Raw genomic sequence first — 56278 nt, forward strand, 5'->3', positions numbered from 1 at the left:
GGGCGGGGTGGCGGGCGGAGTACTTCCTGCGCATCGCCCGGGCCCTCCCGTCGCTGTTCTCGGTGCGGACGGTGGTGGCCCGCTCGTCGGCGCGAGGTGCGGCGCTGCGGGACGCCTACGGGGTGCGGGTGGTCGACGACGTCGACGCGCTGCTGGCCGACGGCGCCGGTGCCGCCGCCGTCGTGGTGCTGCCCGCGGCCGTCGCGCCGGAGGTGACGACGGCGCTGGTCAAGGCCGGCGTGCCGGTGCTGACGGAGACGCCGCCGGCGCTGGACGTCGCGGCCATGCAGGCGCTGTGGGCGGTCGTCGGCGACGCGCCGGTGCTCGTCGCCGAGCAGTACCGGCACCAGCCGCACCACGCCGCTCGGCTGGCGCTGTCCGCGTCCGGCGTCATCGGGCCGGTCGGCTACGCGCGGGTGTCCGTCGCGCACGGCTACCACGCGACCAGCCTGCTCCGGCTGGCGCTGTCCGCCGGGATGGAGTCGCCGCTGGTCCGAGCGGTCGCGCACGCCGACCCGGTGGCGCGGGTGCATGGCCGCGACGACTGGCACGACGAGGTGGTCGTGCGGCCCGGCACGAACACGATCGCGACGCTGGACTTCGGCGACCGGATGGGCGTCTACGAGTTCACCGGCGAGCAGTACCTCTCCCCGCTGCGCACCCGGCACCTGACCATCCGCGGCGAGCGCGGCGAGATCGCCGACGACGCGGTCGCCTACGTCCGCGGCCCGCGCGACGTCGTCCGCACCCGGATCGTCCGCGACGACACCGGCCACGACGGCGACCTCGCCGGCGCCTGGCTGCGCGGCCTGGACTGCGACGGCCGACGGGTGTGGGCGAACCCGTTCGGCCCGGCCCGGCTCTCCGACGACGAGCTGGCCGGCGCCGCCGTGCTGGCGGAGCTGGCGTCGTTCCTCGACACCGGCGCCGGTGGCTACCGGCTGGCCGACGCCGCGCAGGACCAGTACCTGGCCACGCTGATCGACTCGGCGGCCGCGTCCGGCACGCCCGTCCGGGCCGAGCCGCAGCCGTGGGCGGGCCGGTGAGCGGCGACGTCATCGCGTGGGGCGCCGCGCCGCTGACCGTCACGATCGCGCTGGACGACGACGACCGGCCGCGGCTGGTCGGCTTCGGGCGGGCTGCTGCCGCGTTGCTGCCGGTCGAGCGGGCGTTGCCGCCGGTCGAGCTGGAGCTGCGCGGCGCGGCCAAGGGCCGCGGCTCCCGTCACGTCGAGCAGGCCGCGTCGGCCCGGCTGCGCTACGCCGGGCACGACGCCTCCGACGACCGGCTGGAGCTGCGGCTGACCGACCCGGAGACGGGGCTGCAGGTGACGCAGACCTGGCAGCGCTCCGGCGACGCGCCGGTGCTGCGCTGCCATGCCGAGGTTTCCAACGACGGCACTGCTCCCGTGACGCTGCGGTACGTGTCGTCGCTGGTCGTGGGCGGGTTCGGCGCCGGCGACGGGCCGCACTGGACCTCCCGGCTGCGGCTGTCGTACGCGTCGATGGACACCTGCGCGGAGTTCCAGTGGCGCACGGTGTCGCCCGCCGACCTGGGCCTGCTCGACGTCGGCATCGCCGGTTCCACCCGGCGCCGGATCGCGTTCACCGGCCTCGGCTCGACGCCGTCGGGTGAGTTCCTGCCCGCCGGCGCGATCACCGACACGGTGACCGGGACCGCCGTCGTCTGGCAGATCGAGCACAACGGCGCCTGGCACTGGGAGGCCGGCGACCACCTGTCGAGCGGCTATCTCGCCGTCAGCGGGCCGACGGACCAGGAGCACGAGTGGCGGCAGGTGCTGCGGCCCGGTGACACGTTCCATTCGGTGCCCGTCGCGGTGACGGCGTCGGCGGACGGGCTGCCGGCCGCGCTGTCGGCCCTGACGCCCCACCGGCGGGCGATCCGCCGTCCGCACCCGGACAACGACGCGCTCCCCGTCGTCTTCAACGACTACCTGAACTGCCTGTGGGGCGACCCCGCCGAGGAGAAGCTGCTGCCGATCATCGACGCCGCCGCGAAGGCCGGCTGCGAGGTCTTCTGCGTCGACGCCGGCTGGTACAGCGACGAGCAGTCCTGGTGGTCGTCGGTCGGCGAATGGCTGCCGTCGGCGTCGCGGTTCCCGAGCGGGCTGCCGTCCGTGCTGGACCGGATCGCCGCGCTCGGCATGGTGCCCGGGCTCTGGCTGGAGCCCGAGGTCGTCGGCGTCGACAGCCCGGTCGCCGACCAGCTCCCGCTGGAGGCGTTCTTCCAGCGCGACGGGGAGCGGGTGAACGAGCGCGGCCGGTACCAGCTGGACCTGCGCCATCCGGCCGCCCGCGCCCATCTCGACGCCACGGTCGACCGGCTGGTGGCGCTCGGGGTCGGGTACCTGAAGTTCGACTACAACATCAACATCGGCGCCGGCACCGACGTCTCCGCGGACGGGGCAGGCGCTGGGCTGCTCGGGCACAACCGGGCCTACCTGCGCTGGGTCGAGGACCTGCTGGACCGGCATCCGGGGCTGACGATCGAGTCGTGCGCCGGCGGCGGCGCGCGGACCGACTACGCGACGCTGTCGCTGCACTCGATCCAGTCGACCAGCGACCAGGCCGACCACCTGCGCACCGTGCCGATCGCCGCCGCTGCCGCCACCGCGATCGCGCCCGAGCAGGCCGGCGTCTGGGTCAGCCCGCGCCCGGAGCTGTCGATCGCCGAGACCGAGCTCTGCGTCGTCAACGGGCTGCTGGGCCGCATGCACGTGAGCGGCCGCCCGGATCTGCTGTCCGACGAGCAGTTCGCGGCGGTGGCGTCCGGTCTGGCGGTGTACAAGATGCTGCGTGGGCTGGTCCGGGAGGGGCTGCCGCTGTGGCCGACGGGGCTGCCTGGCTGGACCGACGACTGGGTGAGCTACGGCCTGCGGGCGGGGCCGACGACGCTGCTGTCGGTGTGGCGCCGCGGCGGCGGTTCGGACTCGGTCGAGCTGCCGCTCCCCCACCTGCGCGGGGCGGCCGTCACCGTGACCTGCGCCTACCCCGAGGCTGTCCCCGTCGAGCACCGTTGGGACCGCGAGGCCGGGGTGCTGACGGTGACGCTGCCTCATCCACAGGCGGCCCGGCTCCTGCGACTTGTCCACAGTCGGCCGGTCACCATTTGATCATCGTCCGCGGCGGCCGGTAGGCTTGGCCGCATGTTCGAAGAAGCGCCACTAACTGCTACGTCGTCGCAGGGCTCGGGCCTTGCGGCGGGGCAGTACGTGGCGCTGCCGGCCGACGTCGAACGGATGCCGACGGGTCCGGAGCTGGCGGCCGCGCTGGCCGCTTTCGACCCCGAGGCCGACACCGCTGAGGCCTACGATCTCGTCGAGGCGGCTGCCGCATGGGCGCGGCTGGCCGCCTGGGTGGCGGGCAACGAGGCGCGGGTGCTGGCCGCCCTGGCGTCGCGAGCCGAGATGCGCCCGGACTTCTCCGGGTACCGCTCGGTCAGCCCGGTCACGAACACCGCGGTCGAAGTGGCCGGACGCTGCCAGGTCACCACCCGGCAGGCCGAGAACCATGTCGGCCACTCCCTGCAACTGGTGAACGACTTCCCCGCCACCCAGGCCGCCCTCACGGCCGGGCTGATCGACCTGCGCCGCGCCCGGGTCCTCACCGACGAGCTCGGCGCGCAGGAGCCGGACGTGCGCGCCCGGGTCGAGGCCGCCGTGCTGCCGAAGGCGCCGGCGATGGACGCGGTGGCGCTGCGCAAGCTGGTCAAACGGGTGCTCCACGAGCTCGCTCCGGTCGAGACCGCCGAGCGGCACCGGCTGGCCCGGGAGGGCCGCTACGTCGCCGTGACACCGGCGTCGGACGGGATGGCCTTCCTCGAGGCGCTGCTGCCGGCCGAGGACGCCACGGCGCTCAACACCGTCCTGAAGGTCGCGGCCGCCGACGCGAAGCGTGCCGACACCGCGGCCGGCCGGCCGGTCCGCGGCTACGACCAACGTCGCGCGGACGCTCTCGCCGAGCTGGGCTGGGCCGCACTCGCCGCCTGCGCCGGCATGGAGCGTCGCCCCACCGGCCGCGAGGCCGCCGCGGAGGCCTCCACCGGCGACCAGCCGCCCGCGGACACGCGAACCTCCACCGGCCACCGGACGGACGCGCACACGCCAACCCCTACCGGTCACCGGCCGCGGCGGCCGGTCAGCGTGCACGTCACGGTCCCGTTCACCGCCCTCGCCGGCCTCACCGACGAGCCGGGCGAGCTGCGCGGCTACGGACCCATCTCCGCTCCGGTCGCCAGAGAACTGGCCGCCGCAGGGGTGTGGACCTGGCTGCGGACGGATCCGGCGACCGGCCAGGTGCTCGACGCCGGCCGGCGTACCTACCGGCCGACCACGGCGCTCGCCGAGTTCATCGTCGCCCGCGACCGCACGTGCCGCGCGCCCGGATGTCATCAGCCGGCCGCGAACAGCGACATCGACCACGTCATCCCGTTCGCGGCCGGCGGCACCACCGTCAGGGCGAACTGCCAGGCGTTGTGCGAGACCCACCACCTGCTCAAACACCGCGGCCACTGGACGGTGCGACGGGGGCCCGGTGGCATCACCCGATGGCGCGGCCCCACCGGCCACCACTACACCAAGCCGCCAGAAGCCGTCGGCGCGCCGCTCGCCGACGCGCTGCCGCCCTGACGGTCGCCCCACCATCGACGCTGCCGCCACCACCGCGCAAGCGCCGCCGCGGGAACGTCGCCGGCCACCTGCACGGCTCAGAGCCGCGGGGCGATGCCCTCCGCGACCAGCTCCTTGAGCACGTCGCCGGCCGCTTCCAGGGTGCGCTCGATGTCCTCCTCGGTGTGCGAACCGGACACGTGGTTGCGCTTCAGCGCGATCGGCAGCATCAGGAAGCCCCGGTCGGTCATCCGGCGGTGGAACGTCGCGTAGGCGCGGGCGTCGTTGCCCAGCAGCTCCCGGTACCCGCGCACCGGCGGGGGCACGAAGTAGACGTTGAAGGTGCCGCCGAAGCCGCTGACCGTCGCGGCGATGCCGTGCTCGTCCAGCAGCGAGGCGAGGCCGTCGCGCATCCGCTGGCCGAGCCGGTGGGTGCGCTCGTAGAAGTCCGGGTGGTCGCGCAGGTAGCTGACCGTGGCGATCGTCGCCGCGGCGGAGACGCGGTTGCCGTTGAAGGTGCCGCCCATGAGGACGTCGCCGCCGGCTGTGTCGAATCGCTCCATCAGCGAGCGTGGGCCGGCCAGCCCGGACACGGGGAAGCCGTTGCCCATCGCCTTGCCGTAGGTGGTGAGGTCCGGCAGCACGCCGCAGACCTGCTGGTAGCCGCCGAGGCTGTGCCGGAACCCGGTGATCACCTCGTCGAAGATCAGCAGCGAGCCCTGCTCGCGGGTCAGCTCGCGCAGCCCGGTGATGAACTCCTGGGTCGGCAGCAGCGCGCCGACGTTGTGCGGGATCGGCTCCAGGATGACCGCGGCGATCTGCTCCGGGTGCGCCTCGTACAGTGCCTTCACCGAGTCCAGGTCGTTGAACTCCGCGATCAGCGTGGCGTCGAGCACCGCGTCGAGGATGCCGGCGGAGAGCGGGTCACGCCGGTAGGCGCGCTCCGGCGGCGAGATCATGTTCCGCGCCACCGAGTCCGACCAGCCGTGGTACGTGCCCTGGAACTTCACCAGCAGCGGCCGCCCGGTCACGCCGCGGGCCAGCCGGATCGTGTGCGCGACCGCCTCGCTGCCGCTCATCACCGTCACCGCCTGCTCGGCGGACGGGATGACGCTGGTCAGCAGCTCGGCCATCTCGATCTCCAGCTCGCTGATGCCGAGGCCGATGAGGTCGGGCCGGCCGTTGATCGCGTCGATCACGGCCTGGTTGACCACCGGATGGTTGTGCCCGAGCAGCACGGCGCCGAACGCGCAGTGGTAGTCGAGGTAGCGGCGGCCGTCCGCGTCGGTGACGTACGCACCCTCGGCAGCGGTGAACGCGTACGGGGAGCCGATCCACCGCGTGACGGTGTTCGCGCCGCCCGGGATGACGCGGCGGGCGGCCTCGTCGAGGGCGGCGCCGCGGGGCGACGCGACGGAGCCCACGGACAACGTACCCACGGTGCGCGGCTGCAGGTCTGGGATGGTCATGTCGTCCCCTCGATCTGAAATTCTGTTTTGTATTTGGAGGCTAAGGATCCGGCCAGTTCCATGTCAACCACGCATGTCTTGACACCGGTCGACGGAGACACCAGCATCGGGGTGTGGAATCTAGTTCCGGATATGACCGGCCGGTCGGCGTTCTCGTCGTCGGGACCGGCGCCATCGCCGAGCTTCACCTCGCCGCCGTCCACGCGCACCCGGGTGCGACGCTCGCGGGTGTCGCCGACCTCGTCCCCGTCCGCGCCGCCGCGGCCGCCCGCGCGCACGGCGGCGTGCCGTGGGACACCGACCTCGCGACGGCGCTGGCCCGGCCCGGCGTCGACGCCGTCATCGCCTGCCCGCCCAACGACGCGCACGCCGAGGTCGGCCTCGCCGTCGCGGCCGCCGGCAAGCACCTGCTGATCGAGAAGCCGCTGGCGACCACCGTCGACGACGCGGACCGCCTGGTCGCGGCGTTCGCGGACCACGGCCTGACGCTGACCGCGGCGCACACGCACCGCCACTACGACTACGCCCGCGCGGTGCACGCGGCCATCGCGGACGGAACCGTGGGCCGGCCCCGGCTGATCCGGCTGAGCGTGCTCGGCGGTTGGATCTGGCCGGACTGGCGCGCCTGGGTGCTCGACCCGGCCCGCTCCGGCGGCCACGAGCTGCACAACGGCGTGCACCTGCTGGACCTGGTGACCTGGTGGATGGGCGACGATCCGGTCCGCGTGTACGCGCGCGGGCGCAAGCAGACCGCCGCCGAGCTGGAGATCCACGACTATCTGGAGCTCGTGGTCGAGTTCGCCGGCGGCGGTGTCGCGGTCTGCGAGATGAGCCGCGGCCACCGCCCGGCCACGCTCGGCTACCGCGACGTCCTCGTCGTCGGCGACGGCGGCAGCTACGCGATCCCGTGGGACGGCGCCGCCGCGACGCTGTTCGGCGAGGCCGGCACCGCTCTGCTGCCGGTCGCGGAGTCCGACGGCTTCGCCACCCAGCTGGACGCCTGGCTGACGGCGATCCGCGGCGGCCCCGACCCGATGCCGGCCACCGACGCCGCGCGCGCGGTCGTCCTCGCCGTCGCCGCGCGCGAGTCGATCGCCACCGGCGCACCCGTCGAGGTGATGGCGGCGTGAGCGCCCGCCGGCTCACCGCCCGCCTCGTCGGCCTGACCGAGCAGCACCCGTACACGGCCGCCGTCCGCGCCCACGCCGGTTTCGAACTCACGAACAGCGACGACGCCGACGTCGTCGTGCTGGCCGTCCCACTCGCCGACCGGCCGGCCGCCGTGGAGCAGACCGTCAAGGCCGGGAAGCACACCGTCGTGCACGGCGTGCTGGCCGAGGACCCGGACCAGGCCGCCGAGCTGGCCGCCCTCGCCCAGAACCAGGGCACCGTCTGCCTGCCGGACTACCACGTCCGGTTCCAGCCGGCCGTCCGCGCGGCGAGGGCCGCCGTCGCCGCCGGCCGGGTCGGGCTGCCGTGGAACGTCCAGGGCGACCTGATCAGCTCCGACACGGCCGCGAAGCCGGCGTCGCTGGCCGTTCACGCGATCGACACCGTCCGGGCGCTCACCGGCCTGCCGGTCCGCACGGTCCGCCGCACCGACGCCGGCAGCGTGCTGCTGCTCCTGCTCACGCACGACCACGGCGTCACCAGCACGCTCGCCGTCGGGCACGCACCCGGCGCGGCCACGCACCGCTACCGGATCAGCGGCTCGCACGGCATGCTCGACGTCGACGCGAGCAAGCCCGCCTGGGCCGGCGGCGCGTCGATGGCGGGGCTGCTCACCGAGCTGCACACCGCCGTCGTCACCGACCGGCCGGCCGAGCTGAGCCTCGACGACGCGGTCGCTGCGCAGCGGGTCCTCACCGACGTCAGAACCGCCGAGGGGAGCACGGCATGAGGCTGGTCAGCTACCGCCGCGACGGCGCGCTGCGACACGGCGTCCTCGCCGTCGGCACCGGCGTCGATGCCGCCGGCGTCGACCGCGCCGAGGTCGTCGAGCTGGGCGACGGCGACCTGAACGTCCTTCTGGACGAGCACGGCACGCTGCGCGGCTGGACCCCGCCGGACGGCCCGCGCCACCGGCTCGGCGACGTCCGCCTGACCGCCCCGCTCACGCGCCCGGGCAAGCTGCTCGCGGCCGCCGCGAACTACCAGGCGCACGTCCTCGAGGCGGGGGCGGAGCCGCTGAACCGGTCGACGCTGGCGCCGCGGCTGTTCCTGATGCCGCCGACGGCGATCGCCGGCCCCGGCGACCCGATCGCGCTGCCCGCCGTCAGCACCCAGGTCGACTGGGAGGCCGAGCTGGTGGTCGTCGTCGGCGCGCGGGCCCGCGACCTCACCCCGGAGAACGCGCTGGACGTCGTCGCCGGGTACGCCGTCGGCAACGACGTGTCGGCGCGGTCGCTGGACTACGGTTTCCGGCGCGACGCGTCGGACCCGGCGACCGGCTTCTTCGACTGGCTCGCCGGCAAGTGGCCGGACGGGTTCTGCCCGTTCGGTCCCTACCTGGTGACGGCGGACGAGGTGCCCGACCCGCAGGACCTGCCGATCGAGCTGACCGTGAACGGGGCGCTGAAGCAGGCCGCGTCGACGAAGGACATGATCTTCACCGTGGCCGAGCTGCTGGCGTTCGCGTCCCGGCTCATGACGCTGGAGCCGGGCGACGTGCTGCTCACCGGCACACCGGACGGCGTCGGGATGGCGAGCGGTGAGTTCCTGGCCGACGGCGACGAGGTCACCGTCCGCATCGGCGGGCTGGGCGAGCTGACCAACCGGATGGTCCGGTGACCGTTGCGCTGCGGGGCGGCGACGTCCTGGACGGGCTCGGCGGGCCCGCCGTGCGGGCGGACGTGCTGGTCCGCGCCGGCGTCGTGGTGGCCCACGGGACGCCCGACACGGTCATCGACGTCACCGGGCTGGTCGTCTGCCCGGGCTTCGTCGACCTGCACTCCCATTCGGACCTGACGCTGCTGTCCGCGCCGCGGGCGCCCAGCAAGGTGCGTCAGGGCGTCACCACCGAGGTCGTCGGGAACTGCGGTCTGGGCGTGGCGCCGATCGCCGCCGACGTCGCCGAGCTGCGCGCCGCCGCCGGCTACCTCGACCTGGACCCGGCCGTGCCGCTGGACTGGCAGGGCTTCGGCGAGTACCTCGACGCGCTGGCCGCGGCCCGGACCAGCGTCAACGTCGCCGCCCTGGTGCCGCACCTGCCGCTGCACGCGGCGGCGGCCGGCTGGGACGACGGCCCGGCCGACCTGGACCGGCTGCGCGGCCTGCTGGCCGAGTCGTTCGCGGCCGGCGCGGCGGGCGTGTCGACCGGCCTGTGCTACGGACCGCTCGTGCACGCCGGCGAGGACGAGCTGACGGCGATCGGCGCGGTCGCGGCCGAGCACGGCCGGGTGTTCGCCTGGCACCTGCGCGACTACGGCGCCGGCCTGCTCGACGCCGTCGACGAGGCGCTGCGGGTGGCCGAGCGGACCGGCTGCCGCACCCAGCTGTCGCACCTGGTCTCCGTCGGCCGGAAGAACTGGGGCGGCGTCGCGGCGGCGCTGGAGCGGGTCGACGCGGCCCGCGACCGCGGCCTGGACGTCGCCGTCGACGTCTACCCGTACCTGGCCGGCAACGCGCCGCTGTCCCAGCTGCTGCCGGCGTGGGCACAGAACGGCGGCGCCGACGCGATGAAGGTGCGGCTGGCCGACCCCGACGTCCGGGCACGCGTGGCCACAGAATGGCAGGACCTGCCGTGGACCTGGGACGAGATCACCGTCAGCCGGGTGCCGGCCGGCCCCGACGACGCCGCGACCGGCCGCACGCTGGCGCAGCTGGGTGACCACCCCGCGGACGTGGCGCTGGACCTGCTGCACCGGCACGGCAACGCCGTCCTCGCCGTCGGCACCGGCCGCAGCGAGGACGACCTGCTGGCCGCGCTGCGCCATCCCGCGTCGGTGATCGGCTCCGACGGCCTGGCGCTGGACCCGGACGGCCCGACCGGCGCCGGCCAGCCGCACCCGCGGTCCTACGGGACCTACCCGCGGCTGCTGCGCGACTATGTGGGCCCGGGCCGGCTGAGCCTGGCGGAGGCGGTGGCCAAGTGCACGTCCGCCCCCGCGGAAAGAGCCGGCCTGCGCGATCGCGGCGTGCTCGCGCCCGGCCGGCCCGCCGACATCGTCGTCCTGGACCCGGCCGCCGTCGCCGACCGGGCCACATACACCGACCCGCAGCGCTATCCGGGCGGGATCGCGCTGGTCATGGTCAACGGGACCGCCGTGGTGGACGGCCGCGGCCACACCGGCGCGCGGCCCGGCAGCGTCCTACGAGTCGAGGAGTAGCCAGGTGATCGACGTACACACGCACTGCCTGCTGCGGGAGCACTGGGGCCACGAGTGGGAGGACCACTGGCAGCCGGTCTACGGCCGGGAGTGGACCGACGTCACCACCGAGCACTTCGACGAGTCCATGCAGGGCGTCACGACGGCGTTCGTGTTCGGGCTGCGCGCGAGCGCCCTCGGCGTGGCGACGCCGAACGACTTCGTCGCCTGGTTCTGCGCGAACACCGAGACCGACACCGTCGGCTTCATGGCGCTGGACCCGTCCGACCCCGACGTGCTGGACCAGCTCGCCGACGGCGTCGCGAAGGGGCTGCGCGGCATCAAGCTCTACCCCGTCCTGGCCCGGTTCGACCCGCGCGACACCGCGCACGACCCGTTCTACCGGGCCGCGGCCGACAACGGCCTGGTCGTGCTCTGGCACATGGGCGCGACGCCGAGCCCGGCCGGCGACCTGTCGCTGAGCGAGCCGTTGCTGGTCGACGACGTCGCCCGGCGGCACCCGGACCTGGTGCAGATCATCGCCCACCTGGGACACCCGTGGCAGCGCGAGACCATCGTCGTGCTGCGGAAGAACCGCCGGGTGTTCGCCGACGTCTCTGCGGCGTGGGCGCTGCCGTTCGACGGCTACCACGCGCTGGTCCGCGCCCAGGAGTGGAAGGTCGTGCCGAAGCTGCTGTTCGGCTCGGACTACCCGCTGTGGACGCCGGCCCAGGCCGCCGACGGGCTGCGGATGCTGGCCGCGATGCGCCCGGACGGGCTGCCGCGCATCGAGGCGTCGACGGTCGAGTGGCTGGTCGACGGCGACCCGCGGCCGGCGCTGGGACTGGCATGAGGCTGGCCGACGTCGCGACGCCGGCGCTGCTGGCCGACCAGCCCCGGCTGGTGCGGAACCTGACGGCGATGGCGACGCTGCTGGCGAGGGCCGGGGTGGCGCACCGGCCGCACATCAAGACGTCGAAGTGCCTGGACGTGGTCCGGCGCCAGCTGGCGCTGGGCGCGACCGGCGTCACCTGCGCGACGCCGGCGGAGGTCAGGCTGCTGCTCGACGCCGGGGTCCAGGATGTGCTCTGGGCGCACGCTCCGGTCGGCCCGGCCAAGGTCGCGTTCGCCGTGTCGGCCGCGGCGGGCGGACGGCTGACCGTCGCGCTGGACTCGGCCGCCGTCGCGGCGCCGCTGGCCGAGGCGGCCGATGCGGCCGGCGTGACGATCCCGTACCTGCTCGAGGTCGACACCGGGCTGGGCCGGATGGGCGTCGCGCCGGACGACGCGGCCGCCGCCGTCGCGGAGCTGGCGCCGTACCCGTCGCTGCGGCTGCGCGGGGTGATGACGCAGGAGGGCCACGTCGGCGCCGCCCTGGGCGACCGGGACGCGCAGGCGGCGGCGGGACGGCGGGCCGGCGAGGCGCTCGTCGGGGCGGCCGAGGCGCTGCGGGCCGCCGGCCACGAGTGCCCGGTCGTCTCCGTCGGCTCGACGCCCGGCGCGGCCAGCACGCCGTTCGTCCCCGGCGTCACCGAGGCCCGGCCCGGCACCTATGTCTACTACGACAGCAACCAGATCGCCGTCGGCGCCGCGACGCTCGCCGACTGCGCGCTGACCGTGCTGACCAGGGTCGTCAGCACCCGGCGCGGCGACCGGGTGATCGTCGACGCCGGGCTGAAGGCGATGAGCAACGACCCGGCCGCGACCGGCGGCGGGCTCGGCACCGTCTGCGACGCCGAGCTCAACCCCGTGGAGGATGTCGTGTTCGAGTACGCCCACGAGGAGCACGGCTTCCTCACCGGCCCCGGCATCGCGAACCTCGCCGTCGGCGACCTGCTGCGGATCGTGCCGAACCACGCCTGCGGCACCGTGAACATGTTCGGCGGGGTGCACCTCGTCGAGGACGACCGGGTGCTGAACCGGTGGACGATCGGGGCGCGGCACTGATGCGCGTCACCGGCGTGACGACCGTCCTGCTGCGGGCCGGCGACAGCACCGCCGCGATCGTCGAGCTGCGCACCGACACCGAGGTGACCGGGCTGGGCGAGACCTACGCGGGCGTGTTCGTCCCGCACACCGTGCCGGCGATCGTCGACCGGTTCGGCGCGCTGCTGACCGGCCGCCGGATCGACCCCGAGGACCCGGCCGGGGAGCTGCGGCGGCTGCGCCGCGAGACCGCGTTCTGGGCGACGTCCGGGCTCGGCGCGGGCGTGCTCGCCGGAGTCGAGGCGGCGCTGTGGGACCTCGCCGGGAAGGCGCTCGGGATGCCCGTGCACCGGCTGCTCGGCGGGCCGCGGCACGAGCGGCTGCCGGTGCTGGCCACGGGCGGGCCGTCGCGGCCGGCCGGCGAGCTGTACCGGACCGTCGAGCACCACCTCGGACAGGGGTTCGCCGGCGTGCGGTTCGGGCTGGACCACGGCGACGACCTCGCCGAGGTGCTCGGGTCGCTGCGCGAGCGGTTCGGCGCCGGTCCGGAGCTGGCGGTCGACTGCCACGGGGAGATGCGCGAGCCGTCGCGGCGCTGGGACGTCGCGACGGCCGCCGCCGCGCTGGCCGCCGCGGCGCCGCACCGGCCGCTGTACGTCGAGGAGCCGCTGGCCTACGACGACCCGGCCGCCTACGCGGAGCTGCGCACCGCGACGGACCTCCTCGTCGCCGGCGGCGAGCGGCTGGCGAGCTACGCCGAGTTCGCCCCCTGGGTCCGGGCCGGTGCGTTCGGCGTGCCGCAGCCGGACGCGTCGTGGGCCGGCGTCACCGACGTGCTCGCCGTCGCCGCCGGCGGCGGCCGCATCGCGCCGCACAGCTGGAGCGCCGGCGTCGGCGCGCTGCAGAACGTGCACGCCGGGTTCGCCGCCGCGACCACGCTGACGCTCGAGCTGCCGGCGACGCCCGGGCCCCTGCGCACCGAGCTGTGGGGCGACGCCGTCGCCGTCCGGGACGGCCACCTCACCCCGCCGGAGGCGCCCGGCTGGGGCGCCGTCCTCACCGACGAGGTCAGGGAGCGGTACGCGCTGCGCTGAGGCACATCGTGCCGACGGTCGTCAGCCGACCGGCGCCGTCGCGCACCCAGCAGTCGTCCCAGTGGTCAGCAGAGCCGGCCTCGGCCCAGACCGGCTCGCCCACGGCCAGCGGCGCGACGAACTTCACGTCCAGCCGGCCCGCGGTGAACCAGTCCGCGCCGTGCCGCTCGACCCCGAGCTCCAGCAGGTAGCAGGCCTGCTGCAGGCCCTGGACCAGCGGCCCGTCCAGCCCGGCGGCGTGCGCGACGCCGAGGTCGGTATGGATGTTGCGCTGGAACTTGCCGGCGTTGGAGAACAGCACGACCTGGTCGGCGTGCGGCACCTTGCGCCTGGACTGCGCGGCCGCCGGCGGGGCGGACGGCCCGGCGCCGCGGCCGACGAACTCCCCCGGCTGCGCGCTGAGGATCTCGACACCGCGGTGGCTCATCAGCAGCGTGCCGTCGGCGCCGTGGGCCTGCGCCTCCAGCACCACGTAGCCCTTGCCGCGCCGCTCGTACTTGTCGACGTAGCGGCCGCGGATCGTGACCTTCTCGCCCAGCCGCACCGGCGCGTGGAAGTCCAGCCGCTCGTGCGTGTGGATGTTCAGGCACTCCTCTTGCCGGTACTGGTGGTAGTAGACCAGCAGCAGCTCGTTGGCCAGCAGCCCCGGGTGCGCGATCCGGCCGCCGAACGGAGACTCCTCCAGGTACCACGGGTGGCGGTCGTCCTGGACGAACGCGAACGCCTCGATCGCGTGCTCGTCCACCTCGACGACCGCCGGCCCCAGCTCCTCGCCGGCCTCGACCAGCTCCCAGCGCGGCGACTTCACCCGCGCAGCTCCCGCCGCAGCACCTTGCCGGTGGCCGTCTTCGGGATCTCCGGCAGGATCTCGACGTCGCGCGGGCACTTGTAGGCGGCCAGGTGCTCGCGGCAGAACGCGATCAGCTCGGCCGGCTCGGCCGACTCCCCCGCCCGCAGCGACACGAACGCCTTCACCGTCTCGCCGCGGTACTCGTCCGGCACCCCGACGACGGCGGCCTCGTGCACGGCCGGATGCTGGTACAGGACGTCCTCGACCTCGCGCGGCCACACCTTGAAGCCCGACGCGATGATCATGTCCTTCGACCGGTCCAGCAGGTAGAACCAGCCGCCGGCGTCGCGCTTGCCGACGTCGCCGGTGCGCAGCCAGCCGCCGTCGACGATGGCCTCCGCGGTCGCCTCCGGGCGCTGCCAGTAGCCCGGCACGACCCCTTCGCCGCGGATCCAGAACTCGCCGACCTCACCGACCGGCACGTCGGCGCGGGTGTCCGGGTCGACGACGCGGACGTCGGTGTCCGGCACCGGCACGCCGATCGACAGCGCGCCGGTGTCCGCGTCGACCGGCGCGCGCCCGCCGAGCGGCACCATGTGCGTGGGCGACGTCGTCTCCGTCAGGCCGTAGCAGTTGTGGATGTAGCCGCCGGCGAGGTCCTGCCACTGCTCGACGGTGGCCGGCGGCACCGGCGCGCCACCGCTGAACGTCTTCGCGAACGCCGTCAGGTCCCGGGTGGCGATGTCCGGGCAGGCCATCAGCGCGCGGAACGCGGTGATGCTGGCCAGCGTGAACGTGCCGCGGTGGCGTTCGAGCGCCCACAGGATCGTGGCCGGGTCGAACCGGTACGTCAGCACGATCGGCGCGCCCGCGGCGAACGCGACGCCGGTGATCGCGGTCGGCCCGATGATGTGGAACAGCGGCGCCAGCGCGGCCACCACGTCCCGCTCGTCGATGCGCGCCCAGGAGCGCCACAGCCCGGCGATGAAGGCCAGGTTGCGGTGCGTGTTCATCGCACCCTTCGGCCGGCCCGTGGTGCCGGACGTGTAGCTGAGCACGGCGACGTCGCCCGGCGCCGGGAGGTGCGGCGGCGGCCGCCGGCCGGCGTACTGCCGGGTCAGCGCCACCAGGTCCTCCGTGCCGTCCGGCCGGTCGCCGCGGGCGACGCCGGCGAGCAGCGGCGGGACCGCGTCGAGGAAGTCCAGCTCGGACGTCGTGATGACGGTCTTGACGTCGGTCCGCCGGACCACGCCGGCCACCACGTCGCGGTACAGCGACTCCAGCACCACCATCGCCGTCGCGCCGGAGTCGGTCAGGTGGTACTCGACCTCGGGCGGGCGGAACATCGGGTTCAGCGGCACCCAGATCGCGCCCAGCTTCCACACCGCCAGCTCGGCGAGGATGAACTGCGGCACGTTCTGGGTCATCAGCGCGACGCGGGACCCCGGGCCGACGCCGCGTTCGGACAGTGCGACGGCGAGCGCGCCGGACAGCTCGTCCACGGTCGCGTAGTCGAGGACGGTGTCGAAGTAGACCAGGCACGGTGCCGACGGCGTCCTGGTCGCGGACGCGGCGAAGTGCTCCAGGGAACTCGCGGCCATTGCGGCTCCTACTGCTGCTCAGGGAAGTGACAGGCGACGCTCTGTGTGCCGGACTGCGTGGGCGTCAGGACCGGCTCCGTCGTCGCGCACACGTCCTGGGCCTTCCAGCAGCGGGTGCGGAACCGGCAGCCCGACGGCGGGTTGCGCGGGCTGGGCACGTCGCCGCTGAGCACGATCCGGTCCGGCCGGTCCCGCAGCGCCGGGTCGGGCAGCGGGATCGCCGACAGCAGCGCCCGCGTGTACGGGTGCGCCGGACGCTCGAAGATGTCGAGCTTGTCGCCGGACTCGACCACCTTGCCCAGGTACATGACGATGACGCGGTCGCAGCTGTGCCGCACCACCGACAGGTCATGCGAGATGAACAGGTACGCCAGGCCGAGCTCGCGCTGCAGTGTCGCCAGCTGGTTCACCACCTGTGCCCGGATCGACACGTCCAGCGCGGACACCGGTTCGTCCAGCACCAGCACGCTCGGGTCCAGCGCGAGCGCGCGGGCGATGCCCAGGCGCTGGCGCTGGCCGCCGGAGAACTCGTGCGCGTACCGGTTCAGGTGCTCGGCGGACAGCCCGACCATCTCCAGCAGCTCGACCACCCGGTCGCGCCCGCCGGAGCGGTAGCCGCCCTGCACCCGCAGCGGCTCGGAGACCAGCTCGCGGGCGGTCATCCGCGGGCTCAGCGACGAGTACGGGTCCTGGAAGACGATCTGGATCGCGCAGCGCAGCTCGCGCCGGTCCGCCGCCGGCATCGTCTCGACGTCCACGCCGCGGAACCGCACCGTCCCCGACGTCGGCGTGGTCAGGCCGACGAGGATCTGGCCGACGGTGGACTTCCCGCAGCCGGACTCCCCCACCAGGCCGAGCGTCTCGCCGACGCGCAGCGAGAAGCTGACACCGTCCAGCGCCCGGATCGCCGCGACCTGCCGGCGCAGCACGCCGCCGCGGACCGGGAAGAACTTGCGCAGGTCCTCGACGCCGACGATCTCGTCGGTCAGGGTCGCCGTCATCGGGCCATCACCAGCTCCTCGTGGAAGTGGCACGCCGACGCGTGCCCCGGCGCGAGCGGCACCAGGCCCGGGCGCTCCGTCACGCACCGGTCCCGGCCGGCCGCGACCGGGCAACGAGCGGCGAACGTGCAGCCGACCGGCGGCGCGACCAGGTTCGGCGGGCTGCCCGAGATCGGGGTCAGCTCCTCGGTGTCGCGGTCCAGCCGGGGCAGGCTCTCCAGCAGGCCGAGCGTGTACGGATGCCGAGGCGCGGCGAACACCGTCGTGACGTCGCCCTGCTCGACGATCGCGCCGCCGTACATCACCACGACCCGGTCGGCCATCTCGGCGACGACGCCGAGGTCGTGGGTGATGAGGATGGTGGCGGCGCCGGTCTCGCGCTGCGCCTTGCGCAGCAGGCCGAGCACCTGTGCCTGGATCGTCACGTCCAGCGCGGTGGTCGGCTCGTCGGCGATGAGCAGCGCCGGGTCGTTGGCGATCGCCATCGCGATCATCACCCGCTGGCGCATGCCGCCGGAGAACTCGTGCGGGTACTGCCGGGCCCGCGAGTCCGGGTCCGGCACGCCGACCAGCGTCAGCAGGTCGACGGCGCGCTGCCAGGCCTGCTTGCGGGTGACCGGCCGGTGCAGCCGGACCACCTCGGCGATCTGCTTGCCGACCCGGTGCACCGGGTTCAGCGCCGTCATCGGGTCCTGGAAGATCACCGAGATGTCGTCGCCGCGCAGCGCCCGCAGCCGGTCCGGCGTCGCCGCCAGCAGGTCCTCGCCACGGAACCGGATGCCGCTCGCGCTCACCCGGGCCGGCGGGCGGCGCAGCAGGCCGAGCACGGCCATCGCCGTCACGCTCTTGCCGGAGCCGGACTCGCCGACGACGCACAGCATCTCGCCCGGCTCGACGTCGAACGAGACGCCGTTGACGGCGTGCACCGTGCCGGCCTCGGTGCCGAACTCGACCACGAGGTCACGGACCTCCAGCAGTGCGCTCATCGCAGCGCCCCCAGCGTCGTGCGCGGGTCGAGCGCGTCGCGCAGCCCGTCGCCGACGAAGTTCACCGCGAGCACCGTCAGCGCGACCGCGATGCCCGGCGGCAGCCACATCCACGGCATCGAGCTGATCAGCGTGAGGTTCTGCGCGTCGGTGAGCATGTTCCCCCAGCTCGCGGCCGGCGGCTCGACGCCGAGGCCGAGGAAGGACAGCGTCGCCTCGGCCATGATCGCCTGGGCGACGCCGAGCGTCGCCACCACCGTCACCGGGCCGAGCGCGGCCGGCACCAGGTGCCGGGTGATCAGCCACCAGCCGCCCGCGCCGAACGAGCGGGCCGCCTTGACGAACTCGCGCTCGCGCACCGACAGCGTGACGCCGCGGACGACGCGTCCGGCGGCCGGCCAGCCGAACACGCCCATCGCCAGCACCAGCGTGACGACGCTCGGCCCGAGCACCCCGGCCACGACGATGATCACCACCAGCGCCGGGAACGACAGCATGATGTCCGCCGTCCGCATGATGACGGTGTCGGCCCAGCCGCGGAACAGCCCCGCGACGGCGCCGAGCAGCGTGCCGATCGCCACCGAGATCAGCGACGCGGCGATGCCGACGCCGAGCGAGATCCGGCCGGCGTGCAGCAGCCGGGCGAACACGTCGCGCCCGGCCGAGTCCGTGCCCAGCCAGTGCTCCGCGGACGGCGCCTGCCGGAACGCCGCCAGGTCCACCTCGTTCGGGTGGTGCGGCGCGATGACGTCGGCCAGCAGGGCGGCGACGACGATGACGCCCAGCGTCACCAGGCCCACCATCGCCATGCGGTGACGGCGGAACCGGCGCCAGGCCAGGCCGGCCGGGCCGCGGGTGGACACCGGGGTGGTGGCGGCGAGCGCGGCCGCCGGCTCCATGGCAGCGGTCATTGCAGGCTCACCCGTGGGTCGGCGATGGAGTACAGGACGTCCGCGAGCATGTTCGACAGCAGCACAAGGATCGCGACGAAGAACGCGAACCCGATGATCACCGGGTAGTCCTGCTGGTTGACCGCGGAGATGACCAGCTGGCCCATGCCGGGCCAGGCGAAGATCTGCTCGACGACGACGGCGCCGACCAGCAGCGCCGGCAGCGTCAGGCCGAGGATGGTGATCAGCGGGATCAGCGCGTTGCGCAGCACGTGGCCGAAGAGGATCCGCCGCGGCGTGGCGCCCTTCGACTCCGCCGTCTTCACGTACTCGGAACCGAGTTCCGCGATCACACCGCTGCGCACGTATCTGGTGAAGGGCCCGGCCACCCCGAACGTCAGGATCGCCACCGGCATGACCAGGTGGTGCAGCGAGTCGCCGAGGCTCGGCGCGCCCGGCGTCGACATCCCCGCCGACGGCACCCAGCCCAGCTGCAGCGCGAACACGTAGATGGCCAGGATGCAGAGGAAGAAGCCGGGGATCGACACCGCGCCGAGGCTCAGCGCCGCGGTCCAGTAGTCGACGGCGGTGTTGCGGCGGACCGCGGCGAGCATGCCCAGCGGGATCGCGATCGCGATGCCGAGCGCCAGCCCCAGCCCCATCAGCTCGATCGTCGGGCCGAGCCGCTCGGCCAGCAGCTCCGACACCGGCCGGTTGTTGGTCAGCGAGTAGCCGAGGTCGCCGGTGGCCACGCCCTGCAGCCAGGACCAGTACTGCGCCGGCAGCGGCCGGTCCAGCCCCAGCTCGTGCCGCTTCTGCTCGATGAAGTCCGCGCTGTCGGCGCCGAGCTGCTCGACCGGCACCATCATCGTGACCGGGTCGCCCGGCGCGGCGTGCACCAGCCCGAACAACCCGATCGTCACGAGGAACAGCACGAGCACGCTCACCGCGAAGCGCCGCACGAGGTACGCCGCCATGATCACCGTCCTCGGAATCTGAAACAGTGTTCCAAGGATTGCGGCGGCTCAGGACGGTGTCAAGGGTCAGCCCACGGGCTCGATGGCCGATCGCATCAGGGACGAGCGCAGGTACTCCAGCACGGCGACCACGTCGGCGTCGCCGGCCAGGCCGGACGCGACCCTGCCCAGCACGGTCAGGTAGCGCTTCTGCTCCTCCAGGCCGAACTCCGCGGCCGGGCCGGAGACGCTGACCGCGGCCAGCACCTCGCCGCGCACCGAGACCGGCACCGCAAGGCAGCGCAGCCCGGTGCTGGACTCGTTGTCGTCGAACCCATAACCCCTGCGCAACGTCGTGCGCAGCTCGCGCTGGAACGCCGCCAGCGAGGTGATGGTGCGGTCGGTGTAGGCGGGGAAGGGCTCGGCCGGGACGTGCGCCGCGACCTCGTCGGCGTCGAGGACGGCCAGCAGCACCTTGCCCAGCCCGCTGACGTAGGCCGGCGCGCGGTGGCCGGCGGCGCTGGCGTAGCGCAGCGCGCGGTCGGGCTCGCGGACGCACACGTGCAGCACCTGGTCGCCGTCGAGCAGGCCGAGGTTGCCGGTCTGCGAGGTCTCCCCGGCCAGCTCCTCCAGGTAGTGGCCGGCCACCTGGGAGATGTCCAGCTGCGCCACGTAGGCGTCGGAGAGCAGCTGCACCTTGTGCCCCAGCCGGTAGGCCGGCCGCTCGTCTACCCGGACCACGTACTCCTCCCGGTCCAGCACGCTGAGCAGCCGGACCAGGGTGCTCTTCGGCATCCCGGTGTGCTCGTGGAAGTCGGCGATCGTCTGCGGCGACCGGCCGCGGGCCAGGATCTCCAGCACGTTCAGGCCGCGGGACAGCGCCTGCGCGTGGTAGTGGACGGCGTCGGTCTCGCTGTTGCGGGCCATAAGGCGACCTCCGGCGGAAGCTTGAACAGGAATAGCGTTTCAGATGAAGAGGCTAGCAGCGGAAGCGTCCGCGGCCCTTCACCCTTGACGCCGCCCTCGTCGCGACCGGATCATCTGACGTTGGAACGCTGTTTCGGATTTGACTGGTGGAGGCACGGTGGCGGAGGACGCGGAGACGATCGAGTGGCGCGCGCCCGGCGTCCGGCTGCTGCTGTCGGCGCCGCCGGACGGTGCGGTGCGGGTCCGCGGGCTGGCCGCCGGCGACGTCTCCCCCGGCGTGACGCATCCGCTGGTCGAGCTGGCCGTCGACGGGCAGGGGCGGGTGGACCGCAGCGCGCACGCGCAGCACCGGTTCACCGCCGCCGGGCAGCGGCTGCGGTACCGCTCGCACGGCGCCGACGGCGCGCGCTTCTCCGTCACGCAGGCCGATCCTGCCTCCGGACTCGTCGTGACCAGCGTCGTCGAGGCGACGGCGCCCGGCGTCGTCCGGGCGTGGAACGAGGTCCGCAACGACGGTCCGGCCCCCGTCACGCTGGACTTCGTCTCGTCGCTGGTGCTCACCGGGTTCGGCACGGTCGGGCCGGAGCTGCGCCTGCACCACGCCCGCAACGCGTGGTGCGCCGAGGCCCGCTGGCACGAGCTGTCGCTGGAGGACGCGGGCATCGTCGCGGTGGGCCGGCTGCACCGACCCGCGGACACCTCGCTCGGCCAGTTCGCCGTCACCACCACCGGGTCCTGGTCGACCGGCGACCACCTGCCGATGGGCGCGCTGGTCCGGCGCGACACCGGACACGCCTGGCTGTGGCAGCTGGAGCACAACGGGCCCACGCACTGGGCGGCCGGCGATCACGACGACGACGTGTTCCTGCTCTGCTCCGGGCCCACGGCGGCCGAGCACCAGTGGCGCCGGCGGCTGGCTCCGGGTGCGGTGCTCGGCTCCGTCCCGGTGGTGGTCGTCGTGTCCGCCGACGGCCTGGAGCACGCGTTCGGCCTGCTGACCGAGCACCGGCGGCGGGTGCGCCGGCCGCACGACGACAACGAGCGGCTGCCGGTCGTCTTCAACGACTACATGAACTGTCTCAAGGGCGACCCGACCGAGGCCACCGTCGCGCCGCTGATCGAGGCCGCGGCCGCCGCCGGCGCGGAGTACTACGTCATGGACGCGGGCTGGCACGCCGTTCCGAAGCCGTGGTGGGACGAGGTCGGCGCGTGGGAGGAGTCGCGCGACCGGTTCCCCGGCGGGCTGGCCGCGACGATGGACCGGATCCGGGCCGCCGGCATGATCCCGGGCCTGTGGATCGAGCCGGAGGTCGTCGGCGTGCGCAGCCCGGCCGCGGCGGCTCTGCCGGACGAGGCGTTCTTCCAGCGCGACGGCCGCCGCCTGGTCGAGGTCAGCCGCTACCACCTGGACCTTCGGCACCCGGCCGCCCGCGCCCACCTGGACACGACGGTGGACCGGCTGGTCCGCGACTACGGACTCGGCTACCTCAAGCTCGACTATAACATCGACGTAGGCGCCGGCACTGACCACGCGTCGGACAGCCTCGGCGACGGCCTGCTCGGCCACCAGCAGGCGCTGCTGGCCTGGCTGGACGACGTCCTGGACCGGCACCCCGGGCTGGTGATCGAGAACTGCGCCTCCGGCGGCATGCGCTCCGACGCGGCGATGCTGTCGAGGCTGAGCATCCACTCCACCAGCGACCAGACCGACCACCGCCGCTACCCGGCGATCGCGGCCGCCGCACCCACCGTCGTCACGCCCGAGCAAGGAGCGGTGTGGGCCTATCCGCAGCCGTTCCTGTCCGCCGAGGAGAACGCGTTGACGCTGGTCAACCCGCTGCTCGGCCGCGTGCACCTGAGCGGGCGGATCGACCAGCTGGACGACGCGCAGGCGGCGTCGGTGGCCGCCGCGGTCGCCGCCTACAAGGAGTACCGGCACCGGCTGCCACGGGCCCGGCCGCGCTGGCCGCTGGGGCTGCCGCGCTGGTCCGACCCGTGGGTGGCGCTGGCCCTGGACGACGAGCAGGGGACGCTGCTGGCGGTGTGGCGGCGCGAGGGCCCGGACTCGGTGACGCTCCCGCTGCCCTGGCTGGCCGGCGCCGGCGTGACGCCTGTCGTCCGCTACCCCGCCGACCTCCCGACGGCGCTGGACTGGTCCGACGCCACCGGCACGCTGGACGTCACCCTCCCTGGTCCCTACGCCGCCCGCCTGATCGAGCTCCGCCGCTAGCCCCCATGATCATCAACCTTTGGCGTCGTGATGACAGCCCAGAAGGTTGATGATCATGGGAGGCGGGGGTCGACGTGGACCTTGGAGGCCGGGCCGGTGGGGTGGGCGCCGGCCAGGACCGCGGCGACGTCGGCGAGGCCGACGGTGGCGCCGACCAGCGGCCGCGGGTCGACGGCGCCGCTCGCGTACGCCTCGATCGTCGCGTCCAGGCCGGGCGACGCGGACAGGATGCCGACCGCCGTCACGTCGTCGAGCACGAGCCTCCGGGTGTCGAGCAGGCTCGGCGTCGCGGACAGCCCGATGTAGACGACCCGGCCGCCGGGCTCGACCAGCTCGACCGCCTTCGCGGGCAGCGGCGCGGCGTTGGTGGCGTCGACGACGGCGTCGAACGGCAGGTCCGGCAGCTCGTCCTCGGTCCAGGTGTGCTCGAACCCCAGCGACCGGGCGAACCGCAGCGACTCGTCGGTGCGCCCCATCAGGTGGACCTCGGCGCCGTCGGCGCGGGCGAACATCGCCACCAGCAGGCCGATCGTGCCCGGCCCGAACACCAGCACCCGGTCCCCCGCGCCGGCGCCGGTCGCCCGGGCCGCCCGCAGCGCGTTCCCGCCCGGCTCCACCAGCGCGCCCAGCACGGCGTCGACGGCGTCCGGCAGCACGTGCAGCGACGACACCGGGACGGCGAGCTGCTCGGCCAGCGCGCCGGGCCGGCCGTCGCGGACGCCGACCTCCTGCCGCGCCTCGCACACGTGCTGCTGACCGCGCCGGCACCGGCGGCAGGTCCCGTCGCCGATCATCGTGTCGCCCATGACCCGGCGGCCCAGCCACGCGTCGTCCACGCCGGAACCGACGGACGTGACGACGCCGGCCCACTCGTGGCCGGGCCGCAGCGGATACGTGGTGTGGCCGGAACGCAGGTAGGCCATGTCGCCGGAGAAGAACTCCGCGTCGGTGCCGCAGACGCCGGCCCGCTCGACGTCGACGACGACCTCGCCGGGCGCCGCGACCGGCGGTGGCACGTCCTGCACCGCGCCCGCTCCCGGCCCGGTCAGCACGAACGCCCTCATGAGCTCTCCCCCAGGCGGCCGAGCACGGCGCGCACCTCGTCGACGGCGTCGACGAGCGTGGCCAGCGGCGTGCGGTAGGTCAGCGCGCTGATGCTGATCGCGCCCGACGGCGTGCCCGGCGCCAGCGCGTACACCGGCAGCGCCAGGCAGGCGACGCCGGGCTCGTTCTCCTCGTCGTCCAGCGCGTAGCCGCGCTCCCGGATGAGCGCGAGCTCGCGGCGCAGCGCGGCCGCGGAGACGATCGTGCTCGGTGTCCGGCGCTCCAGCGGCCCGTCCACAAAGCCCAGGCCGTACGCCAGCAGCAGCTTGCCCACCCCGGTCGAGTGCGCCGGGTTGCGTCCGCCGACGGTCGACGTGAGCCGGGCGGCCCCGGTGGGCGGGTCGACCTTGGCGCGGTACACGACCTCGCGGCCGTCGAGCACCGCGTAGTGCGTCGTCTCGCCGAACCGCTCAGCCAGCGTCTCCAGCACCGGCCGCAGCCGGACGTGCTCGGGCCGGGCCTCGTGGTGCGCGAACGCCAGCCGCAGGAACTCGTCGCCCAGCAGATAGTGCCCGCGCGCGTCCTGACCGGCCAGCCCGGCCCGGCGCAGCGACCGCAGCGCCCGGTGCACGGTCGGCTTCGGGCTGCCGACGGCGCGGGTCAGCTCGTCCAGGCCGACGCCGCCGGGGTGCCCGGCCAGCTCCTTCAGCACGACGAGCACCCGGTCGGAGCCGACGACCCGGTCGCCCTCTTGACCCGGACGGTCCGCGCCCGCCACGATGTCCGCGTCGCTCACGTTCCGAATAGTAGAGCGCCGTGTCGTTAACCGGAAGAGCATCGGAGGACGGGCCGTGACCGGTACCGAAGGCAGGACGGCGATCGTCACCGGCGGCGGCAGCGGCCTCGGCGCGGCGGCGGCGCAGCGGCTGCGCGCCGACGGGCTGAGGGTCGTCACGCTCGACCTGCGCGGCGCCGACGTCGAGGCCGACGTCACCGACGACGCCGCGCTGGCCCATATCGCCGCCGACGTCGGCCCGGTGGACGTGCTGGTGAACTCCGCCGGCATCGTCGGGCCGAACCGGCCGCTGGTCGAGACGACGGCGGACGAGTGGCGCCGCACCTTCGACGTCAACGTCATCGGCACCGTCAACACGATGCGGGCGTTCGTCCCCGGCATGGCCGAGCGGGGCTGGGGCCGCGTCGTCAACCTCGCCAGCATGGCCGGCAAGGACGGCAACCCGAACCTGGCCGCGTACTCCGCGTCGAAGGCCGCCGTCATCGGCCTCACCAAGGCCGCCGGCAAGGAGCTGGCCACCAGCGGCGTCCTGGTCAACGCGATCGCGCCCGCGGTCATCGCGACGCCGATGAACGAGACCACCGCGCCGGACGTGCTCGCGCACATCACCAGCCTGATCCCGATGCAACGGGTCGGGCGCCCGGAGGAGGTCGCCGAGCTGATCGCGTTCCTCTGCTCCGAGCGGGTCAGCTTCTCCACCGGGGCGGTGTACGACATCAGCGGCGGGCGAGCGACCTACTGAGCGCGGCCGCCCCGGCGAACTCCGTCGGCCCCGCGGTGGCCTCGATCTCCAGCAGCCGGTTCCACTTCGCCGTCCGCTCCGAGCGCATCGTGCTGCCGACCTTCAGCTGCCCGGTGCGCCAGCCGACGGCGAGGTCGGCCAGCCAGTCGTCCTCGGTGTCGCCGGACCGGGCGGAGATGACGGTGGCGTAGCCGGCCGCGCGGGCCAGCTCGGTGACGGCGCGGGCGCGGCTGACGGTGCCGGCCTGGTTCGGCTTGACGAGGACGGCGTTCGCGACGCCCTGGTCGATGCCCTGGCGCAGCCGGCCGGCGTTGGTGGCGAACAGGTCGTCGCCGAGCAGCTGCCGGTCCGCGCCGAGCGCCGGGGTGGCCGCGGCCCAGCCGGCCCAGTCGTCCTCGACCAGCACGTCCTCCAGCGAGACCACCGGATAGTCGCGGCACCACCGCTCCAGCCGCGCACGCCAGGCGGCGGCGTCCAGCGTCTCGCCGTCCAGCCGGTAGCCGGTCCCGTCGTGCAGCTGGTTGGCGGCCAGGTCGACGGCGAGGCCGACGTGCTCGCCCGGCGCCAGGCCCGCGTGCTCGACGGCGTCGGTGACCAGCGCGAGCGCCGCCTCGTTGTCCGCCAGCCCGCCGGCCAGCCCGCCCTCGTCGGCGACGAGCGCGGTCGTCGTCCCGCCCCGTTGCGCCAGCAGCTCGCCGGCGGCCGCGCGGACCCGCGACACCCACTCCAGCGCCTGCGCGAAGCTCGTCGCGCCGACCGGGACGGCGAGGACGTCCTGGATGTCCAGCGCCCGGCCCGCGTGCGCGCCGCCGGACACGATGTTCACCATCGGCAGCGGCAGCAGCGGGACGGCGTCGCCCGACACGTGCCGCCAGAGCGGCCGGCCGGACCCGGCGGCCGCCGCGAGCAGCGTCGCCAGCGACACGGCGAGGACGGCGTTCGCCCCGACGGCGCCGAGCAGCGGGTCGTCGTCGGCGGACTCGAGCGCGGCGTCGACGGCCTCCTGGTCGGCCGCGTCCAGGCCGATGACCAGCGGCGCGAGCGTCGTACGCACCGCGTCGACCGCGCCGCGCACGCCGTGGCCGCCGTACCGGTCCGGGTCGCCGTCGCGCCGCTCGCGCGCCTCGTGCCCGCCGGTCGACGCGCCGGACGGGACGGTGGCCCGGCCGCTCGCGCCGTCGGCCAGGATCACCCGGCAGCCGACCGTCGGCCGGCCGCGCGAGTCCAGCGCCTCCCAGGCCAGCACCTCGCTGATCGTCGTCATCGCCCCTCCGGGAACAGGTCGTCCAGGCTCCTGACGGCGCCGGTGAGCAGGTCCACGCCGAGCCGCCAGGCGGTGTCGCGTCCGGCCGCGGTCAGGTACTCGGCCGGCGACGCGCCGCGCACCCGGGCCAGCACGAGGCAGCCGGTGTGCCGCAGCACGTACGGCCAGTCGATCGTGCCCTTGGCTCCGTACGCCGTCGCGAACGCCGTCGCGCAACGGGCGTAGCCGGCCGCCGACGCGGGCCGGTGCACCGCCTTCAGCGCCAGGTGGCACAGCAGGAAGGCCAGGTCGAAGGCCGGGTCGCCACGGTGCGCGACCTCGAAGTCGATCACCCACAACCCCTGCCCGACCAGCACGTTCTTCGGCGAGAAGTCGCCATGCACGAGGCAGGCCGGGTGCTGCGTCATCGCGTCCGCCGTCGCGAGGATCGCCTCGCCCAGCTCGCCCGGCAGCTGCGCGGCGACGCGGCGGTAGAACGGCTCCACCCGCAGCCGCTCGAACGCGTCGCCGCCGTCACGAATCCGCCCCGGCAGCGTCGCCGGGTCCGTCGTCGCGGTGTGCCAGCGGGCCAGCACCTCGCCGAGCCGCGCCGCGGTGCTCGCGTCGACGACGCCGGCCAGCAGGTCGGCCTTCCAGTCGCGCCAGCCGTCCGGCGCGTGCTCCAGCACCAGCACGTGCCGCTCGTCGTCGCGGTCGATCACGGCCGGGACGGCGCCCGGCGTCAGCCCGGCGGTCAGCACCAGAGCGTCGGCCTCGGTGAGCGTGCGGTCGGTCGGCGCGGTCCACTCGGCGGCGACGCGCAGCCGCGGCAGCGCCTGCTTCACGACCAGCCGACGGTGCCCGTCTGCGACGGCCAGCACGACGTTGCTCACCCCGCCGCCGAGCGCCGTCACCGTCACCGGTCCGGCGCCGAGCACCCCGCGGCCGCGCAGGTGCGCGACCACCGACGTCTCGTCCAGCAGCTCGATCGTCACGTCGCCGCCTCGATCGCGGCCCGCAGGTCGCGCTCGACCTGCCGCAGGTGCGCCCGCATCGCCCGCTCCGCCCCGGCGACGTCGCGGTCGCGCACGGCGTCGAGGATCGCCCGGTGCGCGGCGACCACCTCGTCGAACCCTCCGCCGCGGGCGACGTGGCCGCGGTAGCTGGCGGCGAAGCTGCGGTGCAGCGCGTCCTCGAACCCGGACAGCACGAACGACAGCATGCGGCTGCCGCCGGCCAGCGCCAACGTCTCGTGGAACGTCGCGTCGGCCTCGTGGAAGCGGCGCTCCCGCTCGGGCTCGTCGAGCGCGACCGCGGCGGCCATCCGGTCCACGGCCGTCTCCAGCGCCGCGACGGCGGCCCGGCCGGGCCGCGCGGCCGCCTTCCCGGCCGCCAGCGCCTCCAGCGAGCGGCGGATCTCGCACAGCTCCAGCAGCGCGCTCGGGTCGCGCCGGACGGCCAGCGCGAAATGCCCGGACAGCACCGAGCCGTCCGGCTCGCGCACCGTCGGCCGGCGGCCGCGGGTGAGGTCCAGCAGCCCGCGCCCGGCCAGCACCTTGAGCGCCTCGCGCACCGTCAGCCGGCTCACCCCGAACCGCTGTGCCAGCTCCGTCTCGCCGGGCAGCCGCGCGCCCGGCCCGAGCTCGTCGACGACCAGCCGCTCGGCCGCGACGACCGCCTGCTCCAGCGCAGTCGTGACCATGGCGGCGAACTTATCAGCAACCTTCGCCGCCGCCTAGGTCGTTCTCACGCTTGCTGAGCTGAAAGTGTCAGATTCCTTTCGCGCAGCACACGGCGCTCGAACCACACGGTCATGAACGGCGGGATCGCCGACGCGAGACCGAGGATCGTCGTCGTGAAGGACCAGCGCTCGGACCGCCAGGCGGCGAGCACCGTCACGAGGTAGACGAGGAAGATGCCGCCGTGGATCGGGCCGAAGATCTGCACCCCGATCTCGTTCTCGACGACGACGTACTTGAAGAACATCCCGACGAGCAGGCCGGCCCAGGAGATCCCCTCGGCGATGGCGGCGATGCGGAACCAGCGAAGCGCAGCACTCACCCCGTCACCCTACGGGCCGGCCCGCCGTCGAGACGTCCGAGGGTCAGCCGGCAGGCGCGAACGTGAGCCGGTGGATCGCGCCGGCGCCCGGGGCGATCGCGTCGGTGACGAAGTAGACCTCGCCGTCGGCGTCGGCGCCGAACGAGGTGATCCGGGCCGGCAGCATGCCGACGGCGTCGTTGACGTCGTGCCGGCCGCGGCGCCCCTCCTGGATCGCGAACGCCTGCCCGGTGCAGTAGTCGGCGGCGACGTAGGTGCCGTCGGCGATGTCCTCGAACTCCTCGCCGCGGTACACCAGGCCGCCCATCACGGCGCACCGGTCGTTGCCGGCCAGGCCGTAGGCGTAGACGGGGTCGGTGTACTCGGCGCGCGGGTTGCAGCGGATGTCGAGGAACGGGTCCGGCCCCTCGCCGGCGTTGGCGGGCTGCCGGTGCAGGTCGTCGCCCTCGCGGCAGGACCAGCCGAAGTTCCAGCCGTCGCGCGGCTGGTCGTCGTCGTCGATGGAGACGTGGTTGATCTCCTCCCAGCGGTTCTGGCCGACGTCGCCGATCCACATCGAGTCGCTGCGCTCGTCGATGGAGAACCGCCACGGGTTGCGCAGGCCCCACGCCCAGATCTCCGGACGGGCGATCGTGCTGCGGGCGAACGGGTTGTCCTTCGGGATGCAGTAGAGCCGGCCGTCGCACTCGCGCATGACGTCGATCCGGACGATCTTGCCCAGCAGCGTGCTGAGGTTCTGCGCGCCGTACAGCGGGTCGTCCGCGCTGCCGCCGTCGCCGGTGCTCCAGTAGAGGTAGCCGTCGGGGCCGAACATCAGGTCGCCGCCGTTGTGGTTGGAGTTGAGGTTGTGCTGCTGGCGGATGACGCGCTGCTCGGTGGCCGGGTCGATGATCGTCTGGCCGGCGTCGTCGAGCACGAACCGCGAGACGGTGAGCGCGCCGTTCTCGACCCCGGTGCCGATCGCGGTGTAGCTGACGAACAACGTGTGTGTCTCCTCGAAGTCCGGCGACGGCGCGACGCCGAGCAGGCCGCGCTCGTTGCCGGCCGTGCTGACCCGGCCGGTGAGGTCGAGCAGCGGCTGCGCGTCGACGACACCGGTATCAGGGTGGAAGACGAGGACGCGGCCGGCCTTGTCGACGACGAACAGCCGGCCGCTGCCGTCGTCGGGGGTGCCGATCGCGGACAGCCGGAGCCCGGTCGTCGCGACGACCTCGCTGCCGACCTGGAGCTCGGAGACGGGCAACGGGCCGTCGTCACGGTCGGCCTGAGCAGCCGCGGACGTCGCCACGGCGGCGACCAGCAACAGCGGCGGCATCAGCGCGAGACGGAGCCTGCGGAGGACGGGGGTGGCGGACATGGCATCTCCCTTGGACGATGAGTCGATCGCTAGGGCGGCCGGTAATACGTGACACGGCACTCGATGGATTGCCCTTTGCGCGGATGCAACTTCGGCCCACCCGCTCGCGTCTTGAGGGGTGACCCGAAGGGGGTGGGATGGACGTCGACGCGAACGCGGCACTCGTCGCGATGGGCCGGGACCGGGCCTTCGAGCAGTACGTCGAGGCCCGGCAGGCGGCGCTGCTGCGCCTGGCGTACCTGCTCACCGGCGAGCAGCACGCGGCTGAGGACCTCGTGCAGACCGCCCTCGCCAAGCTGTACCTGGCCTGGAACCGGCTGGAGCGGGCCGACTCCGTCGACGCCTACACGAAACGGATCATGGTCAACGAGCACGCGAGCTGGTGGCGGCGGGCCTGGCGACGGGCCGAGCGGAGCACCGACGCCGTCCCCGAGCGGCCGGCCGGCCCGGACTTCGGCCAGGCGCTGGCCGACCGCGACGCGCTGTGGACCGTGGTGCAGGGGCTGCCACCGCGGCAGCGCGCCGCCGTCGTCCTCCGCTTCTACGAGGACATGAGCGAGCAGGACGTCGCCGCCGCGCTCGGCTGCTCGGTCGGCACCGTGAAGTCACAGACCAGCCGGGCGCTGGCGACCCTGCGAACCCGGCTCGAGGAGCGAGGGGGGAACGACCGATGAACGAGTTCGACGACCTCGAGAACACGCTCGCGACCGAGCTCCGCCGCCGCTCCGGCGACGTGCTCACCACCCCCGGGCTGGCCGGGCGGGCCCGGCGGCAGGCCCGGACGCTCCGGCGCCGCCGCGCCGTGGCCGCCGGCGCCGCGACCGCGCTCGCGCTGGTCGTCGCCGTCCCGGCGGTGCTCTCCCTGCGCGACGGCCCGCAGACCGCGCCACCGGTCCGGCCGGCGCCGACGTCGTCGACGACGACCGAGCTGGTCGTGGACGGGATGCGCGTCGGGGCGCCGCCGTCGATCGGGTATCTGGCCGGCGACACCTTCCACCGGACCGACGGGAGCACCGTCGAGCTGCCGGCGGGCCTGCGCGACGTGCTGGAGGTGCCCGGCGGCTTCTACGGCACCTCGCTGACCGCCACGGGTCCAGAGATCCAGAACTTCGACGAGTCCGGGCGGTACCAGTCGACCCTGGACGGGGCCGGTCCTGTGCTCTCCCCCGACGGCGCGCTGATGGCGTACTACGACGCGAACTCCGGCGTGGTCTGGGCCGGCCCGCCCGACGGCGGGACCGGGCCGCTCAGCCACGCCGTGCCGCCGGGCCAGCGGGTGGACCCCGTCGGCTTCCTCGACGACCACCGCCTGGTGTCCAACGTCGAGACCGACGCCGAGCCGTGGGCCGGCGTGCACATCGACGGCTTCGGCGTGGGCCCGGACGACGGCGCGTGGGAGACGCCGCCGTGGGACGTGCTGCGCGTCGGCGCCGTGTCGACGGGGGCCGGGCTGGTCGCCGGGATGACCGAGTCGTCGGACACCGGCAGTTGCTGGGCGGTGTTCGAGGACGGTGCGGCCGAGCCCCTGTGGCGGACCTGCGACTACTCGTTCACGCGCTTCAGCCTCGACGGACGCCACCTGCTCGGCACGGCGCCCTCCCCCGACGACGAGGGAAACCCGTTCGCCGTCATCGTCAACGCCCGCACCGGCGCCGTCGTCCATACCTACACCGGCCGGTTCGTCCACGACGCCGCCTTCGAGGACAACGAGCACGTGCTGATCTCCGTCGTTCTGGATGGCGGCGGCGAGCGGGAGGCGGCGCTGCTGCGGTGCGACCTCGACGGCGCGTGCGAGCTGGCCGCGCCGGTGGTCCCCGCCGACCAGAACGGGTACGCATACGAGCTGGCGCGCCAGTTCTGGTGACGCCTTCCTGCGGCGGCGCGGGCCGGCGGGCGATAATGCCCTGGTGACCGATCCCGCGACGCCGCAGGCAGTGCTCGGATCGCTGACCGAGGCCGCGATCTTCCTCGTGGCCACCGTCGACGAGGGCGGCGAGGACGTGGTCCGCGGGCTGCTCGCCGACGTCGGCGGGCTGACCCGGGCGGTCGGGTTCCGCAGCGCCGACGGCGACCTCACCTGCGTCACCGCCATCGGCGCCGCCGTCTGGCCGCGGCTGCGTCTGGGCGACGCGCCGTCCGGCCTGCACCCGTTCCGCGAGTTCCACGGCGCTCGGCACACCGCCATCGCCACCCCAGGTGACCTGCTGTTCCACATCCGGGCGCGGCGCATGGACCTGTGCTTCGAGCTGGCCTCGCTGATCGCGGCGCGGCTGGCCGGCGCCGTCACCGTCGTCGACGAGGTGCACGGGTTCCGCTACTTCGAGCAGCGCGACCTGCTGGGCTTCGTCGACGGGACGGAGAACCCGGTCGGCGCGGGCGCCGCTGCCGCCGTCCTCACCGACGAGCCGGGGTTCGAGGGCGGCAGCTACGTCATCGTGCAGAAGTACCTGCACGACATGGAGGCGTGGAACGCGCTCACGACCGAGGACCAGGAGCGGGTGATCGGGCGCCGCAAGCTCTCCGACGTCGAGCTGTCCGACGACGAGCAGCCGGCCGACTCGCACGTCGCGCTGACGTCGATCACCGACGACGACGGCGAGGAGCTGGAGATCCTGCGCGACAACATGCCGTTCGGCCGTCCCGGCGCCGGCGAGTTCGGCACCTACTTCATCGGCTACGCCGCCGACCCGGCCGTCACCGAGCGGATGCTGGAGAACATGTTCATCGGCGACCCGCCCGGCCGGCACGACCGGATCCTCGACTTCTCGGTCGCGGTGACCGGCGGGCTGTTCTTCGCGCCGCACAGCGAGTTCCTGGCCGATCTCGGCGATCCGCCCGCCCCGCCGGCCACCGCCCGTAGCCTGAACATCGGCAGTCTCAGGAGGAGCGACGCCTCATGAACAACCTGCACCGCGAACTCGCGCCCGTCTCGGCGGCCGCCTGGGCCGACATCGAGGCCGAGGCCCGCCGCACCTTCGTCCAGTACGTCGCCGCCCGCCGCGTCGTCGACGTCATCGGCCCCGGCGACGACGTCCTGCACGGGGTCGGCACCGGGCACCTGCGGCTGCTCGACGGTCCCGGCGAGGGCGTGCTGGCGCGCAGCCGCGAGGTCCGGCCGGTGGTCGAGCTGCGCGTCCCCTTCACCGTCGACCGCCAGGCCGTCGACGACGTCGAGCGGGGTGCGAAGGACGCGGACTGGCAGCCGGTGAAGGACGCGGCGAAGCGGATCGCCTATGCCGAGGACCGCGCCATCGTCGCCGGCTTCGCGGCGGCCGGCATCGAGGGCATCGTCGCGGGCACGACGAACGCGCCGGTCACGTTGCCGTCGGACGTCCGGGAGGTGCCCGACGCGGTCGCCCAGGCACTCACCACGCTCCGGCTCGCCGGCGTCGGCGGCCCGTACAGCCTGCTGCTCTCGGCCGACGTCTACACCGCGGTCGAGGAGACCACCGACCACGGCTACCCCATCCGCGAGCACGTCGCCCGCGTCCTGCACGACGGCGAGATCATCTTCGCCCCCGCCATCGACGGCGGGCTGCTGCTGTCCGCCCGCGGCGGCGACTACGAGCTGCACCTCGCCCAGGACCTCTCCATCGGCTACCTCTCCCACGACGCCGACACGGTCGAGCTCTACTTCGAGGAGGCCTTCACCTTCCTCCTCCAGACCGGCGAATCCGGCGTCGCCCTGCACGGGTAACGGACGGCCGACCGGCCTAGACTGGCCACATGACGAGCCACGCTGAGGACCTGCTGCGCGCGGCGCTGGCACTGCCTCGCAGCGACCGTGCCGACGTCGCGGCCGGACTGCTCGCCAGCCTGGACGAGTCCGACGAAGCGGATCGGCAAGCCGTTGAGGACTCGTGGGCTCGCGAGATCGAGTTGCGGGCCCGCCGCGTGCTGTCGGGCGAGTCCAACGGTGAGGACTGGGGTGCGGTCCGCGATCGTCTCGCCGACCGTTGACTCGTAAGGTCCGGATCGAGCCGGAGGCCGCGGCCGAGCTCGAAGGCGCGGTCCACTGGTACGACAGGCACCGCCACGGCCTGGGGGCCGACTTCCTCGCGGCTGTCGACAACACCGTCGCGCACATCAGCCGCTGGCCGGTGGCGGGAGCTCCCGTGCCGGGCGTCGCGGACGACATCCCGGCCCGCAGGGCCCCAGTGCCGAGGTTCCCCTACACAGTCGTGTATCTCGTCCTCGACGACACGATCAGCGTCCTCGCCGTTGCCCATGACAAGCGCCGGCCGGGCTATTGGCGGCGCGATCGACCAGGTCCGGACACGACGCCCTGAGGCCGGCCCGACCCGGTCTTCCCTCGCTTGCACGCCGTGTGGGATCGTTGCCACATGAAGCTCACCATCGTCGGCGGCGGGTCCACCTACACCCCCGAGATCGTGGCCGGCCTCGTGCGGCTGCGCGACGCCCTGGACGTGACGGAGCTGGCGCTGCACGACGTCGCGGCGGAGCGGTTGGACGTGCTGGCCGGGGTCAGCCGGCGCATGCTCCGAGCCGGCGGCCACCCGGCCGCCGTCACCACCCACACCGACCTCGCGGCCGCGGCCGACGGCGCCGGGATCGTGCTCGTCCAGCTGCGGGTCGGCGGGCAGGACGCGCGCCTGAGCGACGAGACGATCCCGCTGAGCTGCGACTGCCTCGGCCAGGAGACCACCGGCGCCGGCGGGCTGGCCAAGGCTCTGCGGACCGTCCCCGTGATGCTCGACGTCGTCGAGGGCGTGCGCAAGGTCAACCCCGACGCCTGGATCATCGACTTCACCAACCCCGTCGGCATCGTCACCCGCGCCCTGCTGCGGGCCGGGCACGACCGCGTCGCCGGTCTGTGCAGCGCCGCCGCGGTGTTCCAGCGGCACTTCGCCAGGATCCTCGACGTGGACCCGGCCCGGATCGCGCTCGACCACGTCGGACTCAACCACCTCACCTGGGAACGACGCGTCTGGCTGGACGGAGAGGACGTGCTGCCGCGGCTGCTGGCCGAACACGCCCACCGGGTCGCGCCGGCCACCGGCCTGCCCGCCGGCCTGGTCCGCCGGCTCGGCACGGTGCCGTCGTACTACCTGCACTACTACTACGCGCACGACGAGGTCGTCGCCCGGCAGCAGGAGCACGGCGTCCGCGCGCAGGAGGTCATGGCGATCGAGGCCGAGCTGCTGCGCCAGTACGCCGACGAGTCCGTCACGGCCAAGCCGGAGCTGCTCACCCGCCGCGGCGGCGCGCACTACTCCGACGCGGCGCTGGACCTGATGAACTCCCTGCTGAGCGGCGACGGCCGGACGCACGTGCTGAACGTACGCAACGGCTCGACGCTGCCGTTCCTGCCCGTCGACGCGGTGGTCGAGGTCCCGGCGGCGGTGACGGCGGACGCGGTCGCGCCGCTGCCCGTCGACCCGGTCGAGCCGCTGGTCGCCGGGCTGATCGCGCACGTGACGGCGTACGAGGACCTCGCGCTGGACGCCGCGGTGCACGGCGGCCGCGACCGCGTCTTCAAGGCGCTGCTCGCGCACCCGCTGATCGGCCAGTACGCCGTCGCCGACGAGCTGACCGACCTGCTGCTGGCGGCCAACCGCGACCACCTCGCGTGGCTGCGGTGACGCTCGTCCTCGGCGTCGACGGCGGCAACTCCAAGACCGACGTCGCGGTCGTGACGGGCGACGGCGAGCTGCGCGCGTGGGTGCGCGGACCGGGCAGCGCGACCGGGCCGGACCGGGCCGCGGCGATCGTCGCGGATCTCGTCCAGCGGACCGGGCTGGACCTGAGCGACGCGACCGGCGGCTGCCACCTCGCCGGCGTCGACCTGCCGTTCCAGGCCGACGCGGTCCGGGCGGCGCTGGCCCGGCGCGGCGTCGTCGCCGAGGTGGCGAACGACGCGTGGGCGCTGCTGCGCGCGGGCGCGCCGCCGTCGGCCCCGGCGGTCGCCGTGGTGGGTGGGGCGGGGCTGAAGTGCGTCGCCCGGGCCGGCGCGACCACCGTCGAGTTCCCGGGCCTCGGCTGGCAGTCCGGCGACCTCAGCGGCGCCGGCGACCACCTGGCCCGGGAGGCGGTCCGGGCGGCCGCCCGCGCGGAGGACGGCCGCGGTCCGGCGACCGCCCTGGTCGACGCGGTCCGCGGCCTGCTCGGGCTGCCGTCGGTCGCCGTGCTTGCCGAGCGGCTGCTGCGCGGCGAGCTGACCGAGCGTGACCTCGACGGCCTCGTCCCGGCCGTCCTCGACGCCTGGCGCGACGGCGACCCGGTCGCGTCCGCGCTGGTGAGCGGCCTGGCCGAGGAGATCGCGGTGTCCGCCCGAGCGGCCCGGCGGGCGGCGGGCGCGTCCGGCGCGTCCGGCGCGTCCGGCGCCGAGGGACGGGCCGACTGGACGCTCGTCCTCGGCGGCGGCCTGCTGGCCGACCCGGCCGGCCGGCTGCTCGCCGCGCTGCCCACGGACCTGTGGGACGAGTTCGCGCCGAGCGTCGTGACCGGCCCGCCGGTCGCCGGTGCCGTGCTGCTCGGCCTGGACCGGCTCGGCGTCACGGGCCGCGACGACGACGTCCGGCGGGCCTTCCGCGACGCCGAGCCGAAGGTGCTGCCGTGACGACGACCCGGGTGTTCCCCGACGCCGACGCGCTCGGCCGGGCGCTGGCCGCCGAGATCCTCGCCGACCTGGACCGCGCCGGCGGCCGGTACCTGCTCGGCTGCCCCGGCGGCCGCAGCCTGATGCCGACGTACCGGGCGGTCGCCGCAGCCCTCGCCGAACGACCGCGCGACCTGTCCGGCCTGGTCATCGTCATGATGGACGACTACTTGGCCGGGCCCGGCCGCCGCGTCGGCATCGACCGGGCGCACAGCTGCGAGCGGTTCGGCCGGGAGCACATCGCCACGCCCTGGAGCGACGCCGTAGCGCCGCTGCCCGGCGTCGCCGAGGTCTGGCTGCCCGACCCGGCCGACCCCGCCGCGTACGACGAGCGGATCGCCGCGGCCGGCGGCGTCGACCTGTTCCTGCTGGCCAGCGGCGTCTCCGACGGCCACGTCGCGTTCAACCCGCCGGGCTGCGACCGCGCCGACCGCACCCGGGTGATCGACCTCGCCGAGACCACCCGTCGCGACAACCTCGCGACGTTCCCGCACCTGCGCACGCTCGACGCGGTCCCACGCCAGGGCGTCAGCGTTGGACCGGCGACGATCGTCGAGCTGTCGCGGCGGGTCCGCCTGGTCGCGACCGGCGCGGCGAAGGCGCACACCGTCCGACGAACCCGGGCCGCGTCCGGCTGGCAGGCCGACTGGCCCGCCACGCTCGTCCACGAGTGCCGCGACCCGCAGCTGTGGGTCGACGAGGCCGCCGCCCAGGGCTGACGGGTCCACGGCCGCCCTGGCCGTGGCACTGTTCCGGACGTCACACTCAGACTCGTCACGAACGGGCACCGCTACGCCGTCGTCATGGTGAGAACACGAGGAGGAGCGATGCGCAGGATCCTGATCGTCGGCGGCGGGTACGCCGGGTTCTACACCGCGTGGCGGCTGGAGAAGAAGCTGCGCCGCGGCGAGGCGGAGGTCACGATCGTCGACCCGCGGCCGTACATGACCTACCAGCCGTTCCTGCCGGAGGTGACGGCCGGCTCGGTCGAGGCCCGGCACGTCGCGGTGTCGCTGCGCCGGCACCTGCGCCGCACCCGGATCATCGCCGGCACCGTCGTCGGCATCGACCACGCGCACCGGACGGCCACCGTCAGCACGCCGGACGCGCCGGACCGGGAGCTGGAGTACGACGTCATCGTCGTCACCGCCGGCGCGGTGACCAGGACGTTCCCGATCCCGGGCGTCGCACGCGAGGCGATCGGCCTCAAGCACGTCGAGGAGGCCGTCGCGATCCGCGACCGGCTGCTGACGGCCTTCGAGCGGGCCGCGGCGCTGCCGCCCGGCCCGGACCGCAAGCGGCTGCTCACGGTGACGGTGGTCGGCGGCGGCTTCACCGGCGTCGAGGGCTTCGGCGAGCTGTTGTCGCTGGCCACCGCGCTGCTGAAGCGGTACCCCGAGCTCAGCTTCGACGACCTCGGCTTCCACCTGGTCGAGCTGCGCGACCGCATCCTGCCGGAGGTGACGGACAAGCCCGGCGCGTGGGTGGTCCGGCACCTGGAGAAGCGCGGCGGGCACGTGCACCTGGAGACCAAGCTCGTGTCCGCCGAGAACGGCCACGTCGTGCTCTCCGACGGCACCGAGTACGACAACCACCTGCTCGTGTGGGCCGCCGGCAATCAGAGCAACCCGGTCGTCGCGCACCACACCGACCTGCCGGTGGACGAGCAGGGGCTGTTCCGGGTCCGCGCCGACCTGCGCATCGGCACCGACGACGCGCCGGTGGCGGACGCGTGGGCGGCCGGCGACAACGCCGCCGTCCCGGACCTGGCGTCGGACCGGCCGGGCGCGCTCGTCGTCCCGAACGCGCAGAACGCGGTCCGCGAGGGCAAGCGGCTGGCCAAGAACCTCGTCGCCGACCTGCGCGGCCGCAGGACCAAGCCGTACGTGCACCACAGCCTCGGCACGGTCGCCACACTCGGCCTGGGCAAGGGCATCTTCCAGTACCGCCGCATCGTCATCACCGGCCTGCTGGCCTGGCTGATGCACCGCGGCTACCACGTCCTCGCGGTCCCGACGTGGGAGCGCAAGGTCCGGGTGTTCCTGGTGTGGGCGGCGGCCGCGTTCTACGGCCGCGACATCGTCTCGCTGCTGTCGGTGCAGCACCCGCGCGCGGAGTTCGTCGCCGCCACGCTCGGCGACCGGGACCGCCGCGTCAGCCGGCAGTGAGTGCCGAGCGGTCCGCGAGCAGGCCGGCGTCAGGGACGGGCAGGGCGTCGGTCGCGGGCCGCTCGGGCGTGTCCGGCAGCGGCTCCGGGACGGCGGTCAGGTCGCCCTCCATGCCCGGTTGCGGCCCCGGCAGCGTCACGTCCAGGAACGGGACGCCGGGCGGGGCGGCCGGGACGTCGGTCAGCGTGACGCCGGAGATCGCCGGCGTGCCGGCCGGGCAGACGGCGGTCGCGATCGCCTCTGGCAGAACCGACGCGAACCCGTTGCCGTCCAGGCAGGTCCCGGTCGACGGCGCCCGGTCGGTGGAGATGTCGGCGATGTCGTATCGGTTCGCGCTGAACGTGTTCGCGACGAACCGGTTGTCCAGCGCCGGCACGTCCTCGGCGCTGCTGATCAGCGTGCCGGCGGTGGTGTTGCCGCCGATCAGGTTCCGCTCGATGACGTTCTGCTGGCCGCCGGCGATGCCGATCCCGACACCGAACCCGCCCTCGGCCTGCGCCGGCGAGTCGGCCTGCACGTTGTCGGTGATGACGTTGCCGACGACGAGGTTGTCGCGCTGCGGGACGAACGCCTCCTGGTAGTCCGACGTCAGCGTCAGCCCGACCCGGTTGCCGGCGAACCGGTTCCCGGTGATCAGCACGCCGCCCGAGGCGTTCGCGTTCTCGAAGCCGACGGCGTTGCGCTCGGCCACGTTGCCGGTGACGACGGCGTCGCAGTCGACGCACTGGCCGAGATAGAACCCGGAGTCCGCGCCCCCGGAGGCGTAGCTGTCGACGATCGCGCCGTGCTGGGAGTGGAACGCGTAGATCCCGTACAGGCCGTTGTTGGTCGAGGTGACGTTGCGGACCTCGTAGCGCTGCAGCAGCTCCTCCTCCGGCTCCTCGCTCGTGTACGCGTCGCCGGGCACGTTGCCGGTCTCGTCGTGCACGCCGGAGATCAGCACGCCGGCCAGCGTGTGCCGGGTCGCGGTGAGGTTCTGCACCCGCACGCCGTCGGCGATGCCGAGGATCCCGATCGCCCGCTCCCCCTCGCCGTCGACGACGACGGCGTTGCGGTCCGCGCCGCGGATGGTGACGTCGGCCTTGTCGACGACGACCGCCTCCGGGTACGTCCCCGCGTCGACCAGCACCAGGCCGCCCTCCGCGACCGCGCCGACGGCCTCGGTGATCGTCGCCGCGTCCGCCGGCACCCGCACCACCTCCGCGCCGCCGCCCGCCGAGGTCGTCTCGGCCGAGGAGGGCTCGTCCTCGCCGGAACAGGCGGCGGACAGGACGAGGGCGAGGACGAGTGGGGCCGCGTAGCGGAGGCGTGGTCTCACTGCCGCACGGTAACCGGGCCGCCACGCCGCCCGCGGCCGATTCCGTCGAAATGTGATCAGTGCGGCACCCAGTGGTAGCCGGTTGATGCCCCTATGGATGTCAAGCGGCTGCAGCGGCTGGTGATGGCGATCGTCTGGCGGTGGTGATGTCGCGATAGATCTCTCGGGCGATGTAGCGCTTGAGGCAACGGATCGCTTCGCGTCGGGTCTTGCCCTCTTCGGTGCGTCGTCGAACGTAGTCCTGGGTGTGCTTGTCCCAGCGCAGCCGGGCGATGGTGATCGTGTAGAGCGCGGAGTTGGCTTGTCGGTCTCCGCCCCGGTTGAGCCGGCGGCGGTGCGTCTTGCCCGATGACGCTTCGATCGGACTGACACCGCAGAGCGCAGCGAAGGATGCCTCGCTGGTCAGCCGTTCAGGGTTGTCGCCGGCAGCGAGCAGCAACGCGGCAGCCGTGTCCGGGCCGACGCCGTAGCGCTGCAGCAGCGCCGGTGCGTGAGCCTGGATGGCGGTGGTGATCTGGTTGTTGAGCTCGTCGATTTCGCTGGTCAACTCGATGATGCGACGGGCGAGCAGTCGCAGGGTGAACGCGGCCGCTCCGGTCGGATCGATGGGGCTTGCCGCGCTCAGCTCGGCGCATCGGCGGAACAGGGCCGGGTTGCTCAGACCGGTCATCGCCTCGCGTAGGGCAGGGTCGGCGCGGACCAGGACTGCCTTGAGCTGGTTGATCGCCTGGCTGCGGGACTTGATGGCCGAGGCCTTGGCCAGTTTGAACATCCGCAGCATCTCGACCTGCCCGTCGCCGGACTTCGCGACTGCGGTGGCGCGTCCGGACAGCACGGCTCGGGCTGCTGTCTCGGCATCAAGGGTGTCGGTCTTTCCGCGGCGCCGTCGTTCGCTGCGGTCACCGCGGTTGACCTCGATCACGCTGACCGCCTCGGCGCTCAGATAGCGGGCCAGCGCAGCGCCATAGGAACCGGTGCACTCCACCCCAGCGCGGCGCACCGGCCCGAACCCACGCGCCCACGCCAGCAGCTGCCGGTAGCCGGCCGCCGTTGTCGGGAACGTGGCGGTGGCCAGCAAGACACCCACCGCGGTGAGCGCCGCCGCGACGTGCACGTCCTTGTGCGTATCAACCCCCAGCACGACCTCGGCAGAGTCGGACGGAATCGCCGGTGCAGTTGGGTAGGGCATGCTGGGCAAGGTCGTTCGTCTCCTGACGGCTCGGGAACGGATGGCCGTCGTCGGGTCGGCCCAGGCGGTCAGGACTGTGGCGGTGCCCTGTTGCGAGCAAGGCCCCTATAGAGACACGCCTGGCCGACCCGACGGCAGCAAGCACCGCCCCGGACGCGCAGTCGACAGATCAAACACAAGGCACCCAAGGCCAGTCGTAACGCGGGTCAGACCACGATCCGGGGCGGCACCATCTCATCCTCACAGTCGTAACGGGGCACTCGTCGTTCGTCTCCTGGGTAGAAGGACTCTCGAAGACCCAGGAGGACCAGATGAGCGTGACCCCGATCCCGGACACCTACCGCCGCATCACCCCCTGCCTCGTCGTGAACGGAGCGGCGCAGGCGCTGGAGTTCTACGCCGACGTGTTCGGCGCGGCCGAGCGGATGCGCTTCCCCGGTCCCGGCGGCAGCGTGGCGCACGCCGAGATCGTCATCGGCGACTCGGTGCTCATTGTCGAGGACGCGTCGCCGATGATGGGCACCGAGGCGCCGCCGCCCGACGGGGTGCCCGGCACGCCGTCGTTCCTCTTCCTCTACGTGGAGGACGTCGACGCGACGGTGGCGCGGGCGGTGGAGAAGGGCGCGACGCTCAAGCGGGCGCCGGAGGACCAGTTCTACGGCGACCGCGACGCGTTCGTCATCGACCCGTTCGGGCACGGCTGGACCGTCGCGACGCACGTCGAGGACGTGCCGGAGGACGAGCTCGCGCGCCGCCTGAGCGCCGTCATGGGAGCCTGACGGGATGAAGTACGTGCTGCTGTTCGTCGACACCGAGCAGTTCCACGCCGACCTCCAGGCGCTGACGCCGGACGACCGCGCTCGTGCGTTCGCCAAGGTGGACGAGTGGATGGCCGAGCACCGCCGGGTCATCCGCGGCGGCAACAAGCTGCAGGACCCGGACACCGCGACCACCGTCCGCCTCGACGGGCCGGAGCCGATCGTCACCGACGGCCCGTTCGTCGAGGGCAAGGAGGTGGTCAGCGGCTACCTCGAGATCGAGGTCGCCGACCTGGACGAGGCGCTGGCGATGGTGCGGACGTGGCCCGGCTGCCCGGTCGTGGAGATCCGGCCGCTGGAGTCATGACCCGCGAGGCGCCGCAGGACGAGCTGGCCCGGACGGTGCGGGAGCACGCGGGCCGGCTCGCGGCCGCGCTGGTCCGGCTGATCGGCGATTTCTCCGCCGCCGAGGACCTGGTCCAGGACGCCGTCGTCGCCGCGCTGGAACGGTGGCCGGTCGACGGCATCCCGGACCGCCCGGACGCCTGGCTGTTCACCGTCGCCCGGCGGCGCGGGCTGGATGTGCTGCGCCGCGAGGCCCGGTACCGGGAGAAGCTCGACCGGCTGCAGTGGCCGGTCCCGGCCGAGCCGGACGAGCGGCTGCGGCTGATCTTCACCTGCTGCCACCCGGCGCTGCCCCGGTCCGCGCAGGTCGCGCTGACGCTGCGGCTGGTGTGCGGGCTGACGACGGCGCAGATCGGCCGGGCGTTCCTGGTGCCGGAGGCGACGGTGGCGCAGCGGATCACGAGGGCGAAGCGGAAGATCGCCGCCACGGCGATCCCGTACCGGCTGCCCGCCGAGGCGGACCTTCGGTCGCGGACGGCCGAGGTGCTCACCGTCGTCTACCTGATGCTGAACGAGGGCTACCTGTCGACCGGCGGCGAGGTGGCCTCGCAGCGGCTGGTCGACGACGCGGAGTGGCTGGCGGCGCTGCTGCACGAGCTGCTGCCGGACGAGCCGGAGGTGGCCGGGCTGCTGGCGCTGATCCGGCTGCACCGGGCCCGCTCCGGCGGCCGCTTCGGCGCCGACGGCGGACTGGTCCGGCTGGCCGACCAGGACCGGTCCCGCTGGGACCACGCGGCCATCGCCGACGCCGTCGCGCTGCTCACCCGGGCGGCGCGGCGTCATCGGCCGGGGCCGTACCAGCTGCAGGCGGCGATCGTCGCCTGTCACGCCGAGGCGGCCCGCTGGGAGGACACCGACTGGGAGCAGATCGTGCTGCTCTATGACCTGCTGCTGCACCTCGCGCCGTCACCGGTGACGCGGCTGCACCGGGCCGTCGCGCTGCGCTACACCGCCGGGGCCCGGGCCGCGTTGGACGAACTGGACGAGCTGGCCGAGCCGCTGGCCGGCTACCACCTGCTGCACGCCACGCGGGCGGACCTGCTGCGCGACCTCGGCCGGCCGGACGAGGCCCGGACGGCGGACGCGCGGGCACTGCGGCTGACGCAGAACCCGGCGGAGCAGGCCGTCCTGCACGACCGCCTCCGCTGGACCTGACCGCCCGTCAGGCGGTGTAGAACGCCGCCAGCTTCGGGGCCAGCAGGGCCGGGTCGGCGACGTGGCCGGCAACCTCCACGGTGAGCCGGTGGGCGTTGGGCAGGCTCGCGGCGGCCGCGTCGGCGGCGGCGCCGAAGAAGTCGACCGGCAACCCGGCCGAGTGCGGGTCGACGGTCACACCGGTCGACAGCAGCACCGGCTGCGTGACGTTCGCCAGCCGGTCCGCGGGCGGCGGGCCGGCGCCGAGGCAGGCGGCGTCGTAGCGCAGCGTCGGCGCCAGCTCGCGCAACGCCGGCCACACCGGCGCCGCCTCGGCCGCGGCGATCTGCTCCTCCGGCGAGCCGGCCAGACGCATGAACAGCCGCAGCGCCTCGTCACGGTCGCCGCGGCCCAGAGCGGCGTCGAGGCCGGCGACGTACCCACGCCAGGCCGCGACCATCGGCTCGTCCACCAGGTACGGCACCTCGTGGACGGCGATCCGGTCCACCGCCAGCCCGGCGACCGCGGCCTCCAGCGCCAGCGCCCCACCGGACGACGCGCCGAACAGGTGCGCCCGCCCGCCGGCCGCGTCGATCACCGCGGCGAGGTCCTCCACCTCCCGTGCGACGGCATACGGCGGGCGGTCGCCGCTGTCGCCCCGGCCGCGGCGCCGGTAGTTGACGACGGCGAGCCCGGCGGCGGCGAGGTGCTCGCCCAGCGGTGCGTTCTCGCTGCCGTCGTCCAGCCCGCCACCGACGAGGACCACCACCGGCCCGTCGTCGCCGATCCGGTCGTAGCCGATCGCGGTGCCGTCGGCCGAGGTCACGTGCGGCATGGCGCCTCCCTCACAGGTTCGTCGTCCCAATCTAGGAGGAACGACCGGCGAGCTCCGCGGGCGGGAGCAGGGCGTGGATCAGGGTGTCGCCGATCCATCGCTCGTACTCCTCGTGGGTCCAGCCGCACGCCAGGACGAGCGCGTCGTAGGTCGCCTGCCCGCACACGGTCCAGATGATGTCCGCCGCCCGATCCGCCGAGACCTCCGGCCGCAGTGCGCCCCGCGACTCCAGCAGCCCGGCGAACCGGCGCAGACCCGCATGCCGGAACTCGCCCTGCTGCGTCCGCAACGCCTGCAGCGCGTCGTCGGTAGGTGCGGCCGCGTCGAGCACGCGCAGCAGCGGACCGACGCGGTCCCAGATGCCCGGCTGCGTCGCGGCGTAGGCGCGCAGCTGGCGGCGCGGGTCGGGCTCGGCGATGATCCGCTGGATCGCCGGGCGCTGCTCCACCGGGACGTCAGAGCGCTCGACGCCGCCGGCGACAGCGGCCAGCACGGCCGCCTCGAGCAGGCCGGCCTTACCCGTGGCCGAGCGGTACACCGTCTCCACGGCGACGCCTGCCTCGGCGGCGATCCGCGGGATCGTTGCCCGCGCGTACCCGTGCTCGACGAAGACCCGGGCGGCCGCCTCGACGATGCGGGACCGGGTCTCGGCGGCGCGGGCGCGCCGGTTCGTCGAGTCGTACCGGCGCTTGGCACTTGCGGTCTGAGACATTAGGGAGAAGGATACTGTCATGAATTAGTCGGAGCCGGCCCGACACGCCGGCACTCAGAAACGGGGGACATCATGAGCACCGAAATCAAGGAGCGCGCCCGGCGCGTGCTGGAGGAGATCTTCCCGGCGAACGACGAGGCCGCACTGGCCGAGCTCATCGGCGACGACTTCGTCAACCACGAGGCGCCGCCCGGCACGCCGCCGGGGCTGGGCAGCGTCGCGTTCTACATGCACGCGCTCGCGAACGCCTTCGCCGACCAGAAGTGGACCGTCCACCAGGCCCTGGCCGACGGCGACACCGTCGCCCTCTTCTGCACGCACAGCGGCCGCCACATCGGCGACTTCTTCGGCCTCGCGCCCACCGGCCGGTCGTTCAGCTACCGGCAGATGCACTTCATCCGCTTCTCCGGCGGCAAGGGCGTCGAGCACTGGGCCGTCCGCGACGACGCGGGCCTGATGCGCCAGCTGACCGGGCCGGCGCAGGGGCCGGCCTGAGCCGGCGCCTCCGCGACGACCGTCCGGGTCAGCGCGTGAGCAGCCGCCGCGTCGTCTCGAGGCCCCACTCGTCGAGCCCGAGCAGACGGTCACTGCTGACCACGGCCCCGCCGACCCGGGAGACGTGGGCGGCCCACGTCTCCCGGTTCTCCATCTTCGGCCCCACGAGCAAGCAGTCCGGGTCGTTCGCGAAGAACACCCCGTTCATGAACTGACGCCCCTCAGCACTGAGAACGGCCGCCTCCTGGCTCGGCGAGCACATGTCGCCGTCCTCCGGAGCGAACGTGTGCCCGGTGTCGGCGCTCACCCGAATGGAATCGACCAGCCCCACCGACGGCAGCACCGGCGCCCCGCACCCCAGGATGTGGGCGGACGGCCCGACGGCGGACCGGATCAGCGCCAGCCCGTCCCGGTACGCCGTCACCGGATCCGCACCGGACGACCGCTCCCCCGGGATCGCCCCCGCCGCGATGAAGTCGATCTTGAAGTAGTCGATCCCCCACGACGCGAACGTCGAGAACACGGTGTGCATCCACTCCGCGGCGCCGGGGTGCGACAGATCGAGCGAGTACAGGTCCTGGTTCCAGTTGTGCCCGGCGTGCAGCGGCCCGCCGTGCGGGTGCCGCAGCAGCCAGTCGGGGTGCTCGGCGGCGATCCGGGACCGGGCGCCGGCGAAGAACGGGGCCAGCCAGATGCCGGCCCGGCGGCCCTCGGCGCGGATCTGCTCGACGAGACCGCACAGGTCCGGGAACGTGGCCGACGGGCTCAGCCAGTCGCCGATCTCGGTGAAGTAGCCGTCGTCGAGCTGGACGACGTCGACGGGCAGGTCCAGCGCGCGCATCGCGCCCAGGTTCTCCACGACGTCCTGCTCGCGGACGTCGCCCCAGTACTCGTACCAGGTGCACCACGCCGTCGGCGCGGGACGAGCCGCCGCCAGCCCCGCGGCCGACGCGGCCGACACCGCCCACGACCGCAGCGCCGCCTGCACGTCGGACCCGGACGTTGCGGTCACGAGCACGGGCCCGTCGGCGCCGATCACGACCGACGACCCGGTGACGGCGGCCTGGATCCGCACCCCGGTGGCGAACGGGTCCGCGGCCGCCACGACGTGGACGGAGCCGTGACCGTCGGCCACCGCGAGCACGCCCTCGCCGAAGTAGCGCGACGCGTCGGGGTGGGAGGACTGGCGGTAGTTGAGCATCCGGTTGCGCTCGGTCGCCGGCCGGTGCGGCCGTCCGCCGAGCGGATACGTGGTGGTCGGACTGAAGGACTGCCAGCCGTGCTCGAAGACCGCGGACCCCTCGGAGGAGACCGCAACCTCGTGGACGACGTCGAAACCGGGCGAGAGAGACATGAAGAGAACCTCAGGAGTTGGGGCCGTCAGGCCTTGATTCCGGACATCGCGATGCCGCGGATGAACTGTTTCTGCAGCAGGACGAAGACCAGCACCATCGGCAGAATCGTCAGCAGCGAGCCCGCCATCAGGACGGGGTAGTCGGTGCCCTGGGCGCCCTGCAACGTGGCCAGCCCGACCGGCAGCGTCATCCGGTCCGGGACGGTGTTGACGATCAGCGGCCAGAGCAGGTCGTTCCAGGAGAACAGGGACGTGAGGATGGTCAGCGCCGCCAGCGCCGGCCGGCACAGCGGCAGGATGATCCGCAGGTAGATCTGGAGCGGGTTGGCGCCGTCCATCCGGGCCGCCTCGTCCAGCTCCGGCGGCAGCGTCCGCATGAACTGGTAGAGGACGAACACGCCGAACGCGCTGAACATGCCGGGCAGCGCCAGCGCCTGGACCGAGTTCAGCCAGCCCATCGCGCGGATCACCTCGTACTGCGGTATCACGAACAGCTGCGGCGGCACCATCAGCACGACGAGGAAGCCGGCCAGCAGCGGCCCGCGGAACCGGAACCGCAGCCGGGCGAACACGTACGCCGCCAGCGACGCCACCAGCAGCTGCCCGGCCACGCGCAGCACCAGGGCCAGCACGCTGTTCACCGCCATCGACCCGACCGGGACGACGTCGAAGAAGGCCGAGTAGTTGCCCCACTCCGGCGACGACGGCAGCACCGTCGGCGGGATCCGGGTGGACTCCCCCAGCGTCTTCAGCGACGTTAGGAACTGCCACACGAACGGCGACACCATGAGCAGCGCGCCGGCCATCAGCAGGACGTGCGTCACGAGGTGCCGGGAACGAAGCCGCTCACGCATAGGTCACCCACCGTCGCTGCAGGCGGAACTGCACGGCCGTCACCGCGAGCGTCACGACCAGCGTGACCAGCGCGATCACCGCGCCGAGCGGGCGGTCGTTGCGCACGAACGCCTCCTCGTAGAACAGGTAGACGATCGTCCTGGAGTCGGCCAACGCCGGGTTGGTCCGGCCGAGCATGATGAACAGCAGGTCGAACATCTGCAGCGACCCGATCACCGACAGCACCGACACCAGGAAGATCGACGGCGTCAGCAGCGGCACGGTGACGGAGAAGAACCGCCGCACCGGGCCGGCGCCGTCGAGCATCGCCGCCTCTTCCAGAGACGGCGGGACCGACTCCAGCCCGGCCGCCAGGATGATCAGGTTCGTGCCCAGCGCCATCCAGATCCCGACGACGGCGACGGCGTACAGCGCGGTGTCCGGGTCGGCCACCCACGCCCGCGTCGGCCCGCCGACGGCGTCGAGCACCTCGTTGAGCAGCCCGAAGTCGCCGTTGTAGATGTAGCGCCAGACCATCGCGACGGCCACCGGCATCGTGACCACCGGGACGAAGTACAGCGTCCGGTAGAACGAGCGGCCGCCCAGCCCGCGCTGGTGCAGCAGCGCCGCGATCACCATCGCGATCGGCACGCCGAGCAGCACGATCGCGGCATACACGAGTGTGTTGAGCAGCGCCCGCCACACGTCGTCGCCGTTCTCGAACAGCTGCCGCCAGTTCTCGAACCCGGTGATCGTGTAGCCGGTGAACGCGGTGCCCTCGGAGAAGCTGAGCAGGACCGTGCGCAGCAGCGGCCACAGGTAGAAGATCACCAGCCCGCCGAACGGCACCGCGAGCAGGATCGCCGCCCACGCGTTGTCCGGGTACCGGTTCGGCCTCATTCCTGCGCCAGCGCCTCGTTCATCGCAGCGGCCAGCCCGGCGGCGGCCTCCTCGACGGTCTGCTCGCCGGTCCACGCCGGGGTGAGGAACTCGCCCTCGCGGCTGGCCCACGCGTCGGTGTTGCGCGACACCGGCAGCACGACGCCGTTCTCTGCCTGGTCGAGGAACGCCTGCAGGTTGAACTGCGGGAACGCGTCCACGAAGGCCTGCTCCGTGCCGGCGTAGGAGCCGATGACGGTGCCGGTCTCGCTGGAGATCCGCGAGGCCTCCTCGCCGCTCAGGAAGACGGCCAGCTCGGCGGCCTCCTCCGGGTGCTCGGTCGAGGCCAGCGCGACGTTGCCGATGCCGTTGATGATGGTCGCCTCCTGGGCGCCGGCCGGCAGCTCGGTGACGTCGAAGTTCTGCGACGAGTACTCGTCGTTGGCGAACCGGATCGCGTAGAACGAGCCGGTCGTCAGCATCGCCAGCCGGCCGGACATGAACTGCGCGACGGACTCGGTGTCGGCGAAGGACTCCAGCGTCGGCGAGACGTGGTGCACGTTGATCAGGTCGGTCCAGAACTTGATGCCCTCGATCGCCTCCGGGCTGTCGTAGCCCGACGTCGTGCCGTCCTCGCTGATCACCTCGCCGCCGGCCTGGTAGATCGTGTTGTAGTACGTGGCCTGCGGGTCCATCGGCGCGCCGATGCCGTAGACGCTGCCGTCGGGCTTGGTCAGCGCCTTCGCGTTGGTGATGACGTCGTCCCAGGTCCAGTCCGGCGTCGGGTACGGCAGGCCGGCCTCGTCGAAGAGCGCCTTGTTGTACCAGAGCCCGATCGTGTCGAAGTCCTTGGGCAGCGCGTACGTGGTGCCGTCGTCGACGAACAGGTCGACCAGCTGCTCCGGGTAGTTCTCGATGTCCAGGCCGGACGCCTCGAACGCGTCGTCCAGCGGCAGCAGCACACCGCCGTCGATGTACGCGCCGATCTTCGCGCCGAGCATCCAGGCGACGTCCGGTCCGGTGCCGCCGGCGGTCGACGTCTGCAGCGTGCTCCAGTAGTCGGTCCACGGGATGATCTGGATCTCGACCGTGACGCCGGGATTCTGCTCCTCGTACACGTCGAGGATCTGCCGGATGGCCGGCTCCTGGTCCGGCGAGAACGTCGCGAAGGTGAGGTTGACCTCCTCACCGTCGCCGCCGTCGCCGCCGGAGCCACCGGCCGAGGCGCCGTTGTCGCCGCAGGCGGCCAGCGTCAGGACGGCCGCGGTGGCCGCCAGGGCCAGCAAGATCTTCGTCGACTTCATCGTCGTGCCTCTCATGAGTGGGACGTTGCGGGTCGCACGTGCGGGTCGATCCAGTCCAGGTGCGCGGGCTCGGCGCCGTCGGGCGACCGCACGACCAGTCGCAGCCGGGTGACGCCGGCCAGATCCAGGTCGAGCTCCCGTGCCGGGTCGCCCGCGGTGAGCTCGACGGTCGTGAGCACACGGCCGTCGCCGACGACGGAGCAGGTGGCCGTCGTGCCGGCGGGGCTCTCGTCGTCGACGCCGACGGACGCGGTGAGCCGCGCCGGGACGCCGTCGAGGACCCAGGTGACGTCCGAGGGAGCGCAGACGCCGAGGCCGTGCGGGTGGTGCACGCCGGCCACGGACATCGGCCGGCCGTCGGCGGGGTTGCCCTCGCCGTTGGACATGTCCCGCTCGACCGGGCCGCTGCCGTTGGTGGCGGCGACCGGGGTGAGCGCGACGAGCGACGCGGGGTCCGCGCCGAGAGGGCTGACGACGCGCACGTGCGCGAGGGTGGAGCGGCGGGCGCCGAGCGGGTCGCCGGCGTGCACGGCGAGGACGGCGACGTGGCCGGGCTCGGTGCCGGCGGGGACGGTGACCGTCCAGGCGCCGTCGCCGGCGGGCAACGGCGGGTCCCAGCCGGGCGGCACGACGAGGTGCGCCTCGGCGCCGGTGACGACGGCGGCGATCTCCACGGCCTCGCCGGGTACGCCGCGGACGATCGGCTCGGCCACGGTGACCGTGGGCCGCGGGGCCGGCGCCGGGCGTGCGTGCCCGGCCGTCGCCGGCGCCAGCAGCACCAGCGTGCCGCCGTTCGGCCGCAGCGTGACGTCGATCGTGTCCGCCGCTGTGACCGGCCGCGTCTCCTGGGTGAGCCGGTCGGCGTCGTCGTCGGTGATGACCGTGGCGACGTGCTCGCCGGCGCCGAGCCCGAGCGACGCGAGGTCGACGGTGACCGTCGTCGCCTCGGTGAGCGCCGACAGCGCGCCGACGAACCACTCGTCGCCCGAGCGGCGGGCCAGCACGACGTGCTCCCCCGGCCGCCCGGCCAGCAGCTTCGTCTCGTCCCAGGCCGCCCGGATCCGCTCGATCGCCGCCTCCGCGATCGGCCGCTTCGCGTACTCGTCCACGTCGTCGGCGTAGTTCAGCAACCCGGACTCCAGCACGACCGCCAGCGCCAGCTCGTGCGCCTCGGTGGTGAGCCGCGGCGGCGCCGAGAACGTCACCGGCGTGTAGTCCGCCGACCCGACGACGTTGCGGGTGAACGGCACGATCGTGTTGTGCTCGGGTGTCAGCGGCTCGCTGTAGAAGACGTAGTACTCCGCGCCGCGGACCGCCTCGTAGCTCATGACGTGCGGATACGTACGGGCCCAGCCGCGCGGGATGACCGAGCCGTGGAAGTTGATCATCAGGCCGACTCGGGCGCACTCGGCGATGACCTCGTCGTACCAGCGGTAGCGTTCCTGCGCCTCGGACTCCATGAAGTCGACCTTGACGCCGGCCACGCCCCACGACGCCCACTCGGCGAGCTTGCGCCGCTGCTCCGGCGTCGCGAGGTGGTCCCAGACGACCCAGACGAACACGCCGACGCCGCGCTCGCTGGCCGCCGACACCAACTCGGGCATCCAGACGCCGTCCCAGCCGCAGTCGACCAGCACGTACTCCCAGCCGCGGGCGGCGGCGTAGTCGAGCATCCGCAGCTGCTTGGTCAGCTGGGCGCCGCTGTAGAAGTCCGACCACCACGACCAGGCCGCCCGGCCCGGCCGCGCCCACGCCGGCGGCGCTGCGTCGGCGGCCGGGGCGAGGTCGTCGACCAGGTGCGACGCGACGACGGTGGCGAGGTCGCCGAGGATCAGCACCCGCCACGGCGTCGCCACGCTGTCGCCGTCGAGCACGACGTCGTTGGCCAGCGTGACGGTGAGCGCGCCGCCGCCGGCATACCGGGCGAGCGAGCCGCCGTAGCGGCCGTCCAGGTCCGCCTCGGTGACCAGCGCGAACGTGTCGTCCGCCAGCTCGGCGAGGAACGGGAAGCCGTAGTCGCCGGGCTCGAGCGCGTCCAGCGTGCTGCTGAACCGGGTGGTCTCGTACCAGGGCGTGTAGGTGAGCGGCCAGACCGCGGCCGTCGCCGGGAGCCGCAGGCCGACGTCGCCGCCGGTCACCGTCACACCGTCCAGGCCGCCGAGGACGAACCGCAGTGCGACACCGTCGGGCGCGGCCCGCAGCACCACGGCGACCTCGCCGCCGTCCGCGCAGGCGAACCGGACGGTGCGCTCCCGGTGGTCGACGGTGTGCCGGCCGACCCGCTTGCCGACGACCAGCTCGTACTCCTCGGCCACCTCGCGGCTCTCGTCGGCCACGTACGTGACGCCGGAGAGCAGGTCCCGGCCGTCGGCCGTGTGCAGGTGCAGCGGCGCCGGCGGCGTCGCCTCGACGCCGTCGCGCAGCGCGGTCCAGGTGAGCCGGCCGCGGAACCACGTCACCGCGATGGTGTGGCCGCCGTGCCGCACGGACCAGGTGGTGGACTCAGACACGACGGGCTCCTGGACGGCGGCGGATGTCGGCGGCGACCCGCTGACGGGACGGGAAGACGAGCTCCTGGATGGCGACCGCGGCGGCGCCGCGGGCCCACTCCTCGAACGGCAGGTCGCGCACGTGGATCGGCACCTGGTGGGCGGCGCCGAAGGCCTGCTCGGCGAACGCCTCGCGGATGGCGGCCTCGAACAGGTCGTAGCTCGACACGCCCTCACCGGCGACGATGACGCGCTCCGGGCCGAGCAGGTTCGCCACCGAGGCCAGCGCCAGCCCGATCAGCCGGCCGGCCCGGGCGAAGATCGCGCGGACGCCGTCGTCGCCGGAGCGGGCCAGCTCGACCGCGGACTCGATGGTGAGGTCGTCGCGGCCGGTGGCGGACCGGCAGCGCTCCAGCAGCGCCGTCGTCGACGCCTCGGCCTCGACGCAGCCGTGGGCGCCGCAGTGGCACTGGACGGACGGGTCGCCGAGCGGCAGGTGGCCGATCTCGCCGGCGACGCTGTGCGCGCCGCGGACCAGGCCGCCGTCGACGACGATGGCGCAGCCGATGCCGGTGCCGATCGTCACGACGGCGAAGTTCGTGATGCCCTGGCCCAGCCCGAACCACTGCTCGGCGACGGTGAGCGCCTTGACGTCGTTCTCCACGACGACCGGCGCGCCGACGGTCTGGCTCACCGCGGTGCCGAGGTCGACGTCGCGCCAGCCGAGGAACGGCGAGTAGCGGACGTAGCCGGTGTCGTGGTCGATGTCGCCGGAGAGGCTCAGCCCCAGGTCGTGCGGCGCGACGACGAAGCCGGCGCCCTCCGCGCGCTGGACCAGCTCGCGGTAGAAGGCGGCGATGGCGGCGATCGTGGCGGCGACGGAGTTGTCGTCCAGCGGGCGGCGCTCGGCCACCAGCGGCGCGCCGGCCAGGTCGCACACGACGCCGATCAGCTCGTCGCGCCGGACGATGATGCCGAACGAGCCGGTCTGCCGCGCGTGCACCCGCAGCGGGCTGCTCGGCCGGCCCATCCGGGTCTCGTCGGCGCTGGCCGGCTGGTCCGGCGCGTACTCGAGGTAGCCCTCGTCGATGAGCAGCTTCGCGACCCGGGTGACGGCGGCCGACGACAGCCCGGTCTCGCGGGCGATGTCGACGCGGGCGATGGGGCCGGCGGTCAGCGCGGTGAGGAAGACGGCGCCCTCGGCCGGAGTCCCCTCGACCGGGCCGCCTCGTTGGATCGGCACGTCGCCGACGGTACGGAGACTTAATAAACTTTGTCAAGTATGTAACTCGTGCCATACTCGGAGCCGTGCCAGCCCGCGACGGTCTCCGCCCGCAGCGGCTGTACGCCGTCCCCCGGCGGCAGGTCACCGCGGCGCTGACGGCGCCGGTCACGCGGCGGCTGGTGGTCACCGACGCCGGGTACTCCCCCGCCGCGGCGCCGTTCGCCGCGTCCCGCCCGGCCGCGTCGCGGCACACCGTCCTCGCCGTGTGCGCGAGTGGCAGCGGCTGGGCCCAGCTGGGCGGACGCCGGCACGGCGTCGGCGCCGGCGCGGCGCTGGTCGTCCCTGCCGGGACGCCGCACGCCTACGGCGGCTCGCCGTCGTCGCCGTGGACCGTGTGGTGGTGCCACCTGCGCGGCAGTGACGTGCCCGAGGTGGTCGAGGCGCTCGGCGCGCCGGTGGTGCCGATCCGCCAGCTGGACCGCGCCGTCGCGCTGGCCGACGAGATCGTCGCGCGGCTGGCCCGCGAGGTCGACGCGGACGGCGACGGCCGCGGCGCGGCCCGGCTGGTCGGCGTCGCCGGGGCGGCGTGGAAGCTGCTGACCCAGCTGATCGCGGACCGGTCGCCGGCGCCGGAGGCCGCGTCCGACCCGCTGCGGCGGGCGATGGACTACCTGGCCTCACGGCTGGACGGGACGGTCCGGGTGCCGGAGCTGGCCGCGCTGGTCGGCGTGTCGCCGTCGCATCTGACGGCGCTGTTCCGGCGCGCCACCGGCGGCGGCGTGCACGCCTACCAGACGACGCTGCGGATGGAGCGGGCCCGCCACCTGCTGACGACGACGCAGGCGACCGTCAGCGAGATCGCCCGCGACGTCGGCTACGGCGACCCGTTCCACTTCTCCCGCCAGTTCCGCCAGCTCCACACGATGAGCCCGACCGACTACCGCCGCGCCGCGCACCCCGCTCCCTGACCTAACCCGCCCGCTGTGTCACCTGATCGTTTTCCGGAAGATGATCAGGTGACGAACACGCCGAGGAAGGGGGCCGGCACGTCACCTGATCATCTCCACGATGTGGACGCGAAACGATCAGGTGACGTAGCGGCCGCCATCCGGGGCCGTACGTCACCTGATCGTTTCGGGCGGGCGCTCGGCCGGGGTCAGTTGGTGACGGTGACCCGGTCGATGTCGGGTGCCGCGCCGGAGCCGCCGGCGATCCGGATCGTGTTCGAAGCGCCTGCGTTGACGCCGAGCCCGAGCGTGACCGTCGCGGTCGCCGTCGCGCCGCCCGTCGACGGGAACGCGACGGTGACCGGGGCGCCACCGTTGACGCTGACCTGCGCCGTGCTGTCCGCCGTCGCCGCATAGTCGACACGGACGGTGTGGTTGCCGGCCGCGGTCGCCGTCACCCCGTTCACCGTCACCGAGCCGCCGCCGGACAGCCCCGTCACCTTCGAGCCGCCCGAGCACCCGCCGCAGGCGGCCACCGCCGCGCCGCCGGCGAGCGTGTTGCCGGATGCCTCCGCCTCCGTCCGCCGCGACAGGATGAGGGCGTCGATGTCAGGCCCGAACGCCGCCGGGTTGGAGAAGCGGATCGTGTTCGCGCCGGCGTTGAGCGGCACGTCGATCGTCCACTTGTTCACGAACTCCCAGCCGCCGGAGTCCTTGAGGTTCTCGGTGCTGACGACGGACCCGTTGACCTCGATCTGGATCGAGCGCGGGTCGCCGGAGGTGTAGGTGAAGGTCAGCTCGTGGGTGCCGGCGGCCCCGGCCATCACGTTGTTGAACTGCACCGCCCCGCCGTTGCCGAGGAACCCGACCTTCGAGCCGCCGGAGCAGCCCTTGCAGTTGTCGGTCCCCGCGCCGCCGGAGATCGTGTTGCCCGGCGCCTCCGCCTCGTACCGGACGTCGGCGCTGCCGATCTGCGCGAGCGGCGTCTTGGAGATGTGCACGGCCACGCCGCCGGTGGCGATCATCGGCAGCGACAGCGTCGACGCGCTGGTCACCGTCTGCGTCGTCACCGACGACACCCGCCCGGCGGCGTTGTCGGCGAAGATCGTCGCGGTGTACGTCCCGGAGCCGAGGAACGAGAGCGGCACCGTCGCCGTCCGGGCCGGGTCGGTGATCGCGCCGACGAACCAGTCGGTCCCGCTGCGCCGGGCCATCGTCACGTGGTCGCCGGGGAAGCCCTCGACGACGCGGGTCTCGTCCCACACCGTCGGGACGGCGCGCATCAGGTGCCGGCCCGGCCACTGCTCGTACGCGGCGGCGGAGTCGGAGTAGTTGACCATCGCCGAGGTGAACACGATCGACTGCGCCAGCGTGTGCGCCTGGGTGAGGATCGACCCGTTCAGCGAGATCATCGTCGGCGTGTAGTCCATGCCGCCGATCGGGTTGCGGACGAACGGGAACGTCGCGTCCAGCCGGGCCGTCGTCGGCGGCGGGTACAGGTAGTGCTCGGTGCCGGCGACCGCCTCGGACGTGACGACCCACGGCCAGGTGCGGTTCTCGCCACCG

The 56278-nt window shown here is 73.8% G+C and carries 53 protein-coding genes (1 of these 53 cut by a window edge); 27 read left to right on the plus strand and 26 right to left on the minus strand.

From position 1 onward, the window contains the following. The 3 genes from C1I92_RS02940 to C1I92_RS02950 all read left to right on the plus strand — a co-directional run. On the plus strand, nt 1-1046 hold a 1046-nt coding region (locus C1I92_RS02940), incomplete at its 5' end, for a Gfo/Idh/MocA family oxidoreductase (protein ID WP_111253178.1). Further along, nucleotides 1043-3133: a glycoside hydrolase family 36 protein gene (locus C1I92_RS02945; protein ID WP_111253278.1), complete on the plus strand. Its 2091-nt coding sequence runs from the start codon at nt 1043-1045 to the stop codon at nt 3131-3133. The genes C1I92_RS02940 and C1I92_RS02945, both read left to right, overlap by 4 nt. Nucleotides 3134-3166: 33 nt before the next feature. After that, nucleotides 3167-4648, plus strand: a complete 1482-nt coding sequence (locus C1I92_RS02950; RefSeq protein ID WP_111253179.1) for an HNH endonuclease signature motif containing protein — start codon at nt 3167-3169, stop codon at nt 4646-4648. A gap of 77 nt (nt 4649-4725) precedes the next feature. Here C1I92_RS02950 and C1I92_RS02955 read toward each other — a convergent pair whose 3' ends face one another. Next, nucleotides 4726-6096, minus strand: coding sequence for an aspartate aminotransferase family protein (locus C1I92_RS02955; RefSeq protein ID WP_111253180.1), 1371 nt, complete (start codon nt 6094-6096; stop codon nt 4726-4728). A gap of 113 nt (nt 6097-6209) precedes the next feature. Between C1I92_RS02955 and C1I92_RS02960 the strand changes: the two genes are divergently transcribed. Genes C1I92_RS02960 through C1I92_RS02990 form a run of 7 tightly spaced genes read left to right on the plus strand, consistent with a single transcriptional unit; the run spans nt 6210 to nt 13423 of the window. Further along, nucleotides 6210-7226 carry a Gfo/Idh/MocA family protein gene (locus tag C1I92_RS02960; protein WP_111253181.1) on the plus strand — a complete coding sequence of 339 codons (1017 nt, stop codon included), beginning with the start codon at nt 6210-6212 and terminating at the stop codon, nt 7224-7226. Next, entirely contained in the window at nt 7223-7996 is a 774-nt protein-coding gene (locus tag C1I92_RS02965; RefSeq protein WP_111253182.1) for a Gfo/Idh/MocA family oxidoreductase, read from the plus strand. The genes C1I92_RS02960 and C1I92_RS02965 overlap by 4 nt, the downstream gene beginning before the upstream one ends. Beyond that, nucleotides 7993-8886 carry a fumarylacetoacetate hydrolase family protein gene (locus tag C1I92_RS02970; RefSeq protein ID WP_111253183.1) on the plus strand — a complete coding sequence of 298 codons (894 nt, stop codon included), beginning with the start codon at nt 7993-7995 and terminating at the stop codon, nt 8884-8886. Before C1I92_RS02965 ends, C1I92_RS02970 begins: the two co-directional genes overlap by 4 nt. Further along, the gene (locus C1I92_RS02975) at nt 8883-10424 is read left to right on the plus strand and encodes an N-acyl-D-amino-acid deacylase family protein (protein ID WP_111253184.1); all 1542 of its coding nucleotides are present in this window, start codon (nt 8883-8885) and stop codon (nt 10422-10424) included. Before C1I92_RS02970 ends, C1I92_RS02975 begins: the two co-directional genes overlap by 4 nt. Before the next feature lie 4 nt (nt 10425-10428). Continuing rightward, nucleotides 10429-11256, plus strand: a complete 828-nt coding sequence (locus C1I92_RS02980) for an amidohydrolase family protein (RefSeq protein WP_158563940.1) — start codon at nt 10429-10431, stop codon at nt 11254-11256. Further along, nucleotides 11253-12350 carry an alanine racemase gene (locus tag C1I92_RS02985; protein WP_111253186.1) on the plus strand — a complete coding sequence of 366 codons (1098 nt, stop codon included), beginning with the start codon at nt 11253-11255 and terminating at the stop codon, nt 12348-12350. Before C1I92_RS02980 ends, C1I92_RS02985 begins: the two co-directional genes overlap by 4 nt. Beyond that, nucleotides 12326-13423 (plus strand): mandelate racemase/muconate lactonizing enzyme family protein, encoded by a 1098-nt coding sequence (locus tag C1I92_RS02990; protein ID WP_111253187.1) that lies wholly within the window; start codon nt 12326-12328, stop codon nt 13421-13423. Before C1I92_RS02985 ends, C1I92_RS02990 begins: the two co-directional genes overlap by 25 nt. On the opposite strand, the gene C1I92_RS02995 is transcribed toward C1I92_RS02990, so the two are convergent. The 7 genes from C1I92_RS02995 to C1I92_RS03025 form a co-directional block, all read right to left on the minus strand. Next, nucleotides 13398-14231: a hotdog family protein gene (locus C1I92_RS02995; RefSeq protein ID WP_111253188.1), complete on the minus strand. Its 834-nt coding sequence runs from the start codon at nt 14229-14231 to the stop codon at nt 13398-13400. The genes C1I92_RS02990 and C1I92_RS02995 overlap by 26 nt on opposite strands. After that, entirely contained in the window at nt 14228-15814 is a 1587-nt protein-coding gene (locus tag C1I92_RS03000) for an AMP-binding protein (protein ID WP_111253189.1), read from the minus strand. Before C1I92_RS03000 ends, C1I92_RS02995 begins: the two co-directional genes overlap by 4 nt. Before the next feature lie 8 nt (nt 15815-15822). Continuing rightward, nucleotides 15823-16815, minus strand: coding sequence for an ABC transporter ATP-binding protein (locus C1I92_RS03005; RefSeq protein ID WP_111253190.1), 993 nt, complete (start codon nt 16813-16815; stop codon nt 15823-15825). Further along, on the minus strand, nt 16812-17801 hold the full coding sequence (locus C1I92_RS03010) for an ABC transporter ATP-binding protein (protein ID WP_111253191.1): 990 nt from the start codon (nt 17799-17801) through the stop codon (nt 16812-16814). The genes C1I92_RS03005 and C1I92_RS03010 overlap by 4 nt, the downstream gene beginning before the upstream one ends. Continuing rightward, a complete protein-coding gene (opp4C, locus tag C1I92_RS03015) occupies nt 17798-18712 on the minus strand; it encodes an oligopeptide ABC transporter permease (RefSeq protein ID WP_199520904.1) in 915 nt (304 codons plus the stop codon). The genes C1I92_RS03010 and opp4C overlap by 4 nt, the downstream gene beginning before the upstream one ends. Continuing rightward, a complete protein-coding gene (locus C1I92_RS03020; RefSeq protein ID WP_146605002.1) occupies nt 18709-19668 on the minus strand; it encodes an ABC transporter permease in 960 nt (319 codons plus the stop codon). The genes opp4C and C1I92_RS03020 overlap by 4 nt, the downstream gene beginning before the upstream one ends. A 66-nt stretch (nt 19669-19734) precedes the next feature. Then, nucleotides 19735-20574, minus strand: a complete 840-nt coding sequence (locus C1I92_RS03025; RefSeq protein ID WP_111253194.1) for an IclR family transcriptional regulator — start codon at nt 20572-20574, stop codon at nt 19735-19737. Between the two features lie 157 nt (nt 20575-20731). Here C1I92_RS03025 and C1I92_RS03030 point away from each other — a divergent pair, with 157 nt between their 5' ends. Further along, nucleotides 20732-22804, plus strand: coding sequence for a glycoside hydrolase family 36 protein (locus C1I92_RS03030; protein WP_199520905.1), 2073 nt, complete (start codon nt 20732-20734; stop codon nt 22802-22804). Nucleotides 22805-22857: 53 nt separating this feature from the next. On the opposite strand, the gene C1I92_RS03035 is transcribed toward C1I92_RS03030, so the two are convergent. Together C1I92_RS03035 and C1I92_RS03040 are read right to left on the minus strand one after the other, a co-directional pair. Then, nucleotides 22858-23868 (minus strand): zinc-dependent alcohol dehydrogenase, encoded by a 1011-nt coding sequence (locus tag C1I92_RS03035; RefSeq protein WP_111253195.1) that lies wholly within the window; start codon nt 23866-23868, stop codon nt 22858-22860. After that, entirely contained in the window at nt 23865-24644 is a 780-nt protein-coding gene (locus C1I92_RS03040) for an IclR family transcriptional regulator (protein WP_199520906.1), read from the minus strand. The genes C1I92_RS03035 and C1I92_RS03040 overlap by 4 nt, the downstream gene beginning before the upstream one ends. Nucleotides 24645-24699: 55 nt before the next feature. Here C1I92_RS03040 and C1I92_RS03045 point away from each other — a divergent pair, with 55 nt between their 5' ends. Then, nucleotides 24700-25386: an SDR family NAD(P)-dependent oxidoreductase gene (locus C1I92_RS03045; protein WP_199520907.1), complete on the plus strand. Its 687-nt coding sequence runs from the start codon at nt 24700-24702 to the stop codon at nt 25384-25386. On the opposite strand, the gene eno is transcribed toward C1I92_RS03045, so the two are convergent. From eno to C1I92_RS03070, 5 genes are read right to left on the minus strand one after another with little or no spacing between them, the layout of a single operon-like run. Further along, nucleotides 25361-26650 carry a phosphopyruvate hydratase gene (eno, locus tag C1I92_RS03050; RefSeq protein ID WP_111253196.1) on the minus strand — a complete coding sequence of 430 codons (1290 nt, stop codon included), beginning with the start codon at nt 26648-26650 and terminating at the stop codon, nt 25361-25363. The genes C1I92_RS03045 and eno overlap by 26 nt on opposite strands. Continuing rightward, on the minus strand, nt 26647-27624 hold the full coding sequence (locus C1I92_RS03055) for a phosphotransferase (protein WP_111253197.1): 978 nt from the start codon (nt 27622-27624) through the stop codon (nt 26647-26649). The genes eno and C1I92_RS03055 overlap by 4 nt, the downstream gene beginning before the upstream one ends. Then, on the minus strand, nt 27621-28331 hold the full coding sequence (locus tag C1I92_RS03060; protein WP_111253198.1) for a FadR/GntR family transcriptional regulator: 711 nt from the start codon (nt 28329-28331) through the stop codon (nt 27621-27623). Before C1I92_RS03060 ends, C1I92_RS03055 begins: the two co-directional genes overlap by 4 nt. 44 nt (nt 28332-28375) lie before the next feature. Next, nucleotides 28376-28690 carry a DUF3817 domain-containing protein gene (locus tag C1I92_RS03065; RefSeq protein ID WP_111253199.1) on the minus strand — a complete coding sequence of 105 codons (315 nt, stop codon included), beginning with the start codon at nt 28688-28690 and terminating at the stop codon, nt 28376-28378. Nucleotides 28691-28733: 43 nt separating this feature from the next. Next, nucleotides 28734-30047 carry a PQQ-dependent sugar dehydrogenase gene (locus C1I92_RS03070; protein ID WP_111253200.1) on the minus strand — a complete coding sequence of 438 codons (1314 nt, stop codon included), beginning with the start codon at nt 30045-30047 and terminating at the stop codon, nt 28734-28736. Nucleotides 30048-30184: 137 nt separating this feature from the next. On the opposite strand from C1I92_RS03070, the gene C1I92_RS03075 reads away from it, so the two are divergent. The 10 genes from C1I92_RS03075 to C1I92_RS03115 all read left to right on the plus strand — a co-directional run bounded on the left by C1I92_RS03075 (nt 30185) and on the right by C1I92_RS03115 (nt 38834). Continuing rightward, complete coding sequence (locus C1I92_RS03075) at nt 30185-30721, plus strand: SigE family RNA polymerase sigma factor (RefSeq protein WP_199520908.1); 537 nt, start codon at nt 30185-30187, stop codon at nt 30719-30721. Further along, the gene (locus C1I92_RS34735; protein WP_233506834.1) at nt 30718-31911 is read left to right on the plus strand and encodes a hypothetical protein; all 1194 of its coding nucleotides are present in this window, start codon (nt 30718-30720) and stop codon (nt 31909-31911) included. Before C1I92_RS03075 ends, C1I92_RS34735 begins: the two co-directional genes overlap by 4 nt. Before the next feature lie 43 nt (nt 31912-31954). Then, the gene (locus C1I92_RS03080; protein WP_233506835.1) at nt 31955-32947 is read left to right on the plus strand and encodes a Dyp-type peroxidase; all 993 of its coding nucleotides are present in this window, start codon (nt 31955-31957) and stop codon (nt 32945-32947) included. After that, nucleotides 32944-33744 (plus strand): family 1 encapsulin nanocompartment shell protein, encoded by an 801-nt coding sequence (locus tag C1I92_RS03085; protein ID WP_111253202.1) that lies wholly within the window; start codon nt 32944-32946, stop codon nt 33742-33744. Before C1I92_RS03080 ends, C1I92_RS03085 begins: the two co-directional genes overlap by 4 nt. 29 nt (nt 33745-33773) lie before the next feature. Continuing rightward, nucleotides 33774-34007: an addiction module protein gene (locus C1I92_RS03090; protein ID WP_111253203.1), complete on the plus strand. Its 234-nt coding sequence runs from the start codon at nt 33774-33776 to the stop codon at nt 34005-34007. Next, the gene (locus tag C1I92_RS03095) at nt 34004-34336 is read left to right on the plus strand and encodes a type II toxin-antitoxin system RelE/ParE family toxin (RefSeq protein WP_158563943.1); all 333 of its coding nucleotides are present in this window, start codon (nt 34004-34006) and stop codon (nt 34334-34336) included. Before C1I92_RS03090 ends, C1I92_RS03095 begins: the two co-directional genes overlap by 4 nt. A gap of 54 nt (nt 34337-34390) precedes the next feature. Next, the gene (locus tag C1I92_RS03100) at nt 34391-35650 is read left to right on the plus strand and encodes a 6-phospho-beta-glucosidase (RefSeq protein WP_111253205.1); all 1260 of its coding nucleotides are present in this window, start codon (nt 34391-34393) and stop codon (nt 35648-35650) included. After that, nucleotides 35647-36627, plus strand: a complete 981-nt coding sequence (locus C1I92_RS03105; RefSeq protein WP_158563946.1) for a BadF/BadG/BcrA/BcrD ATPase family protein — start codon at nt 35647-35649, stop codon at nt 36625-36627. Before C1I92_RS03100 ends, C1I92_RS03105 begins: the two co-directional genes overlap by 4 nt. Continuing rightward, a complete protein-coding gene (locus C1I92_RS03110) occupies nt 36624-37385 on the plus strand; it encodes a 6-phosphogluconolactonase (RefSeq protein WP_111253207.1) in 762 nt (253 codons plus the stop codon). The genes C1I92_RS03105 and C1I92_RS03110 overlap by 4 nt, the downstream gene beginning before the upstream one ends. 108 nt (nt 37386-37493) lie before the next feature. Next, nucleotides 37494-38834, plus strand: coding sequence for an NAD(P)/FAD-dependent oxidoreductase (locus C1I92_RS03115; protein WP_111253208.1), 1341 nt, complete (start codon nt 37494-37496; stop codon nt 38832-38834). On the opposite strand, the gene C1I92_RS03120 is transcribed toward C1I92_RS03115, so the two are convergent. Then, the gene (locus tag C1I92_RS03120; protein WP_158563949.1) at nt 38821-40152 is read right to left on the minus strand and encodes a right-handed parallel beta-helix repeat-containing protein; all 1332 of its coding nucleotides are present in this window, start codon (nt 40150-40152) and stop codon (nt 38821-38823) included. The two genes, C1I92_RS03115 and C1I92_RS03120, sit on opposite strands and share 14 nt — an antisense overlap. A gap of 100 nt (nt 40153-40252) precedes the next feature. After that, nucleotides 40253-41341: an IS110 family RNA-guided transposase gene (locus tag C1I92_RS03125; protein WP_111253210.1), complete on the minus strand. Its 1089-nt coding sequence runs from the start codon at nt 41339-41341 to the stop codon at nt 40253-40255. Nucleotides 41342-41652: 311 nt separating this feature from the next. Between C1I92_RS03125 and C1I92_RS03130 the strand changes: the two genes are divergently transcribed. The 3 genes from C1I92_RS03130 to C1I92_RS03140 are packed head-to-tail and all read left to right on the plus strand — an operon-like array spanning nt 41653 to nt 43659. Further along, nucleotides 41653-42120, plus strand: a complete 468-nt coding sequence (locus C1I92_RS03130) for a VOC family protein (RefSeq protein WP_111253211.1) — start codon at nt 41653-41655, stop codon at nt 42118-42120. A gap of 4 nt (nt 42121-42124) precedes the next feature. Continuing rightward, on the plus strand, nt 42125-42466 hold the full coding sequence (locus C1I92_RS03135; RefSeq protein WP_111253212.1) for a YciI family protein: 342 nt from the start codon (nt 42125-42127) through the stop codon (nt 42464-42466). Then, the gene (locus tag C1I92_RS03140; RefSeq protein ID WP_111253213.1) at nt 42463-43659 is read left to right on the plus strand and encodes an RNA polymerase sigma factor; all 1197 of its coding nucleotides are present in this window, start codon (nt 42463-42465) and stop codon (nt 43657-43659) included. The genes C1I92_RS03135 and C1I92_RS03140 overlap by 4 nt, the downstream gene beginning before the upstream one ends. A 7-nt stretch (nt 43660-43666) precedes the next feature. On the opposite strand, the gene C1I92_RS03145 is transcribed toward C1I92_RS03140, so the two are convergent. Together C1I92_RS03145 and C1I92_RS03150 are read right to left on the minus strand one after the other, a co-directional pair. Beyond that, on the minus strand, nt 43667-44473 hold the full coding sequence (locus tag C1I92_RS03145) for an alpha/beta hydrolase (RefSeq protein ID WP_111253214.1): 807 nt from the start codon (nt 44471-44473) through the stop codon (nt 43667-43669). A gap of 31 nt (nt 44474-44504) precedes the next feature. Beyond that, entirely contained in the window at nt 44505-45185 is a 681-nt protein-coding gene (locus tag C1I92_RS03150) for a TetR/AcrR family transcriptional regulator (protein ID WP_158563952.1), read from the minus strand. Nucleotides 45186-45257: 72 nt separating this feature from the next. Here C1I92_RS03150 and C1I92_RS03155 point away from each other — a divergent pair, with 72 nt between their 5' ends. Further along, the gene (locus C1I92_RS03155; RefSeq protein WP_111253216.1) at nt 45258-45680 is read left to right on the plus strand and encodes an ester cyclase; all 423 of its coding nucleotides are present in this window, start codon (nt 45258-45260) and stop codon (nt 45678-45680) included. A gap of 28 nt (nt 45681-45708) precedes the next feature. On the opposite strand, the gene C1I92_RS03160 is transcribed toward C1I92_RS03155, so the two are convergent. Genes C1I92_RS03160 through C1I92_RS03185 form a run of 6 tightly spaced genes read right to left on the minus strand, consistent with a single transcriptional unit; the run spans nt 45709 to nt 53783 of the window. Then, nucleotides 45709-47034, minus strand: a complete 1326-nt coding sequence (locus C1I92_RS03160) for a glycoside hydrolase family 36 protein (protein ID WP_111253217.1) — start codon at nt 47032-47034, stop codon at nt 45709-45711. 26 nt (nt 47035-47060) lie between these two features. Then, nucleotides 47061-47888, minus strand: a complete 828-nt coding sequence (locus C1I92_RS03165) for a carbohydrate ABC transporter permease (protein WP_111253218.1) — start codon at nt 47886-47888, stop codon at nt 47061-47063. Beyond that, nucleotides 47881-48768, minus strand: a complete 888-nt coding sequence (locus C1I92_RS03170; protein ID WP_111253219.1) for a carbohydrate ABC transporter permease — start codon at nt 48766-48768, stop codon at nt 47881-47883. The genes C1I92_RS03165 and C1I92_RS03170 overlap by 8 nt, the downstream gene beginning before the upstream one ends. Then, a complete protein-coding gene (locus C1I92_RS03175; protein ID WP_111253220.1) occupies nt 48765-50066 on the minus strand; it encodes an ABC transporter substrate-binding protein in 1302 nt (433 codons plus the stop codon). The genes C1I92_RS03170 and C1I92_RS03175 overlap by 4 nt, the downstream gene beginning before the upstream one ends. Next, complete coding sequence (locus C1I92_RS03180; RefSeq protein ID WP_111253221.1) at nt 50063-52561, minus strand: NPCBM/NEW2 domain-containing protein; 2499 nt, start codon at nt 52559-52561, stop codon at nt 50063-50065. Before C1I92_RS03180 ends, C1I92_RS03175 begins: the two co-directional genes overlap by 4 nt. Continuing rightward, the gene (locus C1I92_RS03185; RefSeq protein ID WP_199520909.1) at nt 52554-53783 is read right to left on the minus strand and encodes an ROK family transcriptional regulator; all 1230 of its coding nucleotides are present in this window, start codon (nt 53781-53783) and stop codon (nt 52554-52556) included. Before C1I92_RS03185 ends, C1I92_RS03180 begins: the two co-directional genes overlap by 8 nt. Before the next feature lie 65 nt (nt 53784-53848). Between C1I92_RS03185 and C1I92_RS03190 the strand changes: the two genes are divergently transcribed. Beyond that, the gene (locus C1I92_RS03190; RefSeq protein ID WP_111253222.1) at nt 53849-54733 is read left to right on the plus strand and encodes an AraC family transcriptional regulator; all 885 of its coding nucleotides are present in this window, start codon (nt 53849-53851) and stop codon (nt 54731-54733) included. 188 nt (nt 54734-54921) lie between these two features. Here the strand turns inward: C1I92_RS03190 and C1I92_RS03195 are convergent, their stop codons facing one another. Continuing rightward, nucleotides 54922-56278 carry the 3' portion of a glycoside hydrolase family 97 N-terminal domain-containing protein gene (locus tag C1I92_RS03195; protein WP_158563955.1) on the minus strand. Its footprint extends 1298 nt past the window's final position, so 1357 of the gene's 2655 nt are visible here — the last part of the coding sequence; its start codon lies beyond the right edge, outside the window; its stop codon occupies nt 54922-54924.

This window comes from Jiangella anatolica (genome assembly GCF_003236295.1).
Taxonomy (GTDB): domain Bacteria; phylum Actinomycetota; class Actinomycetes; order Jiangellales; family Jiangellaceae; genus Jiangella; species Jiangella anatolica.

Coding starts and splice junctions, on each gene's coding strand:
- C1I92_RS02950 (WP_111253179.1), top strand. CDS start 3,167: ATGTTCGAAGAAGCGCCACTAACTGCTACGTCGTCGCAGGGCTCGGGC.
- C1I92_RS02955 (WP_111253180.1), bottom strand. CDS start 6,096: ATGACCATCCCAGACCTGCAGCCGCGCACCGTGGGTACGTTGTCCGTG.
- C1I92_RS02970 (WP_111253183.1), top strand. CDS start 7,993: ATGAGGCTGGTCAGCTACCGCCGCGACGGCGCGCTGCGACACGGCGTC.
- C1I92_RS02985 (WP_111253186.1), top strand. CDS start 11,253: ATGAGGCTGGCCGACGTCGCGACGCCGGCGCTGCTGGCCGACCAGCCC.
- C1I92_RS03000 (WP_111253189.1), bottom strand. CDS start 15,814: ATGGCCGCGAGTTCCCTGGAGCACTTCGCCGCGTCCGCGACCAGGACG.
- C1I92_RS03005 (WP_111253190.1), bottom strand. CDS start 16,815: ATGACGGCGACCCTGACCGACGAGATCGTCGGCGTCGAGGACCTGCGC.
- C1I92_RS03010 (WP_111253191.1), bottom strand. CDS start 17,801: ATGAGCGCACTGCTGGAGGTCCGTGACCTCGTGGTCGAGTTCGGCACC.
- opp4C (WP_199520904.1), bottom strand. CDS start 18,712: ATGACCGCTGCCATGGAGCCGGCGGCCGCGCTCGCCGCCACCACCCCG.
- C1I92_RS03020 (WP_146605002.1), bottom strand. CDS start 19,668: ATGGCGGCGTACCTCGTGCGGCGCTTCGCGGTGAGCGTGCTCGTGCTG.
- C1I92_RS03025 (WP_111253194.1), bottom strand. CDS start 20,574: ATGGCCCGCAACAGCGAGACCGACGCCGTCCACTACCACGCGCAGGCG.
- C1I92_RS03035 (WP_111253195.1), bottom strand. CDS start 23,868: ATGAGGGCGTTCGTGCTGACCGGGCCGGGAGCGGGCGCGGTGCAGGAC.
- eno (WP_111253196.1), bottom strand. CDS start 26,650: ATGACGACGATCAGCGAGGTGCTGGCCTGGGAGGCGCTGGACTCGCGC.
- C1I92_RS03060 (WP_111253198.1), bottom strand. CDS start 28,331: ATGGTCACGACTGCGCTGGAGCAGGCGGTCGTCGCGGCCGAGCGGCTG.
- C1I92_RS03070 (WP_111253200.1), bottom strand. CDS start 30,047: ATGTCCGCCACCCCCGTCCTCCGCAGGCTCCGTCTCGCGCTGATGCCG.
- C1I92_RS03075 (WP_199520908.1), top strand. CDS start 30,185: ATGGACGTCGACGCGAACGCGGCACTCGTCGCGATGGGCCGGGACCGG.
- C1I92_RS34735 (WP_233506834.1), top strand. CDS start 30,718: ATGAACGAGTTCGACGACCTCGAGAACACGCTCGCGACCGAGCTCCGC.
- C1I92_RS03085 (WP_111253202.1), top strand. CDS start 32,944: ATGAACAACCTGCACCGCGAACTCGCGCCCGTCTCGGCGGCCGCCTGG.
- C1I92_RS03090 (WP_111253203.1), top strand. CDS start 33,774: ATGACGAGCCACGCTGAGGACCTGCTGCGCGCGGCGCTGGCACTGCCT.
- C1I92_RS03100 (WP_111253205.1), top strand. CDS start 34,391: ATGAAGCTCACCATCGTCGGCGGCGGGTCCACCTACACCCCCGAGATC.
- C1I92_RS03115 (WP_111253208.1), top strand. CDS start 37,494: ATGCGCAGGATCCTGATCGTCGGCGGCGGGTACGCCGGGTTCTACACC.
- C1I92_RS03125 (WP_111253210.1), bottom strand. CDS start 41,341: ATGCCCTACCCAACTGCACCGGCGATTCCGTCCGACTCTGCCGAGGTC.
- C1I92_RS03130 (WP_111253211.1), top strand. CDS start 41,653: ATGAGCGTGACCCCGATCCCGGACACCTACCGCCGCATCACCCCCTGC.
- C1I92_RS03135 (WP_111253212.1), top strand. CDS start 42,125: ATGAAGTACGTGCTGCTGTTCGTCGACACCGAGCAGTTCCACGCCGAC.
- C1I92_RS03140 (WP_111253213.1), top strand. CDS start 42,463: ATGACCCGCGAGGCGCCGCAGGACGAGCTGGCCCGGACGGTGCGGGAG.
- C1I92_RS03145 (WP_111253214.1), bottom strand. CDS start 44,473: ATGCCGCACGTGACCTCGGCCGACGGCACCGCGATCGGCTACGACCGG.
- C1I92_RS03150 (WP_158563952.1), bottom strand. CDS start 45,185: ATGTCTCAGACCGCAAGTGCCAAGCGCCGGTACGACTCGACGAACCGG.
- C1I92_RS03155 (WP_111253216.1), top strand. CDS start 45,258: ATGAGCACCGAAATCAAGGAGCGCGCCCGGCGCGTGCTGGAGGAGATC.
- C1I92_RS03160 (WP_111253217.1), bottom strand. CDS start 47,034: ATGTCTCTCTCGCCCGGTTTCGACGTCGTCCACGAGGTTGCGGTCTCC.
- C1I92_RS03165 (WP_111253218.1), bottom strand. CDS start 47,888: ATGCGTGAGCGGCTTCGTTCCCGGCACCTCGTGACGCACGTCCTGCTG.
- C1I92_RS03170 (WP_111253219.1), bottom strand. CDS start 48,768: ATGAGGCCGAACCGGTACCCGGACAACGCGTGGGCGGCGATCCTGCTC.
- C1I92_RS03175 (WP_111253220.1), bottom strand. CDS start 50,066: ATGAGAGGCACGACGATGAAGTCGACGAAGATCTTGCTGGCCCTGGCG.